The sequence below is a fragment of the Sulfidibacter corallicola genome (assembly GCF_017498545.1).
In the GTDB taxonomy this organism is placed as follows: Bacteria; Acidobacteriota; Holophagae; order Acanthopleuribacterales; family Acanthopleuribacteraceae; genus Sulfidibacter; species Sulfidibacter corallicola.
In genome coordinates, this window is record NZ_CP071793.1 from 5,496,785 (window position 1) to 5,554,455 (window position 57,671).

At 60.3% G+C, this 57,671-nt stretch carries 38 protein-coding genes (2 of these 38 running past the window's edge); 24 read left to right on the plus strand and 14 right to left on the minus strand.

Annotation, left to right across the window (positions count from 1 at the left end; all coding sequences use genetic code 11):
* The 4 genes from hemL to J3U87_RS16635 form a co-directional block, all read left to right on the plus strand.
* Window positions 1-1,077 carry the 3' portion of a glutamate-1-semialdehyde 2,1-aminomutase gene (gene hemL / locus J3U87_RS16620; RefSeq protein WP_237384176.1) on the plus strand. 210 nt of this gene lie to the left of the window's left edge, so only the last 1,077 of its 1,287 coding nucleotides appear in the window; its start codon lies beyond the left edge, outside the window; the stop codon is at window positions 1,075-1,077.
* On the plus strand, window positions 1,074-2,111 hold the full coding sequence (hemE, locus tag J3U87_RS16625; protein ID WP_237384177.1) for a uroporphyrinogen decarboxylase: 1,038 nt from the start codon (window positions 1,074-1,076) through the stop codon (window positions 2,109-2,111). Before hemL ends, hemE begins: the two co-directional genes overlap by 4 nt.
* A 69-nt stretch (window positions 2,112-2,180) precedes the next feature.
* Window positions 2,181-2,630: a protoporphyrinogen oxidase HemJ gene (hemJ, locus tag J3U87_RS16630; RefSeq protein ID WP_237384178.1), complete on the plus strand. Its 450-nt coding sequence runs from the start codon at window positions 2,181-2,183 to the stop codon at window positions 2,628-2,630.
* A gap of 25 nt (window positions 2,631-2,655) precedes the next feature.
* The gene (locus J3U87_RS16635; RefSeq protein WP_237384179.1) at window positions 2,656-3,312 is read left to right on the plus strand and encodes a 16S rRNA (guanine(527)-N(7))-methyltransferase RsmG; all 657 of its coding nucleotides are present in this window, start codon (window positions 2,656-2,658) and stop codon (window positions 3,310-3,312) included.
* Between the two features lie 18 nt (window positions 3,313-3,330).
* Here the strand turns inward: J3U87_RS16635 and J3U87_RS16640 are convergent, their stop codons facing one another.
* On the minus strand, window positions 3,331-4,554 hold the full coding sequence (locus J3U87_RS16640) for a S41 family peptidase (RefSeq protein WP_237384180.1): 1,224 nt from the start codon (window positions 4,552-4,554) through the stop codon (window positions 3,331-3,333).
* Window positions 4,555-5,053: 499 nt separating this feature from the next.
* Between J3U87_RS16640 and J3U87_RS16645 the strand changes: the two genes are divergently transcribed.
* The 4 genes from J3U87_RS16645 (at window position 5,054) to J3U87_RS16660 (ending at window position 7,198) form a co-directional block, all read left to right on the plus strand.
* The gene (locus J3U87_RS16645; protein ID WP_237384181.1) at window positions 5,054-5,575 is read left to right on the plus strand and encodes a phage tail protein; all 522 of its coding nucleotides are present in this window, start codon (window positions 5,054-5,056) and stop codon (window positions 5,573-5,575) included.
* A gap of 21 nt (window positions 5,576-5,596) precedes the next feature.
* Window positions 5,597-6,115, plus strand: coding sequence for a phage tail protein (locus tag J3U87_RS16650; protein ID WP_237384182.1), 519 nt, complete (start codon window positions 5,597-5,599; stop codon window positions 6,113-6,115).
* A gap of 9 nt (window positions 6,116-6,124) precedes the next feature.
* Window positions 6,125-6,637, plus strand: a complete 513-nt coding sequence (locus J3U87_RS16655; RefSeq protein ID WP_237384183.1) for a phage tail protein — start codon at window positions 6,125-6,127, stop codon at window positions 6,635-6,637.
* Between the two features lie 69 nt (window positions 6,638-6,706).
* Window positions 6,707-7,198, plus strand: a complete 492-nt coding sequence (locus tag J3U87_RS16660) for a GNAT family N-acetyltransferase (protein WP_237384184.1) — start codon at window positions 6,707-6,709, stop codon at window positions 7,196-7,198.
* A 13-nt stretch (window positions 7,199-7,211) separates the two neighbouring features.
* Here J3U87_RS16660 and J3U87_RS16665 read toward each other — a convergent pair whose 3' ends face one another.
* Complete coding sequence (locus J3U87_RS16665; RefSeq protein WP_237384185.1) at window positions 7,212-9,044, minus strand: motility associated factor glycosyltransferase family protein; 1,833 nt, start codon at window positions 9,042-9,044, stop codon at window positions 7,212-7,214.
* A gap of 520 nt (window positions 9,045-9,564) precedes the next feature.
* Between J3U87_RS16665 and J3U87_RS16670 the strand changes: the two genes are divergently transcribed.
* On the plus strand, window positions 9,565-9,909 hold the full coding sequence (locus J3U87_RS16670) for a hypothetical protein (RefSeq protein ID WP_237384186.1): 345 nt from the start codon (window positions 9,565-9,567) through the stop codon (window positions 9,907-9,909).
* 151 nt (window positions 9,910-10,060) lie between these two features.
* Here J3U87_RS16670 and J3U87_RS16675 read toward each other — a convergent pair whose 3' ends face one another.
* From J3U87_RS16675 to J3U87_RS16685, 3 genes are all read right to left on the minus strand, one after another.
* Window positions 10,061-12,418 carry a glutamine--tRNA ligase/YqeY domain fusion protein gene (locus tag J3U87_RS16675; protein ID WP_237384187.1) on the minus strand — a complete coding sequence of 786 codons (2,358 nt, stop codon included), beginning with the start codon at window positions 12,416-12,418 and terminating at the stop codon, window positions 10,061-10,063.
* Window positions 12,419-12,615: 197 nt separating this feature from the next.
* Window positions 12,616-15,915, minus strand: coding sequence for a two-component regulator propeller domain-containing protein (locus J3U87_RS16680; protein ID WP_237384188.1), 3,300 nt, complete (start codon window positions 15,913-15,915; stop codon window positions 12,616-12,618).
* Between the two features lie 10 nt (window positions 15,916-15,925).
* Window positions 15,926-19,303 (minus strand): ligand-binding sensor domain-containing protein, encoded by a 3,378-nt coding sequence (locus tag J3U87_RS16685; protein WP_237384189.1) that lies wholly within the window; start codon window positions 19,301-19,303, stop codon window positions 15,926-15,928.
* A gap of 358 nt (window positions 19,304-19,661) precedes the next feature.
* On the opposite strand from J3U87_RS16685, the gene mfd reads away from it, so the two are divergent.
* The 7 genes from mfd to J3U87_RS16720 all read left to right on the plus strand — a co-directional run bounded on the left by mfd (window position 19,662) and on the right by J3U87_RS16720 (window position 28,951).
* Entirely contained in the window at window positions 19,662-23,057 is a 3,396-nt protein-coding gene (gene mfd / locus J3U87_RS16690) for a transcription-repair coupling factor (protein ID WP_237384190.1), read from the plus strand.
* 523 nt (window positions 23,058-23,580) lie between these two features.
* A complete protein-coding gene (locus J3U87_RS16695) occupies window positions 23,581-24,045 on the plus strand; it encodes a CesT family type III secretion system chaperone (protein ID WP_237384191.1) in 465 nt (154 codons plus the stop codon).
* A gap of 31 nt (window positions 24,046-24,076) precedes the next feature.
* Window positions 24,077-24,592: a hypothetical protein gene (locus J3U87_RS16700; protein ID WP_237384192.1), complete on the plus strand. Its 516-nt coding sequence runs from the start codon at window positions 24,077-24,079 to the stop codon at window positions 24,590-24,592.
* Complete coding sequence (locus J3U87_RS16705) at window positions 24,579-25,079, plus strand: CesT family type III secretion system chaperone (protein ID WP_237384193.1); 501 nt, start codon at window positions 24,579-24,581, stop codon at window positions 25,077-25,079. The genes J3U87_RS16700 and J3U87_RS16705 overlap by 14 nt, the downstream gene beginning before the upstream one ends.
* A 327-nt stretch (window positions 25,080-25,406) precedes the next feature.
* Window positions 25,407-28,076 (plus strand): hypothetical protein, encoded by a 2,670-nt coding sequence (locus J3U87_RS16710; RefSeq protein WP_237384194.1) that lies wholly within the window; start codon window positions 25,407-25,409, stop codon window positions 28,074-28,076.
* Window positions 28,077-28,178: 102 nt separating this feature from the next.
* Window positions 28,179-28,466, plus strand: coding sequence for a type II toxin-antitoxin system TacA family antitoxin (locus J3U87_RS16715; protein ID WP_237384195.1), 288 nt, complete (start codon window positions 28,179-28,181; stop codon window positions 28,464-28,466).
* Window positions 28,463-28,951: a GNAT family N-acetyltransferase gene (locus tag J3U87_RS16720; protein ID WP_237384196.1), complete on the plus strand. Its 489-nt coding sequence runs from the start codon at window positions 28,463-28,465 to the stop codon at window positions 28,949-28,951. The genes J3U87_RS16715 and J3U87_RS16720 overlap by 4 nt, the downstream gene beginning before the upstream one ends.
* Window positions 28,952-29,010: 59 nt before the next feature.
* Here J3U87_RS16720 and J3U87_RS16725 read toward each other — a convergent pair whose 3' ends face one another.
* Window positions 29,011-34,464, minus strand: coding sequence for a trifunctional serine/threonine-protein kinase/ATP-binding protein/sensor histidine kinase (locus J3U87_RS16725; RefSeq protein WP_237384197.1), 5,454 nt, complete (start codon window positions 34,462-34,464; stop codon window positions 29,011-29,013).
* A 512-nt stretch (window positions 34,465-34,976) separates the two neighbouring features.
* Between J3U87_RS16725 and J3U87_RS16730 the strand changes: the two genes are divergently transcribed.
* Together J3U87_RS16730 and J3U87_RS16735 are read left to right on the plus strand one after the other, a co-directional pair.
* On the plus strand, window positions 34,977-38,126 hold the full coding sequence (locus tag J3U87_RS16730) for a ligand-binding sensor domain-containing diguanylate cyclase (RefSeq protein WP_237384198.1): 3,150 nt from the start codon (window positions 34,977-34,979) through the stop codon (window positions 38,124-38,126).
* A 46-nt stretch (window positions 38,127-38,172) separates the two neighbouring features.
* Window positions 38,173-39,216, plus strand: a complete 1,044-nt coding sequence (locus J3U87_RS16735; RefSeq protein WP_237384199.1) for an NAD(P)/FAD-dependent oxidoreductase — start codon at window positions 38,173-38,175, stop codon at window positions 39,214-39,216.
* Between the two features lie 1,232 nt (window positions 39,217-40,448).
* Here J3U87_RS16735 and J3U87_RS16740 read toward each other — a convergent pair.
* The 8 genes from J3U87_RS16740 to J3U87_RS16775 form a co-directional block, all read right to left on the minus strand.
* Window positions 40,449-41,108, minus strand: a complete 660-nt coding sequence (locus tag J3U87_RS16740) for an RluA family pseudouridine synthase (protein ID WP_237384508.1) — start codon at window positions 41,106-41,108, stop codon at window positions 40,449-40,451.
* Window positions 41,109-41,230: 122 nt separating this feature from the next.
* Entirely contained in the window at window positions 41,231-43,921 is a 2,691-nt protein-coding gene (locus J3U87_RS16745) for a 1-acyl-sn-glycerol-3-phosphate acyltransferase (protein ID WP_237384200.1), read from the minus strand.
* An 81-nt stretch (window positions 43,922-44,002) separates the two neighbouring features.
* Window positions 44,003-45,214, minus strand: a complete 1,212-nt coding sequence (gene ispF / locus J3U87_RS16750) for a 2-C-methyl-D-erythritol 2,4-cyclodiphosphate synthase (RefSeq protein WP_237384201.1) — start codon at window positions 45,212-45,214, stop codon at window positions 44,003-44,005.
* Window positions 45,215-45,424: 210 nt separating this feature from the next.
* On the minus strand, window positions 45,425-46,360 hold the full coding sequence (locus J3U87_RS16755; protein ID WP_237384202.1) for a bifunctional riboflavin kinase/FAD synthetase: 936 nt from the start codon (window positions 46,358-46,360) through the stop codon (window positions 45,425-45,427).
* Window positions 46,360-46,887 carry a phosphatidylglycerophosphatase A family protein gene (locus J3U87_RS16760; protein ID WP_237384203.1) on the minus strand — a complete coding sequence of 176 codons (528 nt, stop codon included), beginning with the start codon at window positions 46,885-46,887 and terminating at the stop codon, window positions 46,360-46,362. The genes J3U87_RS16755 and J3U87_RS16760 overlap by 1 nt, the downstream gene beginning before the upstream one ends.
* Window positions 46,888-47,139: 252 nt before the next feature.
* Complete coding sequence (locus tag J3U87_RS16765) at window positions 47,140-47,697, minus strand: CarD family transcriptional regulator (RefSeq protein WP_237384204.1); 558 nt, start codon at window positions 47,695-47,697, stop codon at window positions 47,140-47,142.
* A gap of 302 nt (window positions 47,698-47,999) precedes the next feature.
* On the minus strand, window positions 48,000-49,421 hold the full coding sequence (locus J3U87_RS16770; protein WP_237384205.1) for an FG-GAP-like repeat-containing protein: 1,422 nt from the start codon (window positions 49,419-49,421) through the stop codon (window positions 48,000-48,002).
* Window positions 49,422-49,724: 303 nt separating this feature from the next.
* A complete protein-coding gene (locus J3U87_RS16775) occupies window positions 49,725-50,750 on the minus strand; it encodes a GGDEF domain-containing protein (RefSeq protein WP_237384206.1) in 1,026 nt (341 codons plus the stop codon).
* 460 nt (window positions 50,751-51,210) lie between these two features.
* Here J3U87_RS16775 and rnc point away from each other — a divergent pair, with 460 nt between their 5' ends.
* From rnc to J3U87_RS16805, 6 genes are all read left to right on the plus strand, one after another.
* Complete coding sequence (gene rnc, locus J3U87_RS16780; protein ID WP_237384207.1) at window positions 51,211-51,927, plus strand: ribonuclease III; 717 nt, start codon at window positions 51,211-51,213, stop codon at window positions 51,925-51,927.
* A 9-nt stretch (window positions 51,928-51,936) separates the two neighbouring features.
* Window positions 51,937-53,217: a pseudouridine synthase gene (locus J3U87_RS16785; RefSeq protein WP_237384208.1), complete on the plus strand. Its 1,281-nt coding sequence runs from the start codon at window positions 51,937-51,939 to the stop codon at window positions 53,215-53,217.
* Window positions 53,218-53,360: 143 nt separating this feature from the next.
* Window positions 53,361-54,038: a (d)CMP kinase gene (cmk, locus tag J3U87_RS16790; RefSeq protein WP_237384209.1), complete on the plus strand. Its 678-nt coding sequence runs from the start codon at window positions 53,361-53,363 to the stop codon at window positions 54,036-54,038.
* Entirely contained in the window at window positions 54,035-54,451 is a 417-nt protein-coding gene (locus J3U87_RS16795) for a YraN family protein (protein WP_237384210.1), read from the plus strand. Before cmk ends, J3U87_RS16795 begins: the two co-directional genes overlap by 4 nt.
* Window positions 54,452-54,732: 281 nt before the next feature.
* Complete coding sequence (locus J3U87_RS16800) at window positions 54,733-56,838, plus strand: serine/threonine protein kinase (protein ID WP_237384211.1); 2,106 nt, start codon at window positions 54,733-54,735, stop codon at window positions 56,836-56,838.
* A gap of 73 nt (window positions 56,839-56,911) precedes the next feature.
* Window positions 56,912-57,671 carry the 5' portion of a tetratricopeptide repeat protein gene (locus J3U87_RS16805; RefSeq protein ID WP_237384212.1) on the plus strand. The gene runs 641 nt beyond the window's last position, so 760 of the gene's 1,401 nt are visible here — the first part of the coding sequence; the start codon lies at window positions 56,912-56,914; the stop codon falls past the right edge of the window.

Sequence of the window (57,671 nt, forward strand, 5' to 3'; positions counted from 1 at the left end):
GTCACCGCGGCCATCGAAGATGTCGTCTCACGCGGCTGGACCTTCGGCACGCCCGTCGCCGAAGAAGTGGCCCTGGCCGAAATGGTGGTGGACAAGCTGCGCGCCGTGGAAATGGTTCGTTTCGTCAACAGCGGAACCGAGGCCGTCATGTCGGCGATCCGCCTGGCGCGAGGATGCACGGGTCGCGATCGCGTTTTGAAGTTTCGCGGCTGTTATCACGGCCACGTGGATTACCTGTTGGTGGATGCCGGCAGCGGTTTGGCGACGTTCGGCACGGCCAGTTCGGCCGGTGTACCCGAGGCGTTCGCCCGTTTGACGGCGACCATGCCGCTGAACGATCCCGCCGGCCTGGCCCAGTTGTTCGAGTCGTTGGGCGGCGAATTGGCCGCGGTGGTGATCGAGGGCGTTCCCGCCAACAACGGCCTTTTGGTGCAGACGCCCGAATACGTGGCCCAATTGCGCGAACTCTGCGATCGATACGGTTGCCTGTTGATCTTCGACGAAGTCCTCTCCGGATTCCGCATGCCCAAGGTCATGGCCTACGAGCAATACGGCGTCTCGCCCGACCTGATCACCATGGGCAAGGTCATCGGTGGCGGCATGCCGGTCGGGGCCTATGGCGGTCGCGCCGAGATCATGCAGCGCATCGCGCCGTTGGGCGATGTCTACCAGGCGGGAACCCTTTCCGGCAATCCGGTGGCCATGGCCGCGGGTTACGCCACCCTTCGCGAATATTACGAGTCCGACGTACCCGGCCGCATCGAAGAGCTGGGCGGCCATTTGGATCGCGGCATGCAGGATGCGCTGAGTTCCGTCGCCGAGATGGGCTACCTCCGCCAGGGTTCGCTGTTCTGGCTCTATTTCCATCGCGACGAAGCGCCGCGTGCCGCGGAGGACATCTCCGGCCAGGGTGCCGAAGTCTACGCACGCCTGCACCGATTTATGTTGGAACATTCCATTTATCTCGCCCCCTCTTCCTACGAGGTTGGGTTCCTCAACACCGCGATGACCGAAGCCGATCTGGATCGCTTCGTCGAGGTGCTGCGGGCGGCCGTTAAGGAGGGCCTGGTCCAATGATGTTTATCGACGCCTGTTACCGAAAACCCACGCCGCGTCCGCCGGTTTGGATCATGCGCCAAGCGGGTCGCTACCTTCCCGAGTACCGGGAGATTCGCGCCAAGCACAGCTTCCTCGAGATGTGCGGCCAACCCGAGGTGGTTCGTGAAGTGACCCTGCAGCCCATTCGGCGTTTCGACATGGATGCGGCGATCATCTTCTCGGATATCCTTCTGCCGTTGACGCCGATGGGCCTGCAGTTGCGGTTCGCCCAGGGCGAGGGACCGGTGATCGACAACCCGATCACGACCGAAGCCGACGTCGCCGCACTGCGCGATCCCGACTTCTCCAAGGAAATGGACTTTTTGGCCGAAGCGCTCAAGATCACCCGCGCCGAACTGTCGAAGGACAAAGCGCTGCTCGGTTTTTGCGGGGCCCCGTTCACCCTGGCCTGCTACGCGATCCAGGGCCACGGCGGCGGCAATTTCGACTACGTGCGTCGCTGGATCTACAGCAACCAGGCGACCTTCCGCGCCCTGATGAAAAAGTTCACCCTCATGACGGTGGAATACCTGAAGATGCAGGTCGCGGCCGGTGCCAATGCCGTCCAGATCTTCGATTCCTGGGGCGGCGCCCTTTCCGCCTACGACTACCTCCAGTTCGTGTTCCCCTACGTCAAGAAGATCATCGAGCGCACGAGCATGTTGGGCGTGCCCCGCATTCTGTTCGTCAAGAACGCGTCCCACTTCCGCAGTTTCCTGCGTACCTCCGAAGCGGAGGTCATCGGTCTCGACTGGACCATGCCGATGGAAGAGTCGCGCAACATCCTGGGTGAGGACTATGCGATCCAGGGCAACCTGGATCCGATGATCCTCTTCGCCGACAAGGATTACGTGGTGAGACGCACCAAGGCGATGTTGGAAGTCAATTACGGAAAACCGGGGTACATCGCGAACCTGGGCCACGGGATTCACAAGGAGACGCCCATCGAACACGTGGCGGCCTTCGTCGAGACCGTGAAAACCTTCGATCACGCGACCGGGCCAGACTTCTGAGTCTCGCGGGGGGCTTCCCCGAGAGGCCCGTCTCCACCTCGGTCAACCCTCGTTCAAAGGAATCTCGCCATGGCCTTTTTTGTGTTCAAGTCCCTGCATTTGATCGCGATGGTTACCTGGTTTGCGGGCATTTTCTACATGTTTCGGCTATTCGTCTACCACGCCGAAAACAAGGATGACGCGAGTCGCGCCGAATTGCTGAAAATCATGGCGCGCAAGCTCTACAAAATCATCACCGTGCCCGGGATGGTGGCCACCTTCGTGTTCGGTATCGCGATGTTGGTGATCAATCCCGAGATTCTCCGCCAACCCTGGATGCACATCAAGCTCACACTGGTCCTGGTGCTGGGGGGCTACACGTTCTTCGTGGGGCGGACTCGCCGTCGTTTCGAGAACGACGATGTCTATCTCACTTCCAAACAATGTCGCATGCTCAACGAAGTGCCGACGTTGCTCCTCTTCGCCATCGTGTTCGTGGCCGTTTTCCGCTTTTACATGATGGGCTCCGTCCAGGGGTGAGGACCGTCTACACGGGAGGTTCGTCGTGAACCCAACGATCGAGGACTCTTCGGATCGAATGCCCCAGTGGTGCGAGCTTCTCGACGCGGTTTCTCCGGCGCTCGAGAAACTCGGCGTGACCGAGAGCAAGCGTGCCGGGCTGGTGTCGTACCTGACCCGATTGTGGGCCGAGAACCAGCGGATCAATCTGTTCAGTCGCAAAATGACGCCCGAACGCCTGATCGAGGATCACCTGTTGGACAGCCTGCTCGGGCTTTCGTCACTGCCGCGGGTAGAGGTCGTGGCCGATTTGGGTACCGGTGGCGGGTTCCCGGCGATCCCATTGGCGCTTTGCCGACCCAGGACGCGCTTTCTGCTCTACGAGAAGAGCCCGCTCAAGTGCCGTTTCCTGGCGAGCTTGGCGGATCTGCAGCTTCAGATCGAGGTGGTCGGGCCCCTGCCGGCCGACGGTAGCCTGCCCCGTGAAGTCGACCTGGTCACGGCGCGCGCCTTCAAACCGATCGCCGTCATCCTGGAGCTGACACGCGAATACCGGCGGCGCAACGGCGCCTACATGCTCTACAAGGCGAGACGCGCCAAGATCGACGAGGAGCTCGCGGCGGTCAGGGGTAATTGCCAGGCGCGGATTCAGGCCCTGGAACCGATCGGTGAGGCCGAGGAACGTCACCTGGTATGGCTTTGAGGGCCGCGACCCTTCGATTCACAGATCCAGGTATTCGAGTACGGCCAGGATGAGCTGTTCCTCGTTGGCCGTTTTTTGGGGCGGCAACGGGTGATCCGGAATCACCGGGTCATTTTCCAGGCGCCTGCCGCCGAACGTGACCAGATCCGAAACCGGCACCTGGACGCGGAAGCCGTGCGGCAGGCTGAAGGTCATGCTGGGCAGGACCAGGCCTTGGGTGGGGCTGCCGATCACCACCCCGCGTTGATGTTCCTGGACCACCGCCGCGAAAATCTCCGCGCTGCTGGCGGTCCAGTGATCGACCAGAACCACGACCGGAACCGAGGGGTAGGACCGGTACCGACCCGCTTTGTGAAGCCGCCCCAAGGGTTGATCGCGGCTGAACCGCTGTTTGAGGAACCCGGAAACGTCCTCCGGAACCTGACGCGGCTTGAGGCCGGCCTCGTTCAGATGATGGGCGCGAATTTCGTGGAACAGCGGCGTGCCCGATGGAAACAACAGCGACAACAAATGCTTCAGGTGGTCGATGTCCCCGCCCGGATTCGAGCGCATGTCGAGCATCAGGACACGCGCCGTGTCGGCCGATTCGAACAGTTTGGCCACTTTCTTGGGGTGATAGATGCCGCTGTCGAAGCTGGGAATGCGAATCAGGAGAAGGTCGCCGTTCAGAATGCGCGCCGGTTCCAGTTCCTCCTGGCGGAACAGGGCGTCGCGAATCTCGGCTTGGCGCGGCTTTTCGCGATGCATCCACATGAATTCGCGGTTCTTCCCGGTGCGCGTCAAGACATCCGCGGGATCGTCCACGTCCTGGTGATCCACGGAGAGAATGAGATCGCCCGGGCGAAGACCCGCCTGGTCGGCCGGTGAATCGGGCACGACCCAGGTGACCAGCAGGCCCTTTTCCTGGGGCATCGGGAACAATCCAATGCCGTATTTGGTGCCCTGGCGTTTCCGGCGCATCTGGCGCTTTGTCTTCAATTTCAAATGAGAGATGCCGAACTCCGCCAGCGCCTGGTTGACCACCGACAGGAATTCCTGTTCGTCCTGTGCGGCACGGATCCGGTCGCGGTACTTGTCCACGTGATCGGACCAGCGGCGGAAGTCCACACCCAGAGCGAACCCTTCCTTGACGAGAATCTCACCCAGCCGGTCCAAAATCACACGCCGGTGGTCTTTGGGAGGTGCCTTCTCCAGCGCCCGGACCGGCATCGGTGCCAGAAACGCCGCGAGGATCAGGAACACCAAACCCACGACGATCGAATGGTGCCGCTGCGTTTCCTTTGATCCGGTTGTTGCCGGGCATGGGAAGTCATGGCGAAGCATCGGTGGACCTTGGTGTTGAAAAATTGGTTCTTGTAACTATTGTATCGAATTTTATGTCCAATTGGCGAGTCAGGAGCACCACAGATCCCGGGAAATTGACCGTGAAGGGCCCCGAATTCGCCCGATTTTTAGCTACCTTTCATTGCTGCCGGCGTTTTCGCGAACCGCAGGGCCCGCTCCTTCCACGTAAGGGGTGATTGTTTCTCGCCCTTCTTAACTGAATGGTTTATTTGATCTTTGCGATTTTTTCAGTGGATTGCAACTTCTCGGAATGGGTTGACATAAGCGCAATTGCTGGAATAGGATCGTTTAGAAGTGTTTCAATTTTTATCAACCGAATTTTTGCCCTGGGGACGACTGCTGACGGTGTCGGATCTCGGGATGTTCCAACGAACGGTGATTCCAAAGGGAGGTATCGATGTCCGAACCCTTTTTGGCCGAGGTACGCATTGTCGGCTTCAACTTCGCTCCGCGAGGTTGGGCCTTTTGTGACGGTCAAATATTGCCCATCAACCAGAATCAGTCCCTGTACTCGCTGCTGGGGACCACCTACGGTGGCGACGGCCGCACGTCCTTCGCCCTGCCGGACCTGCGTGGGCGAACACCGATCCACGTCGGTCGTTCCAACGGTGGGGCCGACCACACGCTTGGATCGAAGAGCGGAGAGGAGACCCACACCCTTTCCGGCGCGGAGATGCCCCAACACATCCACACGATCAAGGCGAGTAACGATGCGGCGAACACGGTTCCCTCGAGTTCTAGCCTGCTGGGCAACGTGCCCAACCGGATTTATGCCGATTTGGACCCGTCCCGCCTGGCTACGCTCCATTCCGGAACGATCGCGAGCGTGGGCGGAGGGCAGGCGCACAATAACATGCAACCCTATCTGGCCATTAATTTCTGCATTGCCCTTCAGGGCTTGTTCCCTTCGCGGAATTAGGACGAAAAAGGAGGACGTTTCATGTCAGAACCCTTTGTTGGAGAAGTGCGCATGTTCGCCGGGAACTTCGCCCCGCGGGGCTGGGCGTTTTGCGATGGCCAACTTTTGGCGGTTTCCCAGAACGACGCCTTGTTTTCCCTGTTGGGCACCATCTACGGCGGTGATGGCCGCACGACCTTCGGGCTGCCGGACCTGCGCGGCCGGATACCCATTCACGCCGGTTCCGGACCGGGTTTGTCGCCGCGGAGGTTGGGCGCCAAGGCCGGCTCCGAAAATGAAACCTTGACGGTGAACCAACTACCCAGCCACACCCATGACTTTCGAGCCACCACGTTGTTTGCCGATACGGCCAGCCCCCAGGGGAAGGTGATGGCGGAATCGGCGACGCTGGACATTTACAACGCCGAGATACCGGAAGTCAGTCTGAATTCGGGTGCCATCACCAATGTGGGTGGCAGTAGATCCCATACCAACCTGATGCCGTTCCTGTGCATCAACTTCATCATTGCCCTGGTTGGCATTTACCCGTCACGTCACTAAGGAGGGAGTATGTCGGAACCGTTTATCGCTGAAATTCGCATTTTCGCCGGAAATTTTGCACCCAGAAGCTGGGCCTTCTGCAACGGTCAGCTCCTTCCGATCTCGCAGAACACCGCCTTGTTTTCGCTGATCGGAACGACCTATGGTGGTGACGGTCGCTCCACCACCGCGCTGCCCAACCTCAAAGGGCGGGCGCCGATGCACCCGGGACGGGGACCGGGTCTCACCTCCCGCCGGCTCGGACAGCGGGGCGGTGTGGAGATGGTCTCCTTGACCGAAGCGCAAATGCCCAACCACACCCACACGATGATGACGTCGATCGACCCGGCTGATTTTCAGGCACCCGCCAACGGCAGGACCATCGCCCGGCGCGCCATCTTTCATAATGCGACGAATCTCGTGAACATGGCGAGCACCATTACGACCAACACCGGTGGGAGTCAGCCGCACAACAATTTGCAGCCGTTTCTCACCATGAACTTCATCATCGCCCTTCAGGGTTTGTATCCATCCCGTGGCTGAACGGCTCGGTATCCCGGTGGGGTGGGGTCGCTCTCGCGAACTCGCCCCCGATCACGCAAAGGACGAACGATGTTAGGTACCCTCCATGTCTCCCTACGGCCAGCCGAGGAGCGCGACACGGCGTTTTTGAGTGAGGTCTACCGCTCGACCCGCTTGGAAGAAATGCAGGCATCCGGTTGGAGCGAAAAAGAAATAGTCGATTTTCTGGAGTTTCAATTCCAAGCCCAGCACAAGTTCTACCACGAACAATGGCCCAGCACCGATTTCGACCTGATCCTGGTCAACGGCGTTCCCGCAGGGCGCCTGTACGTGGATCGGCGTGACGACGAAATTCGTGTGGTCGATATCGCGCTGTTGCCGGATTATCGCGGCAAGGGCATCGGCGGTGACCTGCTGCGCGAGATTCTGGCCGAGGCCCACGGCAAGGACCAACCGGTTCGAATCCACGTGGAGCACAACAATCCCGCCATGCACCTCTACCTTCGACTCGGTTTCAAAAAGGTGGATACCAACGGCGTCTACCACCTGATGGAGTGCCCGCCTCCCGGCAACGCGTCCTGAGCGGAAGCCGCATTCAGGATTTGTCCGTCAGTTTGGCGAGAATGGGCGCCACCGCTTCACATCCGCTCAATACGGCACCGTAGGTCGCCGCCATCCGGCTCAAGTCGTTCCGAATCTCCACGAGCAAACGGGTCAGGTCGTCGGCCTCTTCGGCGACTTTCGTGGGATCCATCTCCTCGATTTCGTGTAACTCCGATTGGATGAATCCCGAGATGATGGGCAGGCCCTGCTGTATTTCCGCGTAGGCGCGGTGGTAGGTCTCCAGGTAGGGGAGGTGTTGCTGCAGTAATACCAACGCATCCGGCGTCGCCTCGTCGGCGAGCGCCTGGAGCTTGGCGGCGAAAGACAGAAACTGCCGGCACAGGGCTTCGATTTGCGTCACCTGGTTTTGGGTTCGGCGCAGGAGCGCGAGGCACTCGGAATGACTCAGGGTTTCTTCGGGATCGATCGCGGCGGCTTCCTCGACGATGTCCAGGTCCGGCATCGCATCGCCCACATAGCGCCGGAGCACCTCGCGCAGTTTGCGTTTTTCGAAGTGGGGGATCTCGGCACCGCCCTGCGTGGCGTTGACCAGCAGGCGACCTGGGTCCCGCCAGCGAATCCGTGCGGCGAAATCGCCGAACCACAGGAGGAACTGGTGGTAGTTGGTGAGTGAACGGACCGGCCGGCCGAAATAACCGGGAACCATGCGCTCGTCTTCGGCCACATGGCAGAAGTTCTGGTTGAATTCGGGCATGGTGTAGTAGTGGTCGGAGACCGAAAGATCCTGACCGATGAGGATCACCGGATTGCAGCCGAACGCGACGGCCAGGGAACAGGCGTCGTTGGCCACCGAACCACCTGAATCCAGGTGATGGCGCTTCATGCGTTCCGGGAATTGTTGCGCCAGCCAGGTACCCACGAGATTGGTGGGATTTCCGTAGACGAAAGTGTGCCCGTGTGAATGCGTGAAAAACGGGATTTCGGCCTTGTCCGACAGCAGGAAGTGGGTTTGGCCCAGGTTGGTGCAGTCGGCGATCGACTGGTAGAAGGGTTGGGACTCCATGTGCACCAGGAAATCCGGTGCGATGCCGGCGCATTCCAGGGGACGGGCGGTACGGGCCAGGGCGAAGACCAGCACCTGGTTCCGGTAGGGCCGCAACGCCGCGAGGTTACGGGCCAGTGAAGGTCCTGGCGACACGATGACCGCCGGCACGTCCTTGAAACGGTCCGCCAGCCGTTCCACTCCGGGAAGCCTCGTGCTGTGGGGCAGGGCCTCCAGCGCCGCCCGTGTGAACAGCGGCATCAGGCGATCGATGGTTCTCCGACCCAGTTCCTTCTGGAATCGGGCCTCGGCGACGATGCGCTTCAGCCATGCGTCGACGTTCGGCATGAGTTGGCGGTGCGCCGGCAGCAGCACCAATTTGAGGGCGCCGGGCTGGATGGGGAGCAGGCGGGCGAGCAGTTCCTTGAAGCGGGGTTCGGAGCCGCAGAGAATGGCCTGCTTTTGGGGGAGAAGCCGGGCCAGGTCGACGTGGTGCAGCATGGTTCGAAGCAGGTCGGGAAAAGGTTCGAAGATCAACACGCGGCTGGAGGCGGACACTTCGTCGGCGATCAGGGCGTGCCCCAAACCGAACCCCACGTGGATGTGCAGTTGTGCCGCGGGAGATTGGACCAGCTTGGTCGCCTCTTTGAGGGGGTCGTAGCGGCCGTGGACCCAGGCGTCGCGATAGCGCAGGGCCAGGCCGCCCTTGCGGGCCGGCTCCGGATGCTGGGCGGTGCCGCCGATCTGCGCCAATTCATCCAATAAATCGGGATCGTATTCTTTCAAAAAGGCACGATTACGTGCTTCCAGGTTTTCCGGCAAGCGAGCACCTCGACATGGGCTTGGGCTATTCGCGCCGTTCGGCAATGCCACGCCGTCGGCCGTTCCGCCAGTTATCGAGGCGTTGGATCGTAGCGTGCAATATTTTCCCGGCGATTTTCTTCATCCGTGGTTCCAAATGAGTTTGGGAGATATTGTAACCGGAGAGTGGCGCTCGTGAAAACGAGCTGAACGGCGCAGGGTTCCGCGTGACCGGTTTCCAGGAGTCCAATGGTTGTGGAAGGGAAATTGAAGCCAGAAGTAAACTATTTGTAGATGAATGTGTTAGGATGGAAAACAGTCCTTTTTTCAGCAACCGGGAATTGCCCGCGCTCGGTTCACCATCGCCCGAGATCGCGGGTGGAAAACCCTCACTATCCGAGTTTCACCGTCCTTCAAGTTGCCTGGGGATGATCGCTTCAACCACACCTGTCTCTCGAACGCTTCCCAGCCCTCTCCTTTGTACCCAACCCGCAACGGATGTCCTTTTCGATTCTAAAGTTTGGTTTGGAGGTTGAGTTCCATGGACGAACTTCATGCCGGGGAACGGCGGCGCTTCTTCCGTTACAGCGTGGGGAGCACCATGCAGAAAGATCTCGATATCCGCACGACGGAGGTCGTGGCGCATATCGATATCCACACCGAGGATGACAGTTTCGAGCCGGAATACGTGGCGATGGTGGTCGAGCAATCCCACCAGGGCTGCGGTCTGGTATTGGTTCGCTACAACAAAGACTATGAAAAGCTGACCAAGGATGTCCCGTGCATCGTCAAGGTCGGTCGGCTCCATCCGTTGCCCGCCATCATCCGCTGGCGCAAAGACTTGGACGAAGACCTCTTCAAGTTGGGCCTGGAATTCAAGGAATGATGGACCAAACCCGCCCGTGAACCGGAAGTCGGCCCATTCCGCGAAGAGGCGGTTGTTGCCGAGATCCGAACCCTGACGCCCGATGGCGTGCCCATCCAGCCGGGCGATCCCGATGGGAAGAAGTCTCCCCTTTCTGGATGGGCAGCGCGGATCAGCCGAGCTTTTCGGCGACGAGACGGTTGATGACCTTGGGATTGGCCTTGCCGCCCGTGGCCTTCATCATCTTGCCCACGAAAAAGCCGGTGAGCTTTTTCTCGCCGGCCTTGTATCGCGCGACTTCGTCGGGGTGATCCGCCGCGATTTGGGCCAGGATCCGCTCCAACTCGGCCGTATCGCTGACTTGGGTGAGTCCCCGTTTGGCGACGATGTCGGCCGGTTTGCCGCCCTTCTCGGCCAACACGGCGAAGACGTCGCGGGCGATCTTGTTGGAAATGGTGTCGGCGTCGATCAACGCCACCAATTCGGCGAGTTCGGTGGGGCCGAACGGTAATTGGGACAGCGGGCGATCCTTCAGCTCGCGCGCCAGTTCGTTGTTGATCCAGTTGGCGATGGCCTTGGCGTTGTCGTGGGTCGCCAGAGCCGCTTCGAAGAACCGAACGCGGGCCGGGTCCGCCGTCAGCAGGTCGGCGTCTTCCTCACTCAAGCCGTGGTCATCGCGGTAGGCCGTGAATTTGGCGGCCAGTTCCGGCGTCTTGTCGGCCAGGGGGTCGCGCTTCGGTTCGGCCGGTGCCGGCGTGGCCTTTTCCACCTTGCTCGGCGCGGGTTTGGAAGGGGCCGCCGGCTTCGCTTTGGTCTCCCCGGAGATCTTGGCCCAGGAATCGCGCAGTCCCACGATGCGGTTGTAGACCGGTTTGTCGGGTGTGCTGTCGCCCACGTCGCGAATGAAATAACCCAGCCGCTCGAATTGGTAACGGGTGCCATCGGCATCGCCCGCGATGGCGGGTTCCACGAAGCCCTGAACCACCTCCAGGGAATCGGGGTTGAGCATGTCGAGAAAATCCCCTTCTTCCTGATCCGGATGTTCCACGGCCAACAGACGATCGTAGAGACGGATTTCGGCGGGCACCGCGTGTTTGGCGGAGACCCAATGAATGGTGCCCTTGACCTTGCGGTCGGTGGGGTTGGTACCCAGGGTGGCGGCGTCGTACGTGCAGTGCAGGGCGGTGATCTCGCCGCTTTCGGGATCCTTGACGACCTTCTCGCATTTGATGATGTAGGCGTGGCGAAGGCGGACTTCCCGTCCCGGCGCCAAGCGGAAGAATTTCTTGGGGGGGTCCTCGCGGAAATCGTCGCGGTCGATGTAGATCTCGCGCGAGAACGGCAGTTCGCGCGAGCCCTCCAACGGCACGTCGTGGGGGTAGAGCGAGGCGTCCAACATCTCCACCTTGTCTTCGGGATAGTTGTCGATGACGACCTTCAACGGGTTTTGTATGGCGAGGACCCGCGGGACCTTCGGGTTGAGGTCGTTGCGCACGCAGAATTCGAGTTTGGTGAAATCGACGGTGCTGTTGGCCTTGGCCACGCCGACCCGTTCGCACAGATCGCGAATGGCCTCGGCGGTGTAGCCGCGCCGGCGCATACCGGCGATGGTGGGCATGCGCGGATCATCCCAGCCACTGACCAGCTTCTCGTTCACCAGGCGCAGGAATTTGCGCTTGCTCATGACGGTGTAGTTCAGTTTCAAGCGGGCGAATTCGTACTGGTGCGGCACGTTCTCGCGGTCACACTCGGCGATGACCCAATCGTAGATATCGCGGTTGTTCTCGAATTCCAGGGTGCAGATGGAGTGGGTGATGTTCTCGATGCTGTCGGAAAGGCAGTGGGCGAAATCGTACATGGGGTAGATGCACCAGGTTTCGCCCGTGCGATAGTGATGGGCGTGGCGGATGCGGTACAGCAAGGGATCGCGCATCTTCATGTTTGCCGCGGCCATGTCGATCTTGGCCCGCAGCACGTGTTCGCCGTCGGCGAAGTCACCGGCACGCATTTTCCGGAACAGGTCCAGGTTCTCTTCCACACTGCGGTCGCGATAGGGGCTCGGCTTGCCGGGCTCGGTGACGGTGCCGCGATAGGTGCGAATCTCCTCTTCGCTGAGGCTGTCCACATAGGCCTTGCCCTTCTTGATGAGGTGTTCTGCAGAGGCGTAGAGTTCGTCGAAATAGTCCGATGCGAAATACAGGTGGTCTTGCCAGTCGAAGCCGAGCCAGCGAATATCGTTTTGGATGGATGCCACGTACTCCATGTCTTCGGTCGTGGGATTGGTGTCGTCGAATCGCAGATGGCAGGTTCCGCCATACTCTCCGGCCAACCCGAAGTTCAGACAGATCGACTTGGCGTGGCCGATGTGCAGGTAACCGTTGGGCTCGGGGGGGAATCTGGTCGCCACGCGTCCCTGGTGCTTGCCGGTGCGCAAATCCTCTTCGATGATGGCTCGAATGAAGTTGGATGGTCTGCCGTCTTTGCTCTTATCGGCGGCGGCATCGCCGGGAGAAGCTGGTGCGTGACTCAAGACTGGAATACCTCGCGAGAAAGTCATGGGAGCGGGCGGGGAACGCCGAGTTCCGAGCCCCTCCTGCGGCCGCGCCGGGCCGACGTGACCGCAATACTACCATCGGTCGGCGCGGAAATGGAGCCCGGATCTGGACCCTGTTTCTCACAAAAGACCGCCGTTCGACGCTGGGAACTTCGGGAGCCGCGGGGGTCCCTTCAATCTTCGCGGCTCTCGCCCGCTTCGATGGTGGCCAGCGGAAGCGAAAGCCGGAAGCGAACGCCGCTGTCGTCGCCGTCGCAGTAGGCTTTGATCTCGCCTTTCATTTCGTGAATCGCGGTGGCGCAGGCGTGGAGCAGGAAACGGTTGGCCGAGGGACGTGCCGTGCCGCCCTGGGCGAACAGCCGTGGTAGATCGGCGGGAGTGACGGCCGGTCCACTGTCGCGCATTTCGACGATGATCTCGCGGGTGGATTGGAAGGTGCGGATCATGAGGCGGCGCGGCCGGTCTTCCTCGTTGGTCGCCATACATTCACAGGCGTGCTGCAGCAGATTGAGAAAGATCCGCAGGAGCTTGGCGCGCTGGAGGTAGTAGGTGGGCAGCGGTTCGAGATCCTGGTTCAGCGCGACCCTGGCCGCTCGCAAGTCCTTGCCCTTGATCTTGATGGCATCGGCGATGAGCTGATTGATGTCGACCGGGTGCGACACGTTGTCCTGCTTGGCGTATTTCTGCTGGGCCGAGACGATTTGGGTGAGTTGGTAGATTTGGTTGTTGATCTTGCCCAGACAGGTGGCCAGGGCCGACCGCTGCGTCGAAAGGTGGGCCACCTCCTGAACCAGCTCGCGCCGCAGCTCCCCGCCGCGGCTGTCCTCGTGGCGCAGGGACATGTAGCCGCCGGGCAGGGCCTCGATGCGGGTCAAGACTTTGGGCACCTTTTTTGGGCCGCGATTGGCGTCCAGCAGGCCGTGGGCCTGCTCGATGTCGGATCGGACCCGGGTGATGGCATCCTCCACCTGGTGCAGCACGTTGTAGGCGATCTCGGCCATGCCCGCGCGATGGGCGGCCTCGATCACCTGTTCCTGCGCGGTGACCAGTCTGCCGTGGGTGCGCTGGAGATTGTCGGTGCGTTCGGAAACCAACCGCTCCAGGGTGACCTGGCGCTTGTGGATGCGTACGAAACGAATGCGGTCCAGCAGCCACAGCGATCCGAGCAGGAGGGCGACCAGCAGGACCTTGAACCAGGGACCCTGGTAGAAGAACCCCTGCTGTTCGAACTCGAACATGGCGCCTTCTTCGTTCCACAATCCGTCGTTGTTGGAACCCTTCACGATGAACCGGTACTTACCGGGCGGCAGGTTGGTGTAGAAGGCGGTGCGGCGGTTGCCGGCATCGATCGGTTCGTGGTCGATGCCCTCCAACATGGTTCGGAAGCGCACCCGGCCCGGCACGGCGAAGCTGAGGGCGGTGTAGTGGATTTCCAATTTGCCGGCACCGGCGGGCAATAGGGCGGGTATGGCGGGATCGTACGGTTTCCCGTCGACCCGAACCTCGGTGATGTGAATCGGCGGTGGCAGCGGGTTTCGGTACATTTGGTTGGCGTCCATCACGGTCAGGCCCTGAATGGTGGGAAACCACGATTGACCGTCCGGGCCCAGGGCACCGGCGGGGAAGGCGCCGCCGTTGCACTCGGCGCTGCGCATGCCGTCTTCGGTGGTGAACACGGTGCAGCGCAGCAGTTGGCGGGAACCCGTGGCGTCCATGTAGGCGTTGATCTCGGCCCGGGGAATCAGGTAGACGCCGTGATTCGAGCTCATCCAAAAGCGTTGCTGGTCGTCTTCGAGGATTTCGAGAACCTTGTCGTCGTACAGGCCGTCGGCCATGTTGACATGGGTGATGCGACGATCGCGAATGCGATTGAGCCCGTTGTCCGAAGTGCCCGCCCACAGCACGCCCTCCGCGTCCTCGTACAACGCCAAGACCTGGTCGCTCGACAGGCCGTGGCGGTGATCCAGGGTGTCGAACACACCGTTGCGGTATTGGTTCAGGCCGCCGCCTCGGGTGGCGATCCACAGTGTGCCGTCGTGCGCCTCGAGCAGGTTGATGATGAGGTTGGAGGAGAGCCCGTCCGCGGTGGTGAAGGTGCGGAACCGGTTGTCGCGGAAGCGCATCAGGCCCTGGCGGGTGGCGATCCAGAGGGTACCGTTGCGATCGCGCAGGATGCGGTTGATCGATTTGGCGGTCATGCCGTCATCGGCGTCGTAGACCTTGAATTCGCCGTCCCGATAGTGGATCAGGCCGGTACCGAAACTGCCGATCCACAGGCCGCCCTCGGGATCCGCGTACAGGCATTCGAGCTGTTCGCCCGGTAGGCCCTGCTCGCGCCCGAAACTGCCGAGCACCTCGTCTTCGATCTTCAGCAGGCCGCCGTCCGTGGCCGCCCAAAGAACACCATCGCCGTCGAAGGTGACCGAACGCACCATGTTGTGCGGCAATCCGTGTTCCGTGGTGAAGGTGGTGACCGGGCCGTCCCGGAAACGCAGCAGGCCCCCCGATTCCACGCCGACCCACATGTTGCCTTCGCGATCCGGGCAGAGCGTGGCCACGGTGTTGTAGGGCAGGCCGTGTTCCTGGGAAAAGGATTGAACCAGTTTGGCCTCCGGGCTGATTCCGGCCAGCCCGCCGTTGCCCATCCCGATCCAGAGAATACCGTTGGTATCCTCCTCCATGCAGAACACGTTGGGGTCGAGCAACGCGCCTCCCAGATCCGGTTGCACGATCTCGTCGTTTTCCACGAAGCAGAGCCCTTTCGACGTGCCGACCCACAGGCGGCCCTGCAAGTCCAACTCGAGGCACCAGACCCGGTCGCTCGGCAAACCCCGGTCCTCCCCGAAGCGGGTGATTCGCTCGCCTTCGACCAAGTACAGTCCCTTGCGGCTGGCCACCCAGAGCCGACCCATGTCGTCGACCTGGTAATCCCAGATCGTGTCGGGTTTCCGCGCGTCCAGGCGCAGGCCCTTGACGCGATCGTCGCGCAGCACGAACCCTTCGTTTTTGCGCGTGCCGATGTAGATCGTGCCGTCGCGGGTGGCGACCATGCAGGTGACCGAATCGTCTTCGAGGCCGAGGCTGGGGCCCTTGAAACAGTTGAGATTCCTGTCCAGATAGTAGAGTTCGGCCTGGTTGGATGCGAACCAGATGCGCCCGTCACGGCCTTCGCATACCGCGTTGACCAAATTCGAATCCATGTTGGGCGTGTTTTCGTGCTGAAAGACGCGGAAAGTGAAGCCGTCGAAGCGCACCAGGCCCTCGTGCGTGCCGAACCAGATGAACCCATCCGAGGCTTGAATGAGCGAGACCACCGAATTCTGGGGGAGCCCGTCGTCCGTGTTCCACAGGCGCACGATGTATTGGTTCAATTCCTTGGCCCAAAGCGAGGAGCTCCAGAAGAACCAAAGGCCGGCAGCCAGAACGGCAGGCAGGAGGGCCGTCGGTGTTCGCATGAACCGGGGGCGTCTCATGGATGAACTCCTACGCCGGCTTTTCGTGATGGCCCTGAGGCGTAAAGCCCGATGGCTGCGATTCACCGGTCTCGCTTTGGGCCAGCGGCCTTTCCACCGGATGGGTCTCCGTATCGATGGGGAGCACGACCCGGAATTGGGTGCCCCTGTTTGGACCGGCGCTGATGACTTCGAGGCGGCCCTTCATTTCCTCGACGACCTTGGCGCAATAATGCAGGCCGAATCCGTGTCCCTGTTTTTTGGTCGTGAAGCCATATTGGAACAGCTTGTCTCGATCATCCGGTTTGATGCCTTCGCCGGTGTCGCTGATGAGGATCGTGACGAAACCGTCGGGTTTGCTCTGGGTGCGAACCGTCAGGACGTGGCGCTGTCGACCCTGGTGAAGATGAATGGCCTCGCAGGCGTTCTTCACCAGATTGGCGATGATTTGCATGAACTCTGATTTGAAGATGCGCACCAGCGGGAGTGGCTGGAGGTCCTCGACCAATTCGATGTTCTCGGCGCGAATCAGGTTCGCGTGCATCTGGAGTACGTCTTCGATCAACAGGTTCAGGTCGGCCTCTTCATAGGCGCGGTGTTGGTTGTTCAACTCCTTTTGGTTGTTGACGATATCGGTGATGTGGGCAACCTGGCGCAGGAACAGGCGAAGTTCCAGGTCCACTTCCGAGCGCGCTTCCTCCAGCACGTCACACATGTCACGCAGGGCGCTGGGCAGATTGCGACCCTGCTTGGAATCGAGAATGAAGCTTCCCAGGTGGGCGGCCTCGTCCTGGGTGAGTTTGTCGATGCGGGCGAGCAGCCGCGAGACCGCGGGATCGTGGTAACGATCGCTCATCAGTTCGGCGGAGGTCAGGGCACTGTTGAGCGCGTTGCCGATATTGTGCAGCAGGTCGGTAGCGATCTGGGCCATGCCGGCGAGTCGGGCGCTTTCGGCCAATTGGCGGTTGACGCGGGCCATCTCCTCGTTCATCGCGGTCAGTTCCGTGGTTCGCGCCGCCACCGTCTGCTCCAGTTCACGGCGCTGTCGCTGGTGGTTGCGGATGCGCCACAGGTGAGCCAGGTAGCCCAGGAGGAGAAAAACGAGCAGCAGCGCCAGGTAGAACACCGGGCGTTGGTAGATGAACGGGGACAATCGAAAGACGTAGGGCGTCGCGGCTTCGTGCCAGGCGCCGCCCGGCAGGCGGGCCGCCACCCGGAACCGGAAATCGCCCGGGGGCAGGTGGCTGTAGTAGGCCACGCGATTGGTGCCGGCTTCGACCCAGTCCCGATCGTAGGGTTCCATGCGGTAGCGGAACGCCAGGTTGCGCGACTTGACGAAGTTCAGCGCGGTGAAATGCAGTTGGAAATGGTGACTGCCGGCCGGGAATACGGGGTGTTTGCCCGGTTTCGGCCTGCCGCGTTCGTACGAGACCTCCTCGATCACCACTTTCAGGGATTCGGGTACGGGGCGCGCCCGTTCGGGATCGAAGCGCACGACACCCATGATCGTGGGCACCCAGATGATGCCCTCGTTGTCCATGCACCCGGAGGACGGACCGATGTCATTGCATTCGACGCTCTGCATGCCGTCACTGCGGTCGAAACTCTCGAACGGGAGGGTGTCGATGTCGCCCCGCAGGTAGCGGTCGAACTGGTCCATGGCCAAATGGTAGATGCCGTAGTTGCTGGTGAACCACAGGCCTCTGTCTCGATCCTCGATGATTTGAAACACCGTGTCCGCGAACAGGCCGTCACGGGTGCGGAATACGTCGAAGCGATTGCCGCGGAACCGAACCAGTCCCGCCGATTCGGTGGAAAGCCAGAGATGGTCGCGAGAGTCGCGGTAAATCAGGAAGAACTGATTGGCGGGCAGGCCGTCCTGCTTGGTCCAGATCCGCCAGCCGTCGCCCTTTTCCACTGCCAATCCGCGGCCGGTACTGACCCAGATCCTGCCCTGGGCATCTTGTTCGATATCGGTGATGTTGTTGTGGGGCAGGCCGGCATCCTTGTCGATGGTGGTGAAACGGCCGTCGCGGTAAACGGAAATGCCCTTTTCGTAGGTGCCGATCCACATGGAGCCGTCGCTGTGGTCGTGCAGGGTGTTGACGTAGTCTTCGGCCAATCCGTGCGACTCTTCCGTGAAACGTGTGACGGTTTCGCCGTCGAAGTGAACGACGCCGTCGCCGTCGGTTGCGATCCACAGGTGGCCGCGACGATCCCGCAGCACCGACTGGGCCAGTGCCCCATCCGGCAACAGGCGATGGGTGTAATCGGTGATCGCATCGCCGTTCACGTGGTGTAGGGTGGCGTCGTCGCTGCCGATCCACACACCGCCCTTGGGGTCGTGCCTGGCGACCCAGATCATGTTGTTGCTGAGGCCGTCACGTCGGGTCAATGCCGTCATGAACCCGTCGGAGAAGCGATTGAGCCCACCACCGATGGTGCCCAACCACAGATTGCCCTCCAAATCCTCGAGGAAGCTGTAGACATGGCCGTTGGTCAGGGGGAACGGGTCCGGGTGGGCGGTGAGACGAAGTGCCGCCCGACCCTGACCGTTCGGGTCGGTCGTGATGCGGGTGATGCCCTCGCCCACGGTCGCGACCCAGATCGTTCCATTGCGATCTTCGAACAAAGCCGTGATTTGGTTGCCGCTCAGGCCCTGCTCGCGGGTAAGGACCGAACTCGCGCCCTTTCCCTTGGTCAGGGCCTCGGTGTCGTCGAACATTTGGATGCCGCGGAATTCGGTGCCCAACCACAGGCGGCCGCGACTGTCGACGAGCAGGCTGGAGATGTCGAGGTCGTGCAGTCCCCTCTCCAGGCCGAACCACCGCCAGGTGCCGTTCTCGAGGCAGCCCAGGCCGCGATCCTCACTGGCCGCCCACAGAAGGCCGTGCGAGTCCAGGAAGAGATCCGAAATGTAGCGGGGGCCGTCGACATATTGCCGCAACACGCCCTTCTCCAGGTGGAACAGCCCCTGGCTTTCGGTGCCGACCCACAGGGTTCCGTCGCCGTCCTCGCGAATGACCTTGATCGGGGCCTGGGCAATTTCACTCTCGATCTTTTGCAGGTTCAGGCTTTCGATGTGCGGCTGCGAGCGAAACAGGTGGCCCGCGCGGTTGCCGATCCAAAAGATGCCATTGCGGTCCTCGTAGAGCGCCCGGATGTCGTGGTTCGCCAGGCCCGGCGTGTTGTGCTTGTGAAACACCACGAAGCGGCTGCCGTCGAAGCGGGCCAGGCCTTCCTGTGTCGCGACCCAGATGTATTGGTCCCTCGTCTGCCACAGGGAACGCACGGAGTTTTGCGGCAAGCCCTCTTTGGCCTGCCAACTCTCGTGAACGTAGTGGTGGAGGCTTTTTGATGGGTCGAGGCCCATCATGGACGCCAGCCAGAAGCTGAGCAGCAGGGTCAATGGAAAAACTCCAGGAAGGACTTCAGGCCATAAGGATAACGATGGATCATCGGTCGGTCTTCATTCAAATGTATCGTATTCACAACCCAAAACCTGAATCGGCGCGGCTTTTTCGCGGGGGTGGCACGGGCCGGAACCGGCGATCGATTCGGGTCGGGTACCTTCCCGAATCGCCGGGCTTGGCGGCGCGGTCGGGAATTCCTGGCCGGGACCGCTGTAGCCGATGTTGCGCCACTGCTACAATAGATCGTTTTGGCTCGAAGCATGTGATTTGGGTGTCAGCGATCCGTCCGGATCGGCATGGCGGCATCCAGGCCCGGCGCTCGGGAAGTGCTTCGGTCTCTTGTGCGGGGGGGTCATGGTCTATTTTCAGTGGCATGGTGAAGCCGAAGCGGTTCGCCGACTCTACGGACTGCGTGGCTCGGCCGGGCTCCACCATCTGGTGGCGCGAGGGGGAAAGGGCGTCGTGGTCACCCACGATGCCAAGCGGATTCACACACTGGCCCAGTCCCTGCGCGCCTTGGCGCCCGAGGCCCTGGTCTTCGAGCTGCCGCCCCTGGATGGATCGCCCTTCGCCTTCACCCCGGTACACCCACAGACCCGTCGCGATCGATTGGCCTGCTTCGACGCCCTGCTCTCCGGCAGGTGGGACTTCATCGTCACCCAGACGCGCATGTTTCTGGAGCCGCTCGCACCCCGTGAAAAGCTTGCGACCCCGCGTCTCGACCTGGTCGCGGGAAACGAATACGACCTGGCCGAACTCTGCCGAACCCTCGTCGACATGGGATACCTGGCTTCGGACCTGGTGAGCCAGCCCGGTGATTTCGCTCGTCGGGGCGGCATTCTCGATATCTACAGTTCCGTGGACGAGCGCGCCTGGCGACTCGATTTTTGGGATGACGAACTGGAGGAGATTCGCGAACTGGATCCCGGCACGCAGCGCTCCATCGGCCAGTGCGAGCGCATCCACCTGCTGCCGCTGTTCGAGTGGCGCGTGGGCCCCGACGAGGCCGAGACCTTCGCGCGCAAGGGCGGCGAACAATGGAATCAAACAGATGCCCGAAAACACTTTTTGTCCCTGGTCGCCGAGCTGCGCGATCGCGGCCGTTTTTCCGGGTACCTTCACTGGGCCGCGCTGTTCTTTCCCGAAGCCACCCATCTGCCCGATCTCATTTCCGAACCGGTGACCTACTACCTCGAGGATTGGGACGGGGCCCAGGAGATTCAGGAACAGTACCTGACCCAGCTCGAGCTTCAGGGCGAGGCCCTGGGCAGCGGGCAATTGCATGCGCCCCTGCGGGTCCTGACCGGAAGGAAGGACCCGCGCATCGTCGATCTGCCCGAGACGGCGACCGCGCTTTCGCTGCACCACCTCAAGATGGAGCGGGTCGACGAGGAGTACATCACCCAATCGGTGCCGGCCTACAAAAACGACGTCCGTCGCTTCGTGGATCATTGGAAACAGCAGGCGAAACGACTGGCGATCGTCGTGGTCTCGGACAACAGCGGCGCCCTCAAACGGCTGGAAGAGACCATCGAGGACGATGGCTTCTTCGTCCATCCGCTGACGTTGCCGATCCCCGACACCCTGGAACCGGGCTTCTACATGGCGCGCGGCGATTTGGAGACGGGCTTCCAATGGCCCGATCGACACCTGGTCGTACTCAGCGGCAACGATATCTGGTCCAAGACGCCTCGCACGCGAAAGCCCGCGGCCGGCAAGAAGACGTTCCAGGCCGAGTTCCGCGATCTGAAGGTCGGCGATTTCGTCGTCCACGACGACTATGGCATTGGCAAGTTCTTGGGTTTGGTAGAGATGGAGGCGGGAGGCGCCAGCCACGAGATGATGGCGCTGACCTATAAAAACGATCAGAAACTCTACATGTCGCTAAACCAGATCCATCTGGTCCAGCGATTCGGCGCCGCCGACAGCCAGGTGCAGTTGGACAAACTGGGCGGGACCGGGTGGGAGCGCACCAAGACGCGGGTCAAGCGTGCGGTGCGCGAGATGGCCGGCGAGTTGATTCAACTGTACGCCCAGCGCAGCCTGGTCACCCGCCATGCCTACGGGCCCGATACCGAATGGCAGGCCGAGTTCGAAGAGGCCTTTCCCCACGAGCCGACCCAAGGCCAGTTGACGGCGATTTCCGAGATCAAGCGCGACCTGGAGAGCACCAAACCGATGGACCGCCTGTTGGTCGGCGACGTGGGATTCGGCAAGACCGAGGTCGCCATGCGCATGGCCTTCAAGGTGGTCATGGAAGGCTACCAGGTCGCGGTGTTGTGCCCCACCACCGTCCTGGCCTTTCAGCACTACCACACCTTCAAGAACCGATTCGCCAACTTCCCGGTGAGCATCGGCTGGATCTCGCGCTTCAGCTCGCCCTCGGCCACCAAGCGCGCCCTGTCCGGATTGGCCGACGGCAAGGTGGACATCATCGTGGGGACCCACCGCCTGCTGAGCAAGGATATCCAGTTCAAGAATCTCGGGGCGGTCGTCATCGACGAAGAACAGCGCTTCGGAGTCGCCCACAAGGAACGCCTCAAGCAGTTCCGTAAACAAATCGACGTCTTGAGCATGTCGGCCACGCCGATTCCGCGCACGCTCAACATGTCGTTGTCGGGGATTCGCGATATTTCGGTCATCGAAACCCCACCGCGCAACCGCCTGGCGATCAGCACCACGGTGACCGAATCGCGCGAAGGCACCATCAAGAACGCCGTCGAGTTCGAGCTCGCCCGCGGCGGCCAGGTCTTTTTCATTCACAACCGCGTCGAAACGATGGACCAGGTCGTCGCCGGGTTGGGCCAATTAATGCCGGGCCTACGGATCTCCGTGGCCCACGGCCAGATGGAGCCGAAGCGCATCGAACGGGAGATGCTGGCCTTCATGGAACACGAGACGGATGTCCTGGTGGCCTCGACCATCATCGAGAACGGTGTAGACATTCCCAACGCCAATACGATGATCGTCAACCGCTCGGACATGTTCGGCATGAGCCAGCTCTATCAGCTTCGCGGCCGCATCGGCCGGTCCGATCGGCCGGCCTTCGCCTACCTGCTGGTGCCGCCCCGGGCCCGCATGTCGACCCAGGCGCGGATGCGGCTGGCCACGCTCGAAGAGTTCTCCGACCTGGGTGCCGGATTTCGCATCGCCGCCCGGGACATGGAGTTGCGCGGTGCGGGCAACCTCCTGGGTGGCCGACAGGCGGGCCACATCAACACCATCGGGTACGACATGTTCGTGAAGCTGCTCGAGGAGGCCGTGAGCGAGTTGCGCGGCACCCAGGTTCAAGATCGCATCGCCTGTCTGGTGAACCTCAACTTCGGTGCGGCGATTCCGCGCCGCTACGTGGAGGAGACCAACCAGCGGCTGCACTACTACAAGCAGTTGGCCGGTGCCGAGTCCGATGCCCACATCGACGAGATCTGCGAAATCATGGTGGATTGCTACGGCTCGCTCGACGATCCGGTCCTCCAATTGTGTCGGGAACACCGCCTGCGCCTGTTCCTGGCCGAGCACCGCGTGCTGAACGTGGAGCGCGAGCGCGACACCGTTCGCCTGCGCTTCCACGAGACCGCTTCGGTCAAGATGGAAGTCGTGCTGGGCTGGATCCAGAAGGGGAACGGGGTGACCTTGACGCCGGAAGGGGTGCTGACGCTCCCGTTACCCTCCAAAAATCCCGAGGAAGCGATCGATTTCGTCCGGGAATCGGTAGAGGCGCTGGTAGGGCCCAAAGAATCGGCCGAATAGAGTCAGGCTTGACTTTATGAGGCTTGGGCCTCTTGGGTCGAACACGCCGATGGGCATCGAGAGGCCCATCGAAGGCGTGCCGGCCTCCCGGAAAGCCGACGCTCCCGGGAGGTGGACCGGGAGGAAACGTTTATTGACCGTTTTGTGGCGGCGCTCGGTTGGCTGCTGGTTTGTTTTTGTTTGAAAAATCACATTGAGGAACAGTTGTTTCAGTAGAGGGAATATAAATCCATATTTTCTCCATGATTGCTACTTACCTTGCAGCGCAGATAAGCCGAGTCCTCAACCCCACAACCTTCTTTACTCCATATTTGAAAATCGAGGCTACCCTTTGGCTCTTTGACGCCGCCGCCAACGGCGAAGGGGCCCGAAACCGAGCGACCCCGTCCTTCTCGGCGCAAAGGTGAGATCGGGGGAGTCGGGCTTTGTTTCCTCCCCTTGTGTGGTGTCTTTCGAGACCGAGGTTTCGGGACCCACTGCGTTGCAGCCGCGACTTTCTTGGGAAAACCAGGAGGATATCACCATGAGCGATGCCTTCGCGAAGGTCAACACCTGGCTGGCCGAATTGGGACAGCCGGGAACGCCATCCTTGGCCCTGGATCCGGATGGGCGGTTGGGATTTCAGGTCGACCGACATCAGCCGTGTTTTTTGCAGGTCGACGTGGGAGATGCCCTGCTTCATTGGTTCCTGCCCGTCTGCGATCTGCCGCGTTCGTCCAAAGGGCGAACCCAAACCATGGCCACATGTCTCCAATTGTATTACCTGAAACAACAGACATGTGGTGCCCACCTGGGCATGAGTTTCGATGAACGACACATCTTGTTGTTGTATGCCCGCTCCTTGGAATTGATGGATCGCTTGAGCTTCATCAACATCACGGGCCAACTGGTAACCACCAATCATGCACTTCGCGTGGCACTCGATGCGCCTGCGCCCTCCACTTCGAGTGATGCCGATCCCTTCCGGATGCTCGGACGGCTCGTTTGACCGTCCAACCATGTAACCCAAGGAGGTTCGAATGAACCAAATCGAACGCGTTCCCAGCAACGTGCACAAGTTTTTGCGCCACCGCGGCCAAACGATTTATCTTCATTTCTCCCCACAAGACATGTCTCCGTCGATCACCTATGACGGGAGAACCTTTACCGATCTGCTCGACGCCCTGGCCGGCATTCCCGATGTGGATCAGCCTTCCGCTTCGTCCGTCTTCGCCCAGGTTGTCAATTTTTTGGGGTTTGCGGGCGAATACGTGTACATCGGAGACCCCGGGGCCTTCAAAGAGCGATATCGTCGACGCGTGAATCGCCGCAGTGAAGATCCGACCGATGCCTTCCATCGTTTTGGTCCTTTCGACGTTTCTGAAATCGACCACCCCAAACTCGAAAGCGGCCATCTTGTCTTTTGGGTGTATTCGCGCGCTGAAATGGTGCCCTACCGGGTGCGTGTGCCCACGCCCCTCCATTCGAACGACCAGGTTCTCGATTACCGGCTCTTGCCCTACGCGGCCGAAGGAGGCAGAGATGCTGGCGACTGAACGCCTCAATCACTGGTTGTCCCGAGTGGGGGCCGATGCAGGACAAGCGCCGTGCCTCGATGAAAAGGGCGTGTGTGCCTTCGTGTTCGAGGACGAGGTGGAAGTGCTGATCTCTGTCGACGATCAATCGCCGTTCCTCTATTTTTTCGCGGAGCTGTTGTCACTCGATGAACAGAATGAATCGGCCAAGGCGAAGATATTCGAGCATTGCCTCAAGCTGAACCTGTGCCCCAGCTTGACCGCCGGCGCCGCCATTGCGTTCGACCCGATCCACCATCGCGTCGTCTTCAATGAAACCATCGCTCTGGAAGACCTCGACGAACACCGGTTTTTTTCTCGATTTACCGCGATTGGCACCAAAACGGTCGCGCTATGGCGGACATTCAATGGGCGTAGTGACCAAGCCGTGCGGGATGACGGTGACGCTTCGACGCCGGATCGAATGCCGGAAATGGGTCCGGTGCTTCCCTTCGAGGGCTTCGTGTGACTCGCGAAGTCGGGTCGACGGGTGGGAGTTCTGTCGACATGGACCAATTCCGTTAGCCGAAAACCACCGACCGAGTGGGAGCGCTGAAGTTGGCGTGCATCGGGCCTCCCTTCGAAAGGTCTCGATGGTGATCACGCATCTCGCATGCCCAACCGTTCCCCGCAACCTCCCGCCCTGAAGACAAGCCAGAGATTCACCACGGGTACCCACGATGTCGCATTGTCTTTCACGCGAAAGACAGAGCCCGAGGTGCGTCCCGAGCTCGCGATCTCAATTCGGTTATCGAAAGCAAGTTTTTTAATTTAAGGATTTACGATCATGAAAGGAATGAATATCAACGTCAGTCAGCGTTACGCCACCGGGGTTTATCAGCGGGGGACGAATATCGACACCGGAAAACCTCGAGGGCAAGGGCTCATGGCGAACTTTTCGCGAACGCCCAAGACGTTGGCGCTTTTCAATCACGAGGGGCAAAACCATATTTCGACCGGTGTTTCCGAACTCCAGTTCGGCCTGCTCGAGATGCTCGACAGCGTCCAAAATCCCAGCCTGGACGCTACCAACAAACAACTGGTCAAGGATATTTTGAACACCGCGGGTGTGGATTTTTCCGAAATGAACCAACGGACCCAGTTGAAGGCCGCGGTCATGTTGGGAAGAGGCGAAGTCAGCGGTGCCTGGTTGGCCCAAAATACCAACGCCGTCAGTCGAGACGATGCCGATGCGATCGCAGTCGGCAAGATGCTTCAAAAGGATTACGCGTTCGCCCACAAGCAAAAGATGGGTGGTATCCAAGATCCTTCGGATTCGTTCAACACGCGTTTGGCGCTCGATATCGCGGATCGGGTGATCGGGGTGGATGGCAATGTCGACCAGAATAAGCTGGATACTGTAATCGAGCAGTTACAAAACGACACCTTGGCCGCGACGTTCGGTGTGGGCCCACATCGCCAGGAAATGGTCAAGTTGCTCACCCACATCAGCAATTCGGGCAATTTTCGAAACGTACTCAATGGAATCAACGCGCCCAATCTCAATACGCCTCAAGAACGTATCGTGCGAGCCACGATCAACAAGCCCACCGGGAATTTGACGGACCGCGATGCACGCAAGGCGGTACTTTCCGCCATGCTTTCCCATTTGAGGCAGGGGTCGGTGGGCTCGTGCTTCGGTACCAGTATCGCCATCCATTTGAAAACCAATCATTACGACAAAACGCTCAATATCATGAAGTCCCTCGTGGAGCGAGGTGTCGTCCCTGCCCAGTTCCAAAAGACGCCGAACACGAACCAATACAATTTCGACTTCCCCATCAACGATCGGGTCTTCGACACTCAGTACGATCAGAACATGTCGATCAAACGCAATGGCATCGTCACGGCGGTCGACGGAAGCGGCTTGGATGGAAACATCAAAGTCAAGGAGATTCCGGGGATCGTCAAGGCATTGGAAGCGATTGGCATCCAGGATGCCGATCGACAGCACAATGTGTTGCTTGCGGCATTGCGGGACTTGACGAGCGCGATCGGTTCCTCCGAAATCAGTCCGAAAACCCTGTTGCATCAAGTCATTCAGAAAGAAAATGTCGGGAACAAGGCCGAAGCCAAGAAAAAAGCCGCCTTTGCATTCCATGCCAGTATGGAGAACCGACTTCTGCGGTCGTTCGAGTACACCCTTTCCGGTTTGGCGGAAACGCGCTATAAATCGATGTCATTGGTGTCACTTGGCACCAAGGTGACCGATACGTTTGCCGCCAACAACTACATGAATCTCGTTGTTGGGGCGATGCAGTCCGTCACCGATGGTACGGATCAGAATACTTACGCTAACTTCGCGTCAGATTTCAGTGTGCGACTGTCGGAACTCTTTGATCAGAATTTGATTTTGACCTACGATCCCGAGTTCACCCAGTCCAAAGTTGCAGATGATGGGCGTTCCACCCATGGTGGTTTCACGATTTCGTTTAGGAACCCGACCAACAACGAAACCGTTCCCGTAACCAGCACGAGGCAACTGGTGGACGCGCTCAGGACCATGTTCACCTATCAGGCGAATCAAGATTTGACGGCGATCCAAAACGCAGGGTACAACAATCCTCAAAACGTTCAGGCAGCCCACATACAATTGACTACGGCCCTTTGGAATACTATCAATACCGATCAATTCGAACAACGGTTCCCGAATAGGTTGAGACACTATCAGGAAGATCCGTTGGGGTTCGCCAAAGGGTCCAAGTCCTTTACGGTGATGCGGATGATTTTTCCCAACGATTCCTCAATTACGAGTGATACGAAACATCGAAACAACAACCACACGGGTAAAGATGTCTTGCGACTCGCCATTCAATCCATGCGCGGCATCCATCAGAATATGTCGGACATTCACAATAATTTCCAACAGCGAGATTTATCTCAAATCAGTGTCCCCGCTTCCAACGGCCCTCATGCTTTTTTGATTCAACCTGGACTGGATCCCGCCTTTGTCGATGCTTGGAGTGGCTCCGAATCGATCGACTCCTGGATTGAAGCGAATTTGGAGACCTTCGATGTCAAAAATTACGAAGTGACAAGTTTGGAAAAAGATCAAGTCGACGCCGTGATCGAAAAAGTGGGCCCGTGGTACGACATCGACGTCGACGCCGTAAAAGAGGCCCTACAGGATAATGACCCCATCTACCCGGATGATATGTATCGTGCTCTGGTGGACAACATGCCCCAATCTCCCAAGAAGGCTCAATTCGAAAAGGAGCTTGCCTTGGATCTGGTCGAGGCCTTCGACGCCCCGATCGGAAAGGTGATCTTTGCCGATACCAACTGGGGCAACGGTGATACCCAGATTCATTTTGGCACGGCCTACAACCCGTTCTCTCAAAGTACCGATCTTTGGGAATTCAAGTACGATGGTAGTGATTGGACGCCGCGCAGCGTATCCGATCAGGCCCAGCATGTTCAGACCAAGTGGGATATCGCCAATGATCCACACCAATTCGGTTTCTGACGGGGCTAGTGGGGGAGAGGCGGGCAGGCAGGACTCGGGATGGGGCAGTGATGTTCTTGAAGTGTACGGCGAAGTGACGTACATTGACAGGGGAGGTCAGTGATGTCCACTACCAAAACGATCAAGACTGCACGCCTCGAAGCCCGAGTGAGCCCCGAATTGGCCGAGCTCATCGAACGCGCCGCTGACATGGAGGGTCTTTCTAAGACCGGTTTCATGGTTCGTGTCCTTAAGAAAGAAGCCGAACGAGTCATTCGGGAAAGCGAGATTATTCGTCTCTCGGTCTTGGATCAAGAGCGCTTCGCTCAAGCCATTCTCGACCCACCGGAGCCAACGGCTGCCTTAAAGAAGGCTTTCGCACGCCGCCGTGAATTGTTAGGTGCCGATTGAAAATCGAGAAACTCGGCAAAGTCCATGACCGCGAGGCCTTCAACTGCGGAAGTGAGCCCCTGGATCGCTACTTCAAAACCCAAGTCACTCAGGACGTGCGCCGACGGGTGACAGCCTGTTTCGTCGCAATCAGCTCGGGAGATCATGTTGCTGGGTACTTCACACTCAACGCCTCATCGGTGTTGATCGAAGATCTGCCTGAGGCCGTCAAGAAAAAGCTGCCGCGGTATCCGACCGTGCCCGTCGTGCGCATGGGACGGTTGGCTGTGGATGTGGCGTTCAAGGGGCAAGGTTTGGGTGCCGCCCTGCTAGCCGAGGCGCTCAATCGTAGCGCAAGTTCCGGTATTGGTGCCTTCGCCCTGGTCGTCGATGCAAAAGACGCCCACGCCGCCTCATTTTACCGGCACTTTGGGTTTCAACCCTTCCAGTATGAATCTCTGACCTTGTTTCTCCCCCTAGCAACAGCACTCAAGGTGAAGCCCTGACCGTTCAGGGTCATATGTTTGCGTTGCAGCGAATGGTTTCTTTCTGCGGTTTTCCCGGATCATTGCTTCGATGTGGCGCGGCCTTGCTCCTCGCCGGCCGGGACGTGTTGACGGTCTTCTTCCGCTTCGGCTTTCGGGAGCTTTTCACCCCTGGCCAGGAAGGCGCCCTTGGGTGATTTGGGCAGCGATATGTGGAACTCGGTGAAACTGCCCGGCTCGCTGACGACCTCGATCTCGCCCTGGTGCTCCTGGGTGACCACGTCGTAACTGATCGAGAGCCCCAGTCCCGAGTTGCCCTCGCCGGTGGGCTTGGTCGTGAAGAACGGCGTGAAGATCTTTTCCCGCACTTCCGGCGGGATGCCCTTGCCGTTGTCGCGCACGACAATTTTCACCCAGCCTTCTTCGTCGCGAGTGGTCACCTTCAGGACCGGTTTGTATCCGTGGTCGTCCATCATTTTCTCCGCCATGGCGTCCATGGCGTTGTTGGCCAGGTTGAGGAAGACGCGGCCGATGTCTTGGGGCACCACATCCACCTGGGGCAGGTTCGCGTCGAAATCGTGCACGATCTGCACGGGGATTCGTTTGCCGGTGGCGCGCATGCCGTGGTAGGCGAGGTTGGTGGATTCCTCCACCAGCTTGTTGATGTCCGACAGTTGAGAGGTGGCCTTGCCGCCCTTGGACAGCATCATCATGCTCTGCACGATCTTGTTGGCGCGGGTGCCGTGGTCGTGGATGATCGAGGTGTTGCGTTTCAGGTCCGTCATCAGCTCCTGGTAATCTTCTCGCTGCGCGTCGGTCAACTGGTCCCGAACGCCGGCCAGCGCTTCCGCCAACTCTTCCATCAGCTCCAGGTTGACCTCGGCGAAGTTGTTGACGAAATTCAGCGGGTTCTTGATCTCGTGGGCGATGCCCGCGGTCAGGGTGCCCAACGAGGCCATTTTTTCCTGGACCAGCATCTTCTTTTGGGTTTGGACCAGTTCGCGGTTCTTGTCCTGGAGCTCCCGGGTCCGCTCCGCCACCGTGGCCTCCAAGGCCTGCCTGTCGTGCTGCAGGGTGGCGTAGCGCCGAGCGTTCTCGATGGAAACCGCGATCTGTGCCGAGAGCAACTGCAGCACTTCCAGGCGGGCCGCCGTGAAGGCACCGGTGGCGAGGTTGTTTTCCAGGTAGAGGATGCCCGTGATCTTGCCTTGATGAAGCAGCGGCGCACACAGGACCGATTTGATCGAACCGTTGAGTACATAGGGATCCTTGGTGAAGGAACCCTCGCAGGAGGCATCGTGCAACACCAGGCTGCGGCGGGTCCGAGAGACGAAACCCACCATTGCGCGGCATAGGTTCTTGGATTGGTCCAGGGGAACCGAATGGAGCACGTCGACCTGGTCCCGATCCACGTGGCCCTCGGCCTCGATGCGCCAGAACCCGTCCCTTTCCATGAGCAACACGCCCTTTTCGGCGCCGGCGTTTTCGATCGCGATGACCAACAACTTCTCCAGCAGGCTGCCCAGCTCGATCTCGCCCGAGATGGTTTGGGAGGCCTTGATCACCGAGGCCAGGTCGAGCATTTCCACGTCTTCCTCGACGGTGGCGGTGACGGAGGCGGTGACCGCGCCGGTCAGGGTGTTGCGCACCACGTCGTAGGATTTGGCGATGGTGCCGGGGTAGAGCGTTTCGAGGTGTTTGACCTTGGCGAGGGCGCCCCAGTGTTCGTAGGCGAAGAGCGCGTCGCGGACGTACCCGCGGCCCAGCTTCTCCCGGCCTTTTTCCATGTACAGGCGGGCGGCCAGCTCCTGGGCCAGGGCCTCCTCCTGGTGGTATTCGGCCGCCGCGGCCAGAGTGATGGCGCGGTCGTAGAGTTCCATGGCCTGGTACTCGTTGCCCAGCACCCGACTGCGCTCGGCTTCCACCAGAATGACCTTGTGGCGGTAGTTCATCGGGGCGTGGGCTTTCCACTTGCGCATGACGCGAAGCCGCTCGTCCACGTGTTTGATGAGCTTGCGTTGTTGTGACTGGGGCCGCGACGGGTAGACCGCCAGCGACGTCAACATGTCGTAGAAGTCGAACAGGGGGTGGTGATAGAAACCGATGACCCCGTCGCTGAAGTCCCGTGCCGCTTCCGCATGTGTTTCCGCGTCCTCGTACCGGCGGAACAGGTAGCAGAGCACCAGTTTGCACAGGTGGTAGCAGAACAGGGCGTGTTTGTCGTCGGCAGCGGTGTGGATCGGCACCTCGGCGTCTTCGGCATAGCGGTCGCCCTTCAGGAGCCACGGCTCCTCCCGCTTCTGCATCAGGTTCACGACCGTTTGGTGGAATACCCGGTTGTAGCCCAACGTGGTTTCCTGTTTCAACTTGGCGATGCCCTCGCCGTAACGCGCCAGTTCCAGGTCCAGGCTGGGCAGGTGGGCGCCGGTGAAGAATCCGTAGGCCGACCGCAGGTAGATCGCGTGGGACGCGTACTCCAGGTCGCCGGATTCCATCACCGCGGTAAAGGCCTCGCGCAGCGGTTCCAGCATTTCGCGAACGTGTTCCTTCCAGTGGCGGATGAACCCGAAGGTGACGAAATAGGTGCGCGATTTCGCCGATTTCGCGTCGAGCCGCTCCAGCAGGTGCAGGCCCAGGTTCCCGAAGCGGTAGCCCGTATCCACGTCGCCCACCACGCCACACAGGACCAGGCCGTAACACGCGAAGCCGAACGGCGAGATCGCGTTGTTGCCGTAGCGGATCGAGAGCGCGACCACCTTGAAGACCAACAGCGGGAACAGTTGCGGCGCGGCGCGGTAGGTGGCGGAAAAGAGGCTGTTCATGATGCGCATCGCCGCTACCTTGTGGGGGTCGGTCATGCGCGGGAGATCGGCCAGATCCTCGATGTTCTTGCCCAAAAGCGTCATGCGAATGCCCAGCAACCCGGCCAACAGGTGGCGGCGACCGGAGCGTTCCGGCAATTCGACGCCCAATTCGCGCAGCACCGGGCGGGCGGTGTCGATGGCTTCCAGCATCTTGTTGCGGACCACCATCGCGTCAATCTGCACCGAAATGACCACGGCCTTGTCCAGCAGGGTCTTGGCGCGATCGATGACTTCCGCCGCCAATTGGTCCATGTCCTCGAAGCGCGTGGCCTGAAACGCCGCCTCCACCGCTTCCTCGTGCAGCTTCAGCATCAGCTCGTAGTGGTGCGACCAAGCTTCCTCCCCGATCAGCGAGATGCCGGTCATCAGGTAGTTGTAGGCCGGTTCGTAGGCCGCCGACCGCTTGGCCTTGCTACCCGCGTGCAGGTTGAACTTGGCCAGTTCCAGGGCCTCTCCGGGCGGGTTCGTCGTGTCGATGCCGGCGTTGAGATGGTTGAGAATGTCGAAAAAGCGATCTTCGCGCTCGTGAATCGGCAGGCGGTCGTACAGGAGCCGGCCGATCTTGCGGTGCAGCCGCGGTTTCTCGCGATCGGCGATCATCGCGTAGGCCGCGTGACGCACCCGATCGTGTTGGAAGCGGTAGTTCACCGCCAGCGGCTGCTCCTCCACCAGAAATTTGTAACTGCTGCTGACCGGGACGATCAATTCCTGACGCAATCCTTCCCACAGCAGGCGCGACGTGGCGATTTCGGTTTCCTCGCGCACGATCGAGAGCAGTTTGAGCGAGAACCGGCTGCCGATGCAGGCGGCGAGTTTCAGGACCTCCTGTGTCTGTTGGGACAGCTTGCGGATTTTCGAGATCATCAAATCGATGACGTTGTCGGTCATGTCGCGTTCGGCGATCGAAACCACGTCCCAGCACCACTCCCGCGCCATGCGATCGAAATGGATCCGCCCCTCTTTGAACAGCGAGTTCAGGAAATGGTTCAAAAAGAAGGGGTTGCCCAGGGTTTTCTTCATGCAGAGCTCGGTTAGGGGGAGACACCGCTCAACCGGGCAGTGCAGCGTGTCCGCCAACAGTCGGTTCACGTGCAGCGGATCCAGGGGTCGGAGCATGATGTGGTCCACCGCGACGCCCGATTCCTCGATGTGGTTCAGGGTGAGGATGAGCGGATCGGTGGGGCTGGTCTCGTGATCGCGGTAGGCGCCGATCACCATCAGGTGCCGGCTCTCGGCCTGGATCATGGTGTATTCGAGCAGTTTGAGGCTGGCCATGTCGGCCCATTGCAAATCGTCGAGGAACAGAACCAGGGGATGCGAGGGTGCGGTGAAGGATTTGATGAAATTCTGGAAAACCAGGTTGAAGCGGTTCTGTGATTCCCGAGCGGGTAGGGACGACACCGCCGGCGGCGGGCCGAGAATCAGTTCGAGATCGGGAATGACGTCGACGATCACCTGGGCCTGGTCGCCGAGGTTCTGCTGAAGGCGATCGCGCCAGCGACCGATCGAAGCCTCGCTTTCGGACAGGATCTGCTGGACCAACTGGGTGAATGCCGAGAACAGGGACGCGTAGGGGACGTTGCGTTTGAATTGGTCGAACTTTCCGGAAATGAAATAGCCGCGTTTGTGGACCACCGGCTTGTGAATTTCGCGGACCAGGGTCGATTTGCCGATGCCCGCGTAGCCCGAAATCAGCACCAGGCGGCTGTCCCCGCCGGAAACGGCCTCGAAGGCGGCCATCAGGCGCTCGATCTCGCTTTCCCGACCGTACAGTTTGGCGGGGATCCGGAGCTGATCGGAAAAATCGAACTGACCGATGGCGAGCGCCTGGGCGCCGGGTCGGTCGTCTTCCAGTTGCCTGGCGCACATTTCGAGATCGAGTCTGAGGCCGTGGTTGCTCTGGTAGCGATCCTCGGGATTCTTGGCCAACAGCTTGTCGATGATCGCGGCCAGGGATTCGGGAATGCAGGGCGAAAACTGCAGGGCGCTGGGCGGCTTTCTGGCGATGTGACAGTGCACCATTTCGATCGCGTCGTCGGTCTCGAACACGAGCCGGCCCGTCAACAGCTCGAAGAAGGTGGCGCCCAGGGCGTAGTAGTCGGTGCGGAAATCGACGGCGCGGTTCATGCGGCCGGTTTGTTCCGGTGAGAGGTAGGCCAGGGTACCTTCGAGCTGGGTGGGGCCGCCCAGTTCCGTCTCTTCCTGGGCCAACTGGGAGGAAATTCCGAAATCGATGATCTTCAGGACGCCGTTGTGTGGGTTGTAGACCAGGTTGGTCGGGTTGATGTCCTTGTGAACGATGCCGCCCTTGTGGATGGCGTCCAACCCTTCGACGATCGCCTTGGCGATGGGGAAGAACGCGGCCACGTCCAACTTGCCCCCGGCCAGGAAATGCTGCAGGGCGATCCCGCCGAAATCTTCCAGAACCAGGGTCATCCCATCCGGCGTGTGGTGCAGTTCGTGGGATTCGATGATGCGAGGATGGTCCAGGTTCGCCAGGATGTCGTGTTCGCGACTGAGCCGGCCCAGGTCGCGAACCGAGGGGGTCTCGACGCGCAGCGTCTTCAACATGACGGGCATCTCGTCCGACACCCGTTGAGCCTTGTACACGATGGTTTTATCGCCTTCGTGGATGGGCTCGAATATGCGATATCCCGGAATCGAAAACATGTGTGGCGGCTCCGCGATGGCGGCTCGAATGGACCCGTTGAGTCGGAACCCCGCGACGACTCACGAACGCTGCCACATGCAAATTCGAGAAAAATCGCAAAAAGGTGTCACGAACTTCAAATGGGGTCAATTGATCAAGTGGAGAAAACCTAGTCCTTCATTGTGCCATAAAGTACCTGTGGCAAGCCAACAATGGCGGGTTCGATACCGCGACGTTCGGCGGCGGTGGCGTCTCGTGGGGGGTCGCGAAAGGCGGGCGAGGCCGCGAAAACGCAAAAAAACGGGCCCGATCGAACGGTCGAAACCAAGCCCCTAAAAATTCCCCAAGAAAACGGCCATATCACCGATAAGTAGAGCAACCTCTCTTTCTGGCGAGGGTTCCCTGTCGGGTTGTCGTGGTCGGCGAGGGTTCGCCGCAAATCGGGATGGGGGTCTGAAACGCCGGATTCGAGAGCAAAATCATTGTCGGATGGCATTTGTTGGTCAATACCCGAATCGGTCTTCGGTGGTGCGTGCTTCGAAAGAATGTCCTGGTCCTCGTCGTGGGGGGATGGTTCCTGATCGGGTTGCCCCTGTTCGGTCTCGATCCGGATCGGGTCATCTCCCAATACATTCACGAGGTGTGGCAGGACGATCGAGGCTTGCCCCAGAATACCGTCAACGTGATGATTCAGGACCGCGTCGGCTACCTGTGGCTGGGGACCCAGGAGGGCTTGGCTCGGTTCGACGGTCTCCGGTTCGCGAATATTTCTCGCAAATCCTTGGAAACGTTTCCGATCAAGGAAATCAACGCGCTTTACGAGGCCAGCGACGGCACGCTTTGGATGGCGGGTCCGGGCCAGAACCTGGTAAGCCTGAAAAATCGCGAGGTGGGCTCGTATTCGTTGGGCAGCCAAACGCGCAACACCTTCATCAACGCCCTCTGCGAGGACGATCGCGGCTGGATTTGGATGGGGACGAACCGAGGTCTGTTGCGTCTCAACCCCGGCGACGGCAGTCTGGTGCCCTTCCCTCCCGATTACCCGCTCGCCGACGTGCCGGTCAAATGCCTGGTGCGCGACCGAAAAGGCAAGATCTGGATCGGTTCGTACCGCGGCCTGTTCACCTACGAGGGCGGCACGCTCGAGCCCTTTCCACTGGAGTTGCGACGCGACGACGTGCCGATTTCGGCGCTCGCGTTCGGCGAAGGCGATTCGCTGTGGATCGGAACCGAGGGCTGGGGCCTGCACCTGCTGGCCGATGGCAAAATTACGAAGGGCTACACTCGCGCCGAAGGACTGCAGAGCAACCAGATCTCCGCGTTGGTCTTCGATCGCGACAAGAACCTCTGGGTCGGTACCAATCGCGGGGTCAATCGGCTCAATCAATGGGGGATCTCGGTTTTCTCGCTCGAACAGGGGCTCAGCTTCCCTTCCGTCTTGTCGCTGTTGGAGGATCGCGAAGGAAACCTGTGGATCGGCACCCTCGGCGGCGGCGTGAACCAATTGCGCAACGGCAAGTTCCTGTCGATCACCCAAACCGAGGGGCTGCCGGGTAACGAGACCATTTGCGTCGCCGAGGATCCCGATGGCCGGATGTGGGTGGGCACCGCCGGGTTCGGCGTCTCCGTCATCGACGAGAACGGCGTGACCACCGATCGCCGCGCCGATGGGTTGCCCAGCAACTTCGTGCTCTCGCTGCTCAGTGGCCCGGACGGTGTGATGTGGGCCGGTACCGACGGCGGCCTGGCCGAATTCGAGAACGGCACCTGGCGGCAACCCGCCTGGGCCGAGCAGTTGGAGGGCAGCTTCATTCGCGCGTTGCATCGCGATCGGCTCGGCGCCCTCTGGATCGGCTCCCAATCCGGCCTGGAGGTTTACGACGGTTCACGCGTGACCAATTTTCGCCATCACAGCCAGTTTTCCATCAGTACCGTGCGGGCCATCGCCGAAGATCGCGAGGGTCGCATCTGGGTCGGTTCGCGCAACGGGCTCTTCCTGTTCGTGGACGGCAAACCCGTTGTGGAGTACGGGCCCGAATCGGGCCTGGACGACACCTTCATTCTCAGCCTCTTTTTCGATCACGAAGGTGTCCTGTGGGTCGGTTCCAACAGCGAGGGCCTGTTCCGCATGAAGGACGACCGATTCATTCGGATCGACGAACCGGAAGGGCTGTTCAACAGCAGTGTCTTTCACATCCAGGAGGATGAGTTCCATCGTTTCTGGATGACCTGCAACCTCGGCCTCTACACGGTGCCGCGCGACCAATTGATCGACTTCACCGAGGGCCGCCTCGATCGGATCCATTGCACGGCTTTCGACGAAGCGGACGGCATGCCCAGCCGCGAGTGCATCGGGGTCGGCAATACCTGCGGTATCCGCGCCCAATCCGGCGACATTTGGATTCCCACCATCAAGGGTTTGATTCGTATCGATCCGAAGCAGACAGCGCAGTGGTTCCGACCCGCGCCGGTGGTCGTCGAGAGTCTGTTCGCGGATGAGCGACGCTTCGATCTGAGCGGTGGCGAGGTTCAGTTACCACCGGGCAGCGACAAACTGCGGTTGACCTTCACCAGCCTGCGCTTCGAGGTCTCCGAACGCATTCGCTTCCGCTACCGGCTGGAGGGTTACGACAGCGACTGGACCCACGTGCGCGATCTGCGCACGGCCTACTACAACAACCTGTCACCCGGGAGCTACTCCTTCCAGGTTCAGGCGGATCGCGGCGACGGCGTGTTCATGGAGCCGGGCGCTTCCTTGTCCTTCTACCTTCGACCCCACTTCTACCAGACGGCCTGGTTCTACGGGCTGATGATCTTGCTGGCGGGGCTGGTCGTGTTCGGGGCCTACCGCTTCAAGGTGCGCCGTTTCCAGGTGATGCAGGCCCATTTGGAGGCGTTGGTAAAGGAGCGGACCCTGGCCCTGACGGCCTCGAACCAGGCCCTGGCGGAAAGCTCTACCAAGCTCCAGGCGGCCAATCGCAAGTTGCGCCAACTGACCGTGACCGATCCCCTGACCGGCTTGAAGAATCGCCGCTACCTGAAAGAGATCATGGTCGCCGAAACGTCCCGATTCGCGAAACGCACCTCTCCCGAGGGCGAGCGGCGTGGTCAGGTGGCGGCCGAATACCCCACCTTGATCTTCATCATGATCGATTTGGATCATTTCAAATCGTTCAACGATCGCTTCGGGCACAATGCGGGCGACATGATCCTCTCCAGGGTGGGCGAACTGCTCCGTGAGACCTGCCGCGACACCGATATCGTGTTCCGCTGGGGCGGCGAGGAATTTCTGTTGCTGTTCCGCGACGCCGAGGAGGATTCGGCCGCCAAGCTGGCCGAGCGCATCCGCACCTTGATTTCTTCCACGGCCATCGACCTCGACAACGGCCAGCAGGTCCACATCACGACCTCGCTCGGCTTCGCCCTCTTTCCGTTTCTCTCCGAGGCGCCGACGGCCTTCACCTGGGAGGAGGTCATCAATCTGGCCGATCACGCGCTTTACGCCGCCAAGTACAGTGGGCGCAACGCCTGGGTCGGGCTGAGACCTGGAAGCCGGGACCTCGATCGCTGGGAATTCAGCCAGATTGTGGCACAATTGCCTACGCTCACCCGCGACGGCACACTCCTGGCGGATTCTTCCTTCACCGATCGTCGCGAACTGGTTTGGAAGATGAGCAACTGAAGCGTGTGCGGGCGTAGAAGACCCGTTCCGGAGCGGAGGCGGAGTCGTGACCGAGACCCTGGATACCCTGATCGTCGGCGCCGGTTGTGTGGGCGCCGCCGTGGCCTACGCGCTGCGGGATCGCGGCGATGCGGTGTTCGTGGTGGACGCCGAGGCCGGGCCGGGTCGGGGCATGACGAGCCGCAACAGCGGCGTGATCCACGCCGGCATCTACTACCCCGCCGACAGTCTGAAGACTCGGCTCTGCCGGCGCGGGAACCGCATGCTCTACGCCTTTGCCGAGCGGTTCGAGGTCCCGGTCGCGCGCACCGGAAAGTACGTCGTGGCCCAGGACGAGGAGGGCATCGCCTGTCTGGAGACGTTGAAACGCGAAAACGCGGAGGTGCCCCTCGCGTGGGCTCCGCGCATCCCCGATGGGATTCGGGCGCGTCGGGCACTGTTTTCCCCGACGACCGGCATCGTCGATCCCCACGTCTTCGTCGAGCGCCTGTTGACGATTTCCTCGGCGGAGGTGCTGTACCACCAGCGCGTGACCTCACTCCGGCCGGAGGGCGACGGGGTGGCGGTGACCATCGACGGCGAACGCTACCTGGCTCGGCGGGTGTTCAATTGCGCGGGCTTGGATGCCGCGGGTTTGACCCGCGACGTTCGCCACCATTTCGCACGCGGCGCCTATTTTCAAATCGCGATTCCCGCCGATTTGCAAGTCCCCGCGTTGGTCTATCCCGCGGTGCCCAAGAAGTCGCCGAGTCTCGGCATTCACCTGACCCGGAACATCCATGGCGAGGCCTACCTGGGACCGGACATCGAGTGGATCGAATCGCCGTCGTTCGCGCTGGATCCCGGGCGCGGGCCCGCTTTTTTCGAGGCCGCCCGACAGTACCTGCCCTGGCTGGAGCCCGATCACCTGCAGCCCGGTTACACCGGGATTCGGGCCAAGCTTTCGCGCGAACGGTTTTCCGATTTCACCTTCGTGCGCGAGGGGCGTCTGGGCCAGTTGGTCCATTGCCTGGGCATCGAGTCGCCGGGACTGACGTCCTCCCTGGCCATCGGCGAATATTTGGCGGAACGTGTGGATGCGGGTGTTTGACGCGTCGACTCAAACGTTTGGATGGTCGTGGGCGCAGCATTGTCAACCATGGGCGATCGTTGAACGGGATCCGAACAATGTTGAAATCCCCGGAATCGCGATGGCACGGATGGCGGGCTGGGCATGAATCGTGGTCAACCGGATGCTGGGATGCTCCGCGTTTGCGTCCAGTCGGATGCTTGGTTGGTTGTGGTGATCGGTAAACCGAATGCAGGGATGCTCACCGTCCGCGGCCAAACGGATGCTTGGTCGGTTGTTGTTCGCGGCCAATCCTGGAGGGATGGCCAGAATCCGAGTTGGGTGGTGGTTGTTGGCGATTGACCAAATGCTGGTTTGGTCTGTGCGGTCGGTAAACCGAATGCAGAGATGCTCACCGTCCGCGGCCAATCCTGGAGGGATGGCCAACCGTATGTTTGGACCATCATAAAATTAAAACGCGGACCGCAGGTCCGCCACCAGCGGGCGTCCTGAAGGGACGACACAGTACAGCGAAGGCGGTCCGGCGATCCGGTTAAGGAGGCAGCGCCGACGCAACCCTGGTTCTCCGGGGTGCCCGAATCCCAGCCCTGGAGGGGCGGGACTATGAAGGTCCCCTCCGGAGTCACCGTCACCTTCGGAGAGGCCCTTGCGGAGTACCCGTCACCTTCGGAAAACCCTCCGCGGAGCCGCCCCTACAGGGCTGGATGCGGGAACCCCAGGCAACCAGGGTTACGGCGCCGTTCCGGCACCTCACCCTTCGCTGTAATGTGTGACCCTTTCAGGGTCCCTGCTGGTGGCGGGCCTTTGGCCCGCGTTTTAAATAAGTTGTGGTCCAGGGATTCCGTTGGCCATCCCTCCAGGATTGGCCGCGAACGGTGCACATCCAAGCATCCGGTTGATCGTGGACAATGTTCATCACCGGAACAACGGACCGCCTTCGCGGTATTGTGTGACCCTTTCAGGGTCCCTGCTGGTGGCGGGCCTTTGGCCCGCGTTTTAAATAAGTTGTGGTCCAGGGATTCCGTTGGCCATCCCTCCAGGATTGGCCGCGAACGGTGCACATCCAAGCATCCGGTTGATCGTGGACAATGTTCATCACCGGAACAACGGACCGCCTTCGCGGTATTGTGTGACCCTTACAGGGTCCCTGCCGGTGGCGCACCGGGGGTGCGCGTTCTAAACAAGTTGTGGTCCAAGGTGACGTCCGGTCGCGCCTCCAGCGCGACCCGGGCCCATCCCGGCCTCGCGCCTTGTCAAAAGGGGCAGGGCGCGTAGAAGGTCATCTTCCGGCCGTCGTGGGGATGGCTGAACGACAGCATCTCCGCGTGGAGCAACAGGCGCGGCGCCATGCGCATAACCTCCGGTGGTGCGTACAGCCGATCGCCGAGGATCGGATGGCCGATTTCCCTCAGGTGCACGCGGAGCTGGTGCGAGCGACCGGTGATCGGGGTCAATTGCACCCAGGTCCGGTCCGGCTCGCGGTGAATGACGCGCCAAAACGTCTGGGCCTGCTTTCCGTTCTCGTGATCCACCATTTGCCGGGGACGGTTGGGCCAGTCGCAGACGAGCGGCAGGTTCACCTCGCCCTGCTCCGTCTCCATCATGCCGGCACAAATGGCCACATAGGTCTTTAGGACCTCGCGATCGTGAAATTGGCGACTCAACTCGCGATGGCTGTCCGCGTCCAGCGCCATGACCGTGACACCCGAAGTCTCACAGTCCAGGCGGTGGACCGTGCGCGCCTCCGGTTCGAGTTGCTGGGCGCGACTGGCCAGGGAATCTTTGTTTTCCGGGAGGCGGCCCGGCACCGACAAAAGGCCCGAGGGTTTGTCGAGGATCAGAATGTGATCGTCTTTGTAGAGAATTGGAAGTGCTTCGGCACTTCCCGTTCCATCTGATGCCAATTCACTCATGGTGTCCTCATCGTCGGGTCGATGGCCGCCCGGATCCGGCGCCGTGGCCGTGCTCGCCGAGCTTCCCGATCCGTCGTCTACCGCGAGCGGGGGATGAAGGTCGGGGGTGCCTCGTTTTCCGTTCATTCGAGCAGGTTGGTCCAGTCGAAGAGGCGTTTCTTGATCTCGGTCAGTTGCGCCTCTTTGCCTTTCACGAGCAGAATCTGCGTCGACTTGGAGCCCTTGGGGGTCTGAAACTTGATGAACCCCTGCTGCTGGTAGTAGGTCAGGGCGTTGCCGAAGGTCACGTGGTTGATGGACTCGTCCAGCCGAACGGTGCCGACGGCGTAGAGCAGTCGGCCCTTGCCGGTGCAGATCTTGAGGAACTGCTTGCGGTCGACCGCGATCTCCGGGTCCTGTTCGGACAGGACTTCCGCCGCGATGAAGTACGATTCGAAGAAGTTCAGCAGCAAATGGCCGTTGATGTGGACCAGGTCGTTGCCGAAACGCTGGTCGCCGGGCACGATCAGCCCATCCACCTGCTTGACGCCGCCGAGGACTTCGAGCGCTTTCTGGGCGTGCTCCATGTTGTCGGCGGTGGGGTAGTCGTCGCGAATGAGGAACTCGTGTTGAAGGGTCCCATAGACCCGGCGGGCGAAGGCCAGCAGGTTTTCCGGAGTGCGCTCGTCGGGTTCCAGACACTCGAACGCCGTACAGAACAGGGTGAGATCCAGAATGAAGTGCAGGCCGTTGTTTTTGTAGTACTCCATTTCGGCCCGCTTCTCGCGGGGAATGTTGACCACCGTTTCGCCACCCACTTCGACCTGAACCAGCGTCTCCCACTGCTCGAAGGTCTGGAGTGCGTTGTCCAGGGCCATGTCCAGTCGCGGTTCGGGGAAGGCCAGGTCGACACCGCGATTTTTCAAATAGCGCACCGAGACGCCGAACAACGCTTTCAGATCGCTCAGGCGCATGCCGCGGCGTGGGTTGCCGAGCAAGAGTCCGGCGATGATGTTGCCGGCGGTCAGCGTGACCGAGTCGTTGACCCGGTTGAGCACCTTGTAGGACAGGTCGTTCACGAACGGAATGCGCGTCTTGAAACCCAAGTCGTCCTTGGAGAGGCCCTGTTCTTCCGCATATTCGTTGAGGTAGATCGGTTCGTCGAAGCGCAGCCGGATCCAGCCGTGCTTGCGTTTGAGTACCTTGCGCGAACGAATCACGGAGCCGAGACTCTCCTGCTTCTTCTCGGCGCCGCTGTTTTCGCGAATGAAGGATTGGCCTTCGAAGACCTTGCCATAATCGATGGTGACCGGGACCAACGGTAGGTCGTCCACGATTCCCTGGCGCCAGGCGTCGATGACCATGTTCATCATGCCGGTCTTCGGCTGCAGCAGTTTGCCCGTACGGGATCGGCCGCCCTCCATGAAGAACACCAGGACGTGGCGCTCGCGCAGGATGTGGCGCAAATAGGCGTCGAACACCAGCGGAAAGATCACTTCGCCCTTGAAACTGCGGCGAATGAAAAAGGCACCGGCGCGGCGCAGGATCGGGCCGAGCGGCCATTTGGAGAGGTTTTCACCGGCTGCGAACCTGGGGTAGTTCAGGCCTTCCTTTTCGAAGAGATAGGCGAAGACCAGGTAGTCCACGTGGCTGCGGTGGCAGGGCAGAAACAGGACCGGCCCGTTTTTCGTCATTTCGCGCACGCGCTGAAGGTCTTCCTGGTGCACGTCGATGCCCTCGATGGTCTTGGTCCATACGAAGCCGAAGAAAATGCGCAGCAGGTTGATCGTGCGTTCGCTGGTGTCGGAGGCGATGTGGCGCAGGTTCTTTTCCGCTTCCTTGCGCACGCTCTCCAGCGAGCGTCCGGTGCGTTCGGCGACCGCTTCCAGCTCGTTGTTGAGCCGTCGCTCGCGCAGGATCTTGCGCACCTTGCGTTCCACCGACCGCTTGGTGGGGCCGCGGTAGGCGGCGTCTTCGTTGTTGAGGTGGAGCAGCAGGATGCGCCGCAGCCGCTTGTCGATTTGGGCTTCGGAGACCTGGGCGTTCTTTTCCAGTTCGGCATTGAGATCGACGTGGCGGGAGAAGATGGTGCCGCCCTTCTTGCAATTGATGAGCAGTTGCCACAGGCGGCGGATCCGGCCCGGAATGTCGTAGGTCCCAAAAAAGATTTCCCAGAAATTGCGGACGGTGCCCCGCTTGCGGCGCCGTGTGAGAAAGACCGAGGTGGGCACCAGGTAGGTGTTGCGGGTTTGCTTGGTCAAATTGCGCCAGATACGCCCGAAGGTGCCGTGGTAGTAGTACACCTTTTTCGACCAGGCGAATCGTCCGCCGCGTTTCAGGAAGATGAAGGCGTTCTCGCCGCGGTCCACCGCCTGAAGGGCGCGTTCCAACTCGATGTTGCGGCGCTGTTCGAAGTTGACGAAGAGTTGCTCGCGGTAGATGGCCAAGGCCTCGGTGAACGGCAATACCCAGAAGGGGCTGAAGCCGTGGGTGTATCGCACGGTGCGCAGCCCGTTGCGTTTCAAATACTCGTTGACGATCATGAAGTTGATGAACGAAACCACGTGCCCGACCAGCAACAACTGGCCCTCGTCCTGAAGCCGGCGAAGCTCATCCACGTCGGCGGTCAGCGGACGCACGCGCGAGGTCCAGGGTCTCAGAATGAATGAAAAAATCTTGTAGATGATGCCGAAATCGCCACCCGAAGGCCGGTCCTCCGGCTCGAGTGGCAGGGGGGCCGGCTCGCGGGACGGCTCCGACCCTGCGCGATGCTCCGCCAAGGTTTCGGAGCGATCGGCCAGTTCATTCTCTGAACCAAGTGTTGGTGTAGTCATGCGTTCTTTTCCTCTCCTACTGCCATAGGGCGTTCGATCGTCCTCGATACGTGTGTCCGTTGCGGTGTTTTTCGGCGGAGCTCACGGGGAATCGGTTTCTTTCGGCACGCGAACCAGCAGGGCGACCGCATCGGCGGCCATTCCCTGTTTGGTGCCGACGAAACCGAGCCCTTCCGTGGTGGTGGCCTTGATGTTGACCCGCTCCGGCTCCACGCCGAGGATGCCGGCCAGGCAGGCCCGCATCTCCGCGATGTAGGGTGCCAGTTTCGGGACTTGGGCTTGGATGGTGATGTCGACGTTGGCGACGGCATATCCGGCACCCCGCAGGTCGGCCCAGACCTTCTCCAGCAGCAGCGTCGAGCGGATATTGGCGAAGCCGGGGTCGTCGTCGGGAAACCAGTGGCCGATGTCGCCGCGCCCGGCGGCACCGAGCATCGCGTCGATCAGCGCATGGATGGCCACGTCCGCGTCGCTGTGGCCCAACAATCCCGGGCCTCCCGGAATCAGGATGCCGCCCAGGTAGAGCGGGCGATCGGGGTCGAAGCGGTGCACGTCGTAGCCGTGACCGATGCGGAACGGCATCTGCGGCCCCCGGTCCGGGGAAGGCGCGGGGCGGGCGTCTTTTTGGGAAGCCTGTTCGATCAAGGTGAGATCCTCCGGATTGGTGATTTTTCGGTTTGCGTGACTCGAAGGGAACACCTTCACGGGAATGTTCGCCATTTCGACCAACCGAGCCTCGTCCGTGGGCGGGCTGTCGGGATGCCGATCGAAATGCCGGTACGCCGTTCGCAGGATGCCGGCGCGGAAGATCTGTGGCGTTTGTGCGTGATGGACGAAGCGGCGATCCAGTGTTTCGCGAATCCGGCCGTCCCCGTCGACGCGCTTCATGGTGTCCACGGCAGCGCAGGCATAGATCAGCGCGCCGCATTCGGCGGTCTGCCGCCAGGCCGCTTCCAGGCTTTGCGGATCGAGAAACGGCCTGGCCGCATCGTGGATCAACACCAGATCCGCGTCGTCGAGCCCGTGGTCGCGGTCGATGGCCTGGAAGGCCCGTCGTACCGAATCGAAGCGCGTAGCCCCTCCGAGGAGAATCGCGGCCCGGCCCGCCAGCTTTTCTTCGAACAGGTCGCGAAAGCCCTCGGGAACCGGCACGTAGACCGGCAGGTCACCGAACAGCGCGCAGGTGTGCTCCAGGAGGGTGCCCGACCTGAACGGCAGCAATTGTTTGGGGTAGGGCAGGCCCATGCGTGACCCGATCCCTCCGGCCGGGACGATGACGAAGCGACGAACCATGGAAACAAAACCTCAGTGTGAAACAGTCATTCAGGGGGTCGACACATGTCGGTCGACCGAGGCCCCTTGAAACGAAAGGCGTCGTTGCCGCGCAAGGGGACCGTGGGGAGCCGGAAACCGGATGAACATCGATCATGAATCTATGGGAACCCGTGGATAAAGGAACCATCATGGACGGGGAACGAGCCCGCCGCAAGAGAAAAGGTGAACCTACCACCAATCGAAGGAGGGAGGGTCGCGATCGGGCATGGCCAACCGCCGTTTGAAATCGTTATGTATTTGTTGTGATAACTTTTCTATATTTTCGAACTTCCGCTCTTCCCGCAAGTACGAACCGAGGCACAGCAACAGGTCCACGCCGTACAGGTCGCCATCGAAGTCGAACAAATGGGTTTCCACCCGTGCGCCGTGACCGTCCACGGTCGGGCTCGTTCCCACGTTGGTGATCGCCCGATACCAAGACCCTTTGGCCTTGGCCCAACTGGCGTAGACGCCGAATCGGGGGAGCAGCTCGTTGGTGACCTTCAGATTGGCGGTCGGTGCCCCGATGGTTCGGCCCAGCCGGCGACCTTCCTGCACCGTGCCCTCCAGAAAATAGGGGCGGGCCAGCAATTCGGCCGCTTCCACCATGGCACCTTCGCGAACCAACTGGCGGATACGCGAGGAGGAAACCGGTTGGTCTTCGTGGCAATAGGCCTGGATTTCCGTGAAGTCGAATCGAAACGGGGCCGACAGCTCGCGGAGTGTATCGACGTTGCCCTCGCGTCGGTGGCCGAAGCGGAAGTTGAAACCGACCAGCAGGTGACGGAAATCGACCTGCTGCTTGAGGTTCTTGACGAATTCGTGGGGCGAGAGTCGTGAGAAGGCCCTGTCGAATTGCTTGATGATGTAGTAGTCCACCCCGAAATGGGCCAGCAGTTTTTCCTTTTGACTCGGGGTTTGCAGTAGGGGCGGTGCCTTGGCCGGCGCCAGGACCCTGAGCGGGTGGGGGTGAAAGCTGAGCACGGCCGTGGCGATGCCCGCTTTTTCGGCGATGGACCTGGCTTGACGGATGATGGACTGATGGCCCAGATGCACGCCGTCGTAGTTGCCGATCATGAGGCAGACCGGTTGCCTGAGTTGGGAATCGTCGGATATCACGCGCATTACCAGTACCACAAGCCGAGATGAAGCAGACTCGTCGCATAGAAGCCCGCCATGACGTCGTCGAGCACGATGCCGAAACCTCCGGGTAGGCGCTCCAGCCGGTTGACCGGCCAGGGTTTCCAAATGTCGAACAGGCGGAACAGCAGGAATCCCGCGATCAGGACCTTCCAGTCGTAGGGCTGTGGAATGAACAGGAAGGTGGCGAGCATGCCCGCCAATTCGTCCACCACCACCAGCGAAGGGTCCTTGGTGTCCAGCGCTTCCGCCAGCCAGTTGGCGCTGTAGCAGGCGAGTGCCGTGACCGCGAAGAGGAGCAGGACCTGGGCCCATCCGTAGGCCGGGTAAAACAGCCATATCAGCAGCAACGCGGCGGCGGAACCCACGGTTCCGGGCGCGATGGGGCTCAAACCGACCCCGCAGACCGTGGCCACGTTGTAGTTGATGAAGTGGAGAATCGGATGCTGGGGCGGCGGTGTCCGATTGTCCGATGGATTGCCCGCCGGAGACGGCGGCGATGGGGAAGGCATGTATCAACTCCCGGCAGGTTCACGCGGATGCCCGCTGGTCGGACGAACGGGAGCTATTGTAACCCGAACTGGGGTGAGGCGATCAAACTCGAGAACCCCAATCGCGGTAACTCGGCATCTTCTCGAGCGGAGATCGTCGGGACGCTCGATGCCGTGGTCGGCCATGGCGATGAGGATCCAGAAACCAAAAAAGACCAGGAACTTAGCCTGGTCTTTTTTGATGTATGCTAGTGATTTGGTGAGTGGCGAGCTTTAGCTGAAAACCTCTTCGGCTTCCTCTACGCCCGCGTTCTCTTCATCTTCTGCAGTTTTGACGGGCTTGCGGGTAATCGCCTCATCCAATACGCCTTGCAGGAATTCATCTGTCTGATCGGCAGGTATTTCCTTGACGATTTCGATCTCGTCGATCAAGCGCTTGCGGATTTGGTCGTACATGCGCTTCTCTTCGAAGGTAGCTTTGGCTTTCTTGATGAGGTGATGGATTGTTACCACGACGCTGCCCATGTCGCTGAAGCTGCCGGATTGACGCATCAGTTCGAACCGGCTTTTGCGGTTTTTGTGATGGAGTTTGGAAATCTTGAAGTCGGGAGTCCAACTATCGACACAGTCCTGGAGTTCAGACTGAGAAACCAGGCGACGCACGCCTACTCGTTCCACGTTATCCGTCGGGATGCTGATTTTGGTCTTGCCGTCGCAAGAAACGAGATCGTAGAAGTGAAGCTGGCGACCAGCAATGGTTTTGTCACATTCTTTCTCGATGACGAAGACACCGCCCTTCGGATAAAATACATGGTCTCCTGTTTTATACATATCACGTCCCTTACTAACAAAGTGCCCCCATCATACCTCAAAAACGGCTCTTCTTCAAGATGAGGGGGAATCCGGATTCCAAAAGAGGATCTTTGACGAGTGATTCATTTTACCCGTGTTTCAAAATATCCCTGAGTTTCAAAATCTATAAAACCAGGAAAATACGATAGATTTTCACAGGCTCTTCGGGATTTTCAGCGGCGATGAACGGTCACTTCGCCGCGGCCTGAGATGCCCCCTCGACCCCCGCTTGGCGGAGGATGAGGGGGGTGAAAAAGTGTCCTCGAGGCGGTCCGGCGGCGTTACTGGTTCGCCAGCATGACGGTGACTTTGCGCTCGTCGCGGGACACCATGATCAGGTCCTTGCCGTTGGCGTTGTCCAAGTTGGCGTAAGTCGCGAAAGAGATATCGCCATCGCCTCCGAAGGTCTGATCCACGGAGGTGTCCGTCGGTCCGCTGTAGACCGCGACCGTATTCGACGCGGTTTGCGAGAAGAGAACCGAGCGCGCGTTGGTCGTGCCCAGTACGACGAATTCGGGCTTCCCGTAAAAGGCACCCTTGTAGTCGGTGGTCGTGCCGGCCAGAAAGTCGCCGTCGGACTCGCTCTGGTAGACGCGCAGTTCCGTTTCGGGATCGTTGCCGTGATCGGCGTCGAAGATGCAGATGTCGTCGGTGCCGTCGCCGTTGAAGTCGACGATGAACATCGTGTGGTTGGCCGATTCGCGATCGAAGTCGTCGTCCACCTCGCTGCGCGACCCGAATTCGAAATCGTCGTCGCCCAGCGCCACCTCGACGCCGTTGGCCCCGAAGACGATCAGGTCGGGGTCGTTGTCGTTGTTGGCCCAGGCCAGCGACGCGATTTCCCCGTTGTTGAAATTGATGGATCGGGCTTGGCTGAAGGCGCCCTCGCCGTCGTGCTCGTAAATGTAGCCGGTGTTGCCGTCGTCGATGAACATCAAGGCCTTCAGGTATCCGTCGTCGCTCACGAACGACACCGTGCCCGGCTCGGGATCGCGGTTGAAGGGCGAGCGACGGTCGTTGAATCCGTCGCCGTCGTCGCTTTCATAGTAATAGAGCGTCCCGCCGGCCAGAACGAAGAGATCGTCGTAGTCCTCGTTGTCCCGCGCCCGAATCAACCAGGCTTCGGAAATCTCGGAACCCACCTGGATGCGTTGCGGATCGGTGGCGAGGGTGCCGTCGGTACCGCTTTCGTAGATCCAGACTTCGTCGTCGATGACCAGCACCAGGTCTTCGCGCGAGCTGCTGTTGATGTAGCCGCTCAATACGTCGTCCGGCGTCTGGGAAACGGAGATGACCGTTTCCTTTTTGAAGAGTCCGCTGCCGGCGGCTTCCGTGGACTGATCCGTTTCGCGATCGGTGGTGCTGTAGTTGCTGCCGCGATCGCGGGCCCGCACACCGATCGTGAATTCCTTGTTCGCTTCCAACCCGATCAAGGCGTAGCTGAGGGCGCCTTCGCCGGTGAGGTGGGTCGGATCGGCATCGTAGTTGATGTCCTGGTCCTTGTCGACGACCCAAATGCCGTAACTCAATTCGTGTGAATCCAAAATGTCGTCGGAACCGGCGGACCAGGAGACCGCGATCTGGCTCTCGCTGACCTTGACGGCGGTGATGCTGCTGGTAAACGTGGGCGGGTCTCCAACTTCCAATCGCTCACAGGCTACCAGCGTAAGTGCCAGCGCCAATATACCCGCTACTTTTGCCATATCGATAACTCCTTCGGTGGTTGCATGTCGGCGTCGACCGGTCGACGTTAGAACGCATCATGGCCCAGAATCGACGAAGTTTCCTTAAAGATTCCGATAAATTCCAGGTAAAACCTCGCTCGATCGGTCGCCCGAGAACCCGTTCGTCGCGCAGCCTCGGTCGCCACGAGCTCGCGCTCGCGCCTGTCGTCACGGGGCCCGTATCGGTGTCCGCCCGCGCTGGTGGCGATAACGGTCGCGAATGTGCCCCGGCGACCCGCTTCGTATCTGGTTCCGCGGCCTCGATCCTGCCCTGGCGACGGCTCAGGGTTGCGCCACCACCTGGTTTCGCCCCTGCTTCTTGGCGCGGTACAGAAACTCGTCGGCGCGGCGAAAGAGGTCGTTGGCGTTTTCGGTGGGATCGTGCTGGGCGAGTCCCGCCGACAAGGTGGTGAAGAAGCGGACGTCCTTGATGTGGTAGGGATTTTTCCCCACGAAGTCGTGGACCCGTTGCGCGACCACCAGCGCCTGCTGCTTGGTACAACCCGAGAAGATGATGGCGAATTCGTCGCCGCCCAGCCGGTAGGTCAGGTCGATGCCCCGCAGGGATTTGGAAAGCAGATTGGCGAAATTGATCAGCACGTCGTCACCGATCTGGTGCCCCCACTCGTCGTTGATCTCCTTGAAGTGATCGATATCCAACAGCAACAGGCAAAGCGGCGCCTGGAAACGCGCCGATCGTTCGACCGCTTCCTTGAGGTGGCGATCGAAAACGCGGCGATTGAACAGGCCGGTCAGCGGATCCTTGTCCGCTTCCCGCTTGGTGTGCTCCAGTTGGTTTTCCAGTTGTTCGATGTGCTTCTGGCAGAACGAGAGTTCCACCGCCAGGCGGCTCAGGCCATCGTGGAAATCCTGGTTGCTGGAGACGATCTGGTTGCCCGCATCCAAAAACACCTGTGACAGCGCCCGCAGGTTGTTGATGGTCTTGGCCTGGCGGATCTTGGCGATGGCGTCCTTCATGTCGCCGTCCAGGTTCTGGGAGGATTTGACGCCCGATTCCAGCAGGTCCAGGGCCTGGTCCAAGATTGCGTTGATCTGCTCCTTGGTCTTCTTGTCGGTGTCGTTGGTCGTCTCTTCCTGGGCGGTCGGGGTCAAATGCTCGTCGCGTGTCTTGATGAAGGCGTTGAACTTCGATTCGAAGATCTTGTTGCTGGAAAAGCGCCCCACGTCGTGAATGAAGATACGCAGCGGTTGCAACAGGCTCTCGATCTCCTTGAGCTGGTCGAGGGTCAACGCTTCGAGCATGATTTCGATGATTTCGATGTACCTTTTTTCAACCGATGAGGTCATGCGTCACCTGCCCGTCGATTTAAGACTATTTTTTTGCCTGGGACTCTCGATTTGGTTACCGCAGCTTAAATTGTCGTATCGGTAAATAATTCATTTTATGAACACTGTTGAGGTGGCAGAAAGTGTTTTTTGGCGCTTTGTCATTTCGAAATTCGTTTGCCGGGTTCCTTTAGACGACGTTGGCGGGGAAAGGTCGTGATTTCTGCGGCGACCACGGCGCGCGACGGGATACGCTTCGCTCGGGATCGACGGGTTTCAGGGCGTGCACCGGGCGACTTCGACGCGGGTCCGGGTCGGTGAACGGGTGCCGAGGATCGGAAGCGATGACGAGACGACCGACCCTGTATAGGTGGATATCGGCTCAATGGCGATGCTGGCTTGAATTGCTCGAAAACCGGTCCTAGACTGGACATCTAGGGGCTTTTCCCATATGATTAACCGCTTGAATTTGGGAGTCGCTATGGATGAATTCCAAGAAATCATCAATTACCAGTTCCGGAACAAGGATTTATTACTCCAAGCACTGACGCACAGTTCTTACGGTTACGAGAAATCGGTCCCACACAACGAGCGGTTGGAATTTTTGGGGGATTCGATTTTGGGGTATGTGGTCTCCCGCAATCTGTTTCTCCAATTTCGCGATGAAAACGAGGGCACGCTCTCGAAGCTCAAGTCGGTTCTGGTTTCCTCCAAGACCCTGGCGCGCAAGGCCAAGCAGATCGGATTGGGAAAGGTTCTGCGATTGGGCAAGGGCGAACGCAAAGCCGGCGGCTCCGCCAAGACATCCATTTTGGCCGATGCGGTCGAGGCCCTGATCGGCGCGGTGTCCTTGGACGGCGGATTGGAAAAGGCCGACGAATTCATTCACTTTCTTTTAGGTGACGATATAGCCAATGCCACCCTGGAAATCAAAAACTCGGTGGATTTCAAGACCTTGCTTCAGGAAAAACTCCAAGAACAAGGACTGGGCCTGCCCCGCTATATTTTGGAAAGCGAAGAAGGACCGGCGCACAACCGGATCTTTCGCGTGCGGGCGGAAGTAGGCGATTACCAAGGGCCCTCGGGCAACGGTTCCTCCAAAAAGAATGCCCAACAGGAGAGCGCCCGGCTTTTTCTGGACGACGAGCGCTTTTGGAAGGAATATCTCGCGAAATCCGAGACGGTTCAAGCAAAATAGGAGCGAGTTTTGGAAGAGCGCCTTCAGAAAATTATCGCCCGCGCGGGGATCACTTCGCGGCGGGATGCCGAACGCTTGATCACGGAGGGAAGTGTCAGCGTCAACGGCAACATCATCACCGAGCTGGGTGCCAAGGCCGATTTGTCGAAGGACCACATCAAGGTCAACGGCAAGCTGCTCCAGCCGGAAACCGGCGAAAATGTCTATATTCTCTTGAACAAACCGCGTGGGGTGGTTTCCACGGTTCACGATCCCGAGGGCCGCACCGTCGTGACGGACCTGGTCAAGGGCCAGAAGGTTCGCCTATACCCGGTGGGCCGCCTCGACGTCAACACCGAAGGTGCCCTGTTGCTGACCAACGACGGCGACTTGACCCATCAACTGCTGGCCCCTCGCTCGAAATGTCCCAAGACCTACGTGGTCAAGGTGAGCGGATCGCCCTCGACCAAGGTGCTGGAACGCCTGCAGCGCGGCATCACGGTGGAGGGGACCCGTTTCAGTTCTTGCGAGTTGGAAGTGCTCAAACCCGGTAACAACACTTGGGTCAAGGTCGTGCTCCACGAAGGCAAGAACCTGCAAATCCGCAAGATGTTCGAAGCGGTCGGCCATCCGGTTTCCAAGCTCAAGCGCATCGCCTTCGCCTTTCTCACCACCCAGGGGCTGTCGCACGGCGAGTGGCGCGAGTTGAGCGAGGTCGAGATTTCGCGGCTCAAACGGGGCCAGTTCAATTCGCTGATTCCGATCAATCCGTTTCGTTTCCTGCGCGAGTACGGGGTGACCGTCCAGAAACCGCGCGGGCGTGCCCGCACGGCCAAGTGGACCGAGAGCCGCGGTAAGCCGGGCGAGCGCGGGCGCCCGACCGGCACGCGGGAGGGCAAGGCGCAGGATGGTCAGGCCAAACGCCCGGAAAAAACCGCGAAGGAGACCGCGGAACGATCCTCGGAAGGCTCACCCAAGTCCAGCAACCGGAAGAAGTTGACTGATCGAAGCACTTGGCGCAAAGGCCAGGGCGGATCCGGACCGGGTGGGAAATTGCGCGGTTCCGGCAATTCGCGTGGGCGAAGTGGTCGCCCCGGTACGGGCGCTCGCGAGGAATCCGGCTACAAGAGTCGCGATCGGGCCAGGAAACCCGAGGGTGAAGGGAGCGCCAAGGGCAAAACCGGCGCCAAGCCGCAGCGTTTTTCCAGCGATCGCCCCAAGGGAGCGCCCTCCAAGAATGCCCGTTACCAGGGGTTCCGCAAGGGACGCGGCAAGTTCGGCGGGTCCGGTGGTCGAGGCCGCGGCCGCTGATCTCCAACCCCTCGGGGTTCACGAATAAATGAGAGGAGTCCGGGGACCAGCCGGGCTCCTTTTTTAAATCAGCTCAAACAGGATCGGGAACGTGGGGGCGTTCGATCGGGGTTCCGCGTTCCGATGTCCGAAAGTGGTGTTCCATGAAGCAAATCATCGCCATCGACGGCCCCAGCGGGGTGGGCAAGAGTTCGGTTTCCAAACAGCTCGCCAAAGCTTTGGGTTGGACCTATCTGGACACGGGCGCGACCTATCGGGCCGTCACGCTGGCGTGGCTGCGGTCCGACCGAAAGGTCGAGCGGCTCGCGGACGGTGCCTGGCTCGCCGGCCTCGATATCGATTTTCGCGAGGGCGCGGTCTATCTCAATGGCGAGGATGTCAGCCAGGCGATCCGAACGGAGGAAGTGACCGCCCAGGTGAGCCTGGTCAGCGCCCAGTCAGGGGTTCGGGCCGACCTGACCCGCTTGCAACGCAAGATCGGCAATCTCAGGCCGTGCATCTTGGATGGTCGCGATATCGGGACCGTCGTGTTTCCCGATGCCTTTCTCAAGGTGTTCCTGACCGCGGGAGAGGCCGTTCGGGCGCGGCGTCGCTGGACCCAGCTCGGAGGCGAGCGCAGCGGACGGAGCTTCGAGCAGGTTCTCGAGGATCAGCGCGTGCGCGACCGCAAGGACGCCTCGCGGTCTCTCGCGCCACTCAAGAAGGCCGACGACGCCTGGGAACTCGATACCGACACCTACGATCAGGACCAGGTGGCGGCCCTGATCGAGCGGGAGGCGCGGCGGCGTTTGGGCGAAGGTTCCGAACCCGGGAACCCATGATTTTCGGGATGATCGAACGGCTGCGCGGTTGGGCGATGCCCTACCCCTTTTGGTTGGCCTCCCTGGGCGCACGCGGAGAGTACCTGGTGCGTCGCGACTTCCACCGCCGGGGTTACCATTGCCTGGCCACCAACTGGCGCCATCGCCACGGCGAGATCGACCTGATCGTGGCCAACGCCAGACGGTTGGTGTTCGTGGAGGTCAAGACCCGCGGCGGGCCCGAGCCTCCGCCGATCGGCGACACGATCAGCCACGACCAGAAACGACGATTGCGCCGATTGGCCGAGATCTATCGCAACCGCTGGCCGGCGCGCGACGTGCCCTGGCAGTTCGTACTCGCCCTGGTTTCCGTACCGCGAACCGATACCCGATTCTGCCGGGGGATTCGCATCCAGCTCGCCGACCTGTTCTGAGGCGCGAGCGCGACAAGTGCCAGCCAAATCAATGTGGTACGAGGTTTTGCGAGGGCGCGGTGTTTTTGGGTTTCTGATGAATTGTCAGACCACATATGTTTTAATTAGAGATTGGTTCCCAGTATGTGATATTCGTTGGATTTTCCCTTGAAAGACCTATCCCGCAAGCTCCCTCGTCCCTGTTGTCGGCTTCCCCTCGTGTTCCTCTCCTCTATTTCCACGACCCTTTCATCCCGAACCGATTCCAAGTTCCCACCACGGTGGTTGAGAAGCGCAAATCTATGAGTCAGTCAAACTCCATTGGGCGTTACGAAGTTGTTCACTTGCTCGGCGAAGGTGCGATGGGGAACGTCTACAAGGCCACCGATCCCTTTATCAAACGCACGGTGGCGATCAAGACCATCAAGCTGGATTCCACCCGCAACGAGAAGGACACCCAGGAATTTTTACAGCGTTTCCAGTTGGAAGCCCAAATCAGCGGAACCCTGAATCACCCGAACATCGTCAGCATCTTCGACGTGGGCGAGCAAGACGGCACGCCGTACATCGCGATGGAGTTCGTCGAAGGCCAGACGCTCAGCCAGTTCACCCAGCAGGATCCCCGGCCCTCGATCGGCGAGCTGATGCAGATCCTGGTGCAGATCGCCTATGCGCTCGATTTCGCGCATTCCAAGGAAGTGGTTCACCGCGACTTGAAACCGGCCAACATCATGGTGATGGACAACGGCACCGCCAAGATCATGGATTTCGGCATCGCCAAGCGCGCCGACAGCCACCTGACCCAGACCGGGGTGTTCCTGGGGACACCCAGCTACAGCAGTCCCGAGCAGGTGCGCGAAGGCCATGTAGATTACCGCAGCGATCTGTTTTCTCTGGGCATTCTGGCCCATGAAACGCTGACCGGCCACCTGCCCTTTCCCGGCCGGACGATTTCCGCGATTCTCTACAAGATCGCCAACGAGGATCCTTCCCTGGCGCCCAATCTCCAGCACCTGCCCCTCGACGTGGGCATCTGGCGGCAGGTATACAACAAGGTCCTGGCCAAGGATCCCAACCAGCGCTTTCAGAGCGCCACCGAATTCCTGCACGCCCTCTATGCGGCGATGCGCCTGGGCAAGGGCGAAAACGAGCGATTGGCCGCGACCTTCGCCAACCCGGTCGGCGTGGCGACCGCTTCGACCTTCGGCGTTCAGAAGAACCTGCAGCGCTCGGAGTTCGAGCGCTCGCTCTCCATGGACAAAACCGTTCGTCTCGGCGAACGATCCGCCACACCGCCTCGTGCGCCCGAGGAACCGCCGCCGAAACCACAGCGCGGCATCCTGTTGACCTTGCTGCTCTTCCTCGGTCTCGTGGTCGCCGTGGGAGCGGCCTGGAAATCGGGCATTCTCCAGGAGTTCTACCAGGATCTGCCGGATATGGCGGGCGAATTGAAAAAGCCACCCGCGGACGAGGGTGGCGAACTCGTCGATGGCGACAAGGGCTCGCCCGGCGAGACCACCGAAACGCCACCGCCGGACACCGCCAAGACCCTCTCCAAATCGCTGTCGATTTCCTCGCAACCGGGCGGCGCCTCCGTGTTTCTGGGGGACCAGAACCTGGGCAAGACACCGCTGTCCTACGTGTGGGAAGCGCCCGAGGGAACCCAGCTCGTCCTGCGGCTCGAGTTGGATCGGTTCGAATCCGGGAGCCGCGTGCTGGTTTTGAACGAGGAACTGGCACCCAAAGTGGATTTCGAGCTCTCGCCCCTGGCGATCACGCGCACCATTCGCTCCGAGCCCGAGGGGGCCACCGTGCGGGTGGACAACCGCAACCTGGGCAAGGCGCCGGTCGAGGCTCAGTTCGTTCCCGGCCAAACCTACAAGATTCGCATGAACCTGGATGGATTTTTGACCCGCAGCTTCACCTGGCGCGAAGGCAAGAGCGACGATAAGTTGTTGACCGCCAAGCTCAAGCCACAACCGCCACCGGGTAAACTCAGCGTGGACACCTTCATGGAGGATCTGACGATCGAGGCCAACGGCAATCGGGTGAAGGGCACCGCCATGCAGCTTTCCGAGGGCCGCCAGGAAGTCGTGCTGCACTCCGAACGCTATTTCTATCGGGAGCGGAAATCGGTGACGATTCGGGCGGGCGAGACCACCAGCCTGACCACGCCGATCATCATCACCGTGCCCAAAGTGGACTTCATCGGCGATTACGTCAAGGTTCGGATCGACGGGAACTACGTGCGGACGGCCGGCAAAATTGACACCACGCCCTTGATAAATCTGAAGATAGCCGCGGGATCACACCGGTTTGACTTTATAGATCGAAATGATAAGATAGTCGCCCAAAAAACAATCGAGGTAAAGCGCAGTGAAGCGATTACTGTGGCTGCGGATGAGTAGACTCGTTCGTTCGAGTCGGATCTGGATTCCGTTTTTCATATTATGTAGTTTGATCGGGCCCCATTGTGCCGCATTGCCTCAAACCGAGGACCAGGCCGAACGTCTGTTCGACAATGCGACCACCTTCATGAGTGCCGGTAAGTACAAGGAAGCCCTGGCGGATCTGGAGTCCATCATCAACAATTACGGCGCCACCGCCACCGCGCCCCGTGCACTGTTGGAGATCGGAACCTACTATCTCGACGTCCAGCAGGACTACGTCAAGGCCCTGGACTACTTTTCCCAGATCCAGAGCCGGTACCCCAGCAGTTCGGCGGCCCCGGCGGCCTATTACTACAAGGCCCAGATCGTCGAACACCAGGGCCAGACTCCGGCCCAACTGGAAGAGGCGGTCGCCGATCTGATTCGCATGACGAATCTGTATCCGGACAACTCCTGGCGGACGGAAGCCAACTTCCTGTTCGGCAAACTCAACCTGCGCCTCAACGATTACGACCTCAGTCTCAGCTACTTCCAGCGCCTGGAGTTCTTCTTCTCCAAGTCCCGCTTCATTCCCCGAGCGCTGCTGTTGAGTGCCAAGGCCGCCTATCTGCGCGGCAATCCCCGCCAATCCGAGTTGATTCTGGCGCGGCTCCAGGCGAATTTTCCCACCAGTGAGGAGGCCGATTTCGCGGGGCAGTTGATGCGCCTGCTGCACCGCTTCACCGGTGACGCGTATCCCGGCCTCCAGTTGGACCAGTCGTTCTACGGTGCGACGCCCAAGAAATTCTCCAATCCCTCCGCCGTGGTGGTGGATTACGCCAACCTGGTGGGGATCGGCGATTCCAAGGGCG

Excerpts from the sequence above, each read along its gene's own strand:
- hemE (WP_237384177.1), top strand. The coding sequence starts at position 1,074 with ATGATGTTTATCGACGCCTGTTACCGAAAACCCACGCCGCGTCCGCCG.
- hemJ (WP_237384178.1), top strand. The coding sequence starts at position 2,181 with ATGGCCTTTTTTGTGTTCAAGTCCCTGCATTTGATCGCGATGGTTACC.
- J3U87_RS16645 (WP_237384181.1), top strand. The coding sequence starts at position 5,054 with ATGTCCGAACCCTTTTTGGCCGAGGTACGCATTGTCGGCTTCAACTTC.
- J3U87_RS16650 (WP_237384182.1), top strand. The coding sequence starts at position 5,597 with ATGTCAGAACCCTTTGTTGGAGAAGTGCGCATGTTCGCCGGGAACTTC.
- J3U87_RS16655 (WP_237384183.1), top strand. The coding sequence starts at position 6,125 with ATGTCGGAACCGTTTATCGCTGAAATTCGCATTTTCGCCGGAAATTTT.
- J3U87_RS16660 (WP_237384184.1), top strand. The coding sequence starts at position 6,707 with ATGTTAGGTACCCTCCATGTCTCCCTACGGCCAGCCGAGGAGCGCGAC.
- J3U87_RS16670 (WP_237384186.1), top strand. The coding sequence starts at position 9,565 with ATGGACGAACTTCATGCCGGGGAACGGCGGCGCTTCTTCCGTTACAGC.
- J3U87_RS16680 (WP_237384188.1), bottom strand. The coding sequence starts at position 15,915 with ATGAGACGCCCCCGGTTCATGCGAACACCGACGGCCCTCCTGCCTGCC.
- mfd (WP_237384190.1), top strand. The coding sequence starts at position 19,662 with ATGGTCTATTTTCAGTGGCATGGTGAAGCCGAAGCGGTTCGCCGACTC.
- J3U87_RS16695 (WP_237384191.1), top strand. The coding sequence starts at position 23,581 with ATGAGCGATGCCTTCGCGAAGGTCAACACCTGGCTGGCCGAATTGGGA.
- J3U87_RS16700 (WP_237384192.1), top strand. The coding sequence starts at position 24,077 with ATGAACCAAATCGAACGCGTTCCCAGCAACGTGCACAAGTTTTTGCGC.
- J3U87_RS16705 (WP_237384193.1), top strand. The coding sequence starts at position 24,579 with ATGCTGGCGACTGAACGCCTCAATCACTGGTTGTCCCGAGTGGGGGCC.
- J3U87_RS16710 (WP_237384194.1), top strand. The coding sequence starts at position 25,407 with ATGAATATCAACGTCAGTCAGCGTTACGCCACCGGGGTTTATCAGCGG.
- J3U87_RS16715 (WP_237384195.1), top strand. The coding sequence starts at position 28,179 with ATGTCCACTACCAAAACGATCAAGACTGCACGCCTCGAAGCCCGAGTG.
- J3U87_RS16725 (WP_237384197.1), bottom strand. The coding sequence starts at position 34,464 with ATGTTTTCGATTCCGGGATATCGCATATTCGAGCCCATCCACGAAGGC.
- J3U87_RS16740 (WP_237384508.1), bottom strand. The coding sequence starts at position 41,108 with ATGAGTGAATTGGCATCAGATGGAACGGGAAGTGCCGAAGCACTTCCA.
- J3U87_RS16745 (WP_237384200.1), bottom strand. The coding sequence starts at position 43,921 with ATGACTACACCAACACTTGGTTCAGAGAATGAACTGGCCGATCGCTCC.
- ispF (WP_237384201.1), bottom strand. The coding sequence starts at position 45,214 with ATGGTTCGTCGCTTCGTCATCGTCCCGGCCGGAGGGATCGGGTCACGC.
- J3U87_RS16755 (WP_237384202.1), bottom strand. The coding sequence starts at position 46,360 with ATGCGCGTGATATCCGACGATTCCCAACTCAGGCAACCGGTCTGCCTC.
- J3U87_RS16760 (WP_237384203.1), bottom strand. The coding sequence starts at position 46,887 with ATGCCTTCCCCATCGCCGCCGTCTCCGGCGGGCAATCCATCGGACAAT.
- J3U87_RS16765 (WP_237384204.1), bottom strand. The coding sequence starts at position 47,697 with ATGTATAAAACAGGAGACCATGTATTTTATCCGAAGGGCGGTGTCTTC.
- J3U87_RS16770 (WP_237384205.1), bottom strand. The coding sequence starts at position 49,421 with ATGGCAAAAGTAGCGGGTATATTGGCGCTGGCACTTACGCTGGTAGCC.
- J3U87_RS16775 (WP_237384206.1), bottom strand. The coding sequence starts at position 50,750 with ATGACCTCATCGGTTGAAAAAAGGTACATCGAAATCATCGAAATCATG.
- rnc (WP_237384207.1), top strand. The coding sequence starts at position 51,211 with ATGGATGAATTCCAAGAAATCATCAATTACCAGTTCCGGAACAAGGAT.
- cmk (WP_237384209.1), top strand. The coding sequence starts at position 53,361 with ATGAAGCAAATCATCGCCATCGACGGCCCCAGCGGGGTGGGCAAGAGT.
- J3U87_RS16795 (WP_237384210.1), top strand. The coding sequence starts at position 54,035 with ATGATTTTCGGGATGATCGAACGGCTGCGCGGTTGGGCGATGCCCTAC.
- J3U87_RS16800 (WP_237384211.1), top strand. The coding sequence starts at position 54,733 with ATGAGTCAGTCAAACTCCATTGGGCGTTACGAAGTTGTTCACTTGCTC.